Below are 57,671 nucleotides of genomic sequence, written 5' to 3' on the forward strand. Positions count from 1 at the left end.
AATCTTCTTTTTTCCATTCATCGGATACTGAACAATCCTGATGCTCCAATACAAAATCACAAGGGTCCAATGGATCTGTCCCATCTTCATTTTCTCGTCCATTGCTTACGCCATCGCCATCACAATCATCTTTTTTCCATTCTTCGGATACTGAACAATCCTGATGCTCCAATACAAAATCACAGGGATTCAATGGATTTGTCCCATCTTCATTTTCTCGTCCATTGCTTACGCCATCGCCATCACAATCGTCCTTTTTCCATTCGTCGGATACTGAGCAATCCTGGTGCTCCATTGCAAAATCACAGGGATCCAATGGGTCTGTTCCATCCTCTTTCTCCTGTCCGTTGCTTACACCATCACCATCACAATCGTCCTTTTTCCAAGTTTCAGATGGAGAACAATCCTGATGCTCCAATATAAAATCACAAGGATCATTGGGGTCTGTACCATCTTCATATTCTTGTGAACAGGTAACCCCATCACCATCACAATCTTCATTAAATAATTCCGCCATCACGGGATTCCACAAACTCGTAGTATCCCATACACGGGTGGTTCCCTGAGCAACCTCACCAAGAACAGCAGGATTATTGAAAAAAGAAGAGGTATATAAATGGGAAACACTAAAGGACGAAGTGAGCCCAAATACCAAAATCAACACCATAGTGGTGAGTTTTTGAGCTACGTAATTCCTTAGTCTCACAAAAGTAAAATGCTCCATAAATGATAAGTTTTGGTCAACTAATCACCATGGCTAAAAGTGGTTCTCGTAATCGTAAGAAAATTGGGGTTTTCTTTTTTGTTCTAATGTCACAGTCCTTTCGACACAAATCGACACAATAACGTCACATAGTTAAACTATTTGACTATTACCTCCTATTTTTATCGATAAAAGGCGATTTCCTCATTATTACTTACCTCATCTGCCTATTTTACAAATGGATAATCCACAAGTGGAATGGTTAGTGAACTTAAAACGGGCGAAAATTACTTTTCTTTTTGGTTTTGACTAGTTTAAATCCTTTATTTTTTCCCAATTATATTAACAATTCCGAATCCTCCTAAAAATGAGCGGCAAAACATATAAATCCCCTATTTTTGCCCAAATTTTTGTTGATGGAATTTGAAAAGGAAATAGCAAAACGAAGAACATTTGGCATCATCTCCCACCCCGATGCCGGAAAAACAACTTTGACCGAAAAATTACTGTTGTTCGGTGGCGCAATCCAGGAAGCTGGTGCCGTTAAAAGCAATAAAATTAAGAAGTCGGCTACGAGCGATTTTATGGAGATTGAGCGGCAAAGAGGTATTTCCGTAGCTACTTCCGTATTGGCTTTTATTTATAAGGACAAGAAAATCAATATTCTAGATACACCGGGGCACAAGGATTTTGCTGAGGATACTTTTCGCACCCTTACAGCTGTTGACAGTGTTATTGTAGTAATTGATGTAGCCAAAGGTGTAGAGGAACAGACCGAGAAACTGGTAGAAGTTTGCCGTATGCGGAATATTCCGATGATTGTATTCATCAACAAATTGGACCGCGAAGGTAAAGATGCTTTTGACCTTTTGGATGAAGTTGAACAAAAACTAGGCTTGAAAGTAACTCCTCTAAGTTTTCCCATCGGAATGGGATACGATTTCAAAGGCATTTACAATATCTATGAAAAAAACATCAACCTATTCAGCGGCAATAGCAAAAAGAACATTGAAGAAACAATTGCCTTTGATAACTTGGACAATCCAGAGCTTGAAGAAATCATCGGGGCCGAGGCAGCCAATGAGCTGAGAGATAACTTGGAACTTGTAGCTGGGGTTTACCCAGATTTTGACAAGGAGGCTTATTTAAAAGGTGAGTTGCAACCTGTGTTTTTTGGTTCCGCCCTGAATAATTTTGGAGTACGAGAGCTTTTGGATTGCTTTGTGAACATTGCCCCATCTCCACGACCTAAAAAAGCAGAGGAACGTTTGGTAAACGCCAATGAAAAGGATTTTTCTGGTTTTGTTTTTAAGATACACGCCAATATGGATCCCAAACACCGGGATCGCTTAGCATTTATAAAAATTGTATCAGGTACTTTTGAAAGAAACACCCCCTATTTACATGTTAGACAAGGGAAAAAACTAAAATTTTCCAGTCCCAATGCCTTTTTTGCCGAGAAAAAGGAGATTGTGGATATTTCCTATCCTGGAGATATTGTTGGTCTTCATGATACTGGAAACTTTAAGATCGGCGACACATTGACCAGTGGCGAAGAATTGCATTACAAAGGGATTCCAAGCTTTTCTCCTGAACACTTTAGGTATATCAATAATGCTGACCCTATGAAAGCAAAACAATTGTACAAAGGAATCGATCAACTCATGGACGAAGGTGTTGCACAGTTGTTTACTTTGGAATTGAATGGACGTAAAGTGATTGGCACTGTTGGAGCTTTGCAATATGAAGTAATCCAGTATCGATTGGAGCACGAATACGGTGCTAAATGTACTTATGAGAACTTTCCTGTACACAAAGCTTGTTGGGTAGAGGCCGAAGATGAAAACAATGAAGAATTCAAGGAGTTTAAACGCGTAAAGCAAAAGTTTTTGGCTACGGATAAAAGGGGTCAATTAGTATTTTTGGCGGACTCCCCCTTCTCTTTACAAATGACGCAACAAAAATATCCTTCGGTAAAACTGCATTACACTTCGGAGTTCGAGTAAAATTCAAAATTCCATAGCTCACAGCATTCTGAATATGAGTGCATTAAAGATTTTATATATTCTTTTTTTTTGTACATTGGATAGCATAACCAATTAAATTAAAGATATTATGACGACTTCAGTAAAACCACCAACCTGGTTCTGGGTGGTGAGCGTTATCGCTTTTCTATGGAATTTAGTAGGTGTTTTTAATTATCTCAACCAAGCTTTTAACCAACAGGCCATTTTAGAAACTTTGGATCAAGCGCAACGTGAAGCTTTTGAAGGTATCCCAGCTTGGGCCACAGCAGCCTTTGCTATTGCCGTATTTTCTGGAACTATTGCATCAATTGGCCTTTTGGTTCGTAAAAAATGGGCGAAGCCACTTTTTATTATCTCATTGATTGCCGCCGTGGCACAATTTATCCACTGGCTATTTATTTCGAACGCTGTGGAGGCATTTGGCCCCTCGACTTACGCCATGCCTGTAATCATTATCGTTATCGGGCTTTACCTTATCTCTTTTTCGAAAAAAGGCATTCAGAAGGGCTGGCTAAAATAGAACACAATAAAAAAGCCCCGAATCATCGGGGCTTTTTTTATGCTTCACCAGTAGGTCCAAAATTTAATGGGATTGCTGGTTGTTCGTAGTCTTGTATTGGTCCGTGTGCCTTTTCAAACCTACTTACATTATCATTCAATGCCTTAAGCAGTTTTTTGGCGTGCTGTGGCGTTAAAATTACCCTGCTCTTTACCTTCGCCTTCGGGGCTCCTGGCATTAAGCTTATAAAATCCACAACAAATTCGGATACGGAGTGATTGATAATTGCCAGATTGGAATAAGTTCCTTCTGCAGTTTTTTCATCCAACTCTATATTGATCTGCTTCTGTTTTTTCTTTTCTTCAGCCATACTATTATTTATCTTAAAAAGAAAAACCCCGACCTAAAGGCCAGGGTTTGTTTTTATTTAGAATTTGAATTCCTCTTTTCGGGCCATGATTTCATCGTACTCCTCTTTGGAACCTACGATAATACTGTCATAATCCCTCATACCTGTACCGGCTGGAATCTTATGTCCTACAATTACATTTTCCTTCAATCCTTCCAAAGTATCTATTTTACCACTTACAGCGGCTTCGTTCAATACTTTAGTAGTTTCCTGGAACGATGCAGCCGAGATAAAGGACTTGGTCTGCAATGAAGCTCTTGTAATACCTTGCAAGATTGGCGTGGCAGTTGCTGCCACAGCATCTCTCGCAGTTACCAAGGTCTTGTCCTCTCTTCTAAGAATTGAGTTCTCGTCCCTAAGCTCACGTATGGTCAAAATCTGTCCCGGCTTTAATCTTTCGGAATCCCCGGCATCTTCAACAACTTTTTTACCGAAAATCTCATCATTCTCGTTGATAAAGTCGTCTTTATGTGCTAACTGATTCTCTAAGAAGATAGTATCTCCTGGATCTTGGATTTTTACCTTACGCATCATTTGTCTTACAACAACCTCAAAGTGCTTATCATTGATTTTCACACCTTGCAAACGATATACTTCCTGTACTTCGTTCACCAGGTATTGCTGTACAGCAGATGGTCCTTTAATGGCCAAGATGTCTTCCGGTGTAATGGAACCATCGGACAATGGCATACCTGCACGTACGTAGTCATTTTCCTGAACCAAAATCTGGTTGGACAATTTAACCAAGTACTTTTTAATATCGCCCGTCTTGGACTCAATAATAATCTCACGGTTACCACGCTTAATCTTACCGAAGGATACAACACCATCAATCTCGGATACAACGGCCGGATTGGATGGGTTACGTGCCTCAAACAGCTCGGTTACCCTTGGAAGACCACCGGTAATATCCCCTGCTTTAGCAGATTTACGTGGAATTTTTACCAAGATTTTACCTTCTTTCACCTTGTCACCATCATCGATCATCAAGTGGGAACCAACTGGTAAGTTGTAAGAACGCAATGTTTCACCTTTACCATCCTTGATCAACAAGGTTGGAATAAGTTTTTTGTTTCTGGATTCAGAAATTACTTTTTCTTGGAAACCGGTTTGTTCATCGATTTCAACTTGGTAAGTAACCCCTTGCTCAATGTTCTCGTAGGCAATTTGCCCAGCGAACTCAGAAACAATTACACCATTATATGGATCCCATTCACAAATTACAGTTCCTTTGGAAATCTTCTCACCATTCTTGATGAACAATTGAGAACCGTAAGGAATGTTGTTTGTACTTAATGTGATTCCTGTTTTTGGGTCAACTACCTTAACTTCAGAAGTTCTGGAAATTACAATGTTGGTTTTACCACCTTCACTGTTTTCTCCTACTACAAGTCTTAGGTCTTCAATCTCTGCAATACCATCAAACTTGGACTCCAATTTGTTGTCCTCAGAAATGTTACCTGCAATACCACCCACGTGGAAGGTACGCAACGTCAACTGTGTACCCGGCTCACCAATGGACTGTGCAGCAACAACACCTACAGCTTCACCTCGTTGCACCATTTTATTGGTGGCAAGGTTTCTACCGTAACATTTGGCACAGATTCCCTGTGGAGCCTCACAAGTCAATGGAGACCTTACTTCTACTTTCTCGATTGGAGCAGCTTCTACCCTTTTTACATCGGCTTCATTGATTTCCTGTCCTGCTTTCAGCACAAGTTCTTCGGTCAATGGGTTGTACACATCGTGCAACGACACCCTACCCAAGATTCTTTCACCCAAGGTTTCAACAATCTCCTCGTTTTTCTTCAATGGTTCTACCTCGATACCTCTCAAAGTTTCACAATCTTCGCTATTAACGATTACATCTTGTGAAACATCCACCAAACGTCTGGTCAAGTAACCCGCATCCGCTGTTTTCAAAGCGGTATCCGCAAGACCTTTACGTGCACCGTGAGTAGAGATAAAGTATTCCAAAATCGACAATCCTTCCTTAAAGTTCGAAAGAATCGGGTTTTCGATAATTTCCCCACCTCCTGCGGTAGATTTTTTAGGCTTGGCCATCAATCCACGCATACCGGTCAACTGACGAATCTGCTCTTTGGAACCCCTTGCACCGGAATCCAACATCATATATACAGAGTTGAATCCTTGCTTGTCTTCACGAATTCGCTTCATGGCCAATTCGGTCAACATGGCATTGGTAGATGTCCAAACATCAATAACTTGGTTATATCGTTCGTTGTTGGTGATAAGACCCATGTTATAGTTCATCATAATACCATCGACCTGCTCATTGGCCTCGCCGATCATATCCTGCTTTTCTGCAGGGATGATAATATCACCCAAACTAAAGGATAGACCACCTTTGAAGGCGAAGTCGTATCCCATGGCCTTAATCTTATCCAAGAATGCGGCAGTAGTCGGTACATCGGTAACGGCAAGAATGTCCCCAATAATATTTCTTAGGGCTTTCTTGTTCAATACCTGATTGATGAATCCTGCTTGTTCTGGTACTTCTGTATTGAACAAGACACGACCTACCGTGGTTTCAATAATTTGATAGACCAATTCACCTTCTTCGTTAAAGTCTTTGGCTCTTACCTTAATACCAGCATTAAGCGAAACTTTTTTCTCGTTAAAGGCTATTTCTACCTCTTCAGAAGAATAGAAGGTAAGTCCTTCACCCATTACGGGCTCTTCTGGAGTAGATTTTTTGTGCTTGGTCATATAGTACAATCCCAAAACCATATCCTGAGATGGTACGGTAATCGGAGAACCGTTGGCTGGGTTAAGGATGTTCTGTGAAGCCAACATCAATAATTGTGCTTCCAAAATAGCCTCTGGCCCCAATGGCAAGTGAACTGCCATCTGATCCCCATCAAAATCCGCGTTAAATGCGGTACATGCCAATGGGTGCAAACGAATCGCCTTACCTTCGATAAGTTTAGGCTGGAACGCTTGGATACCCAATCTGTGCAATGTGGGGGCACGGTTCAATAATACTGGGTGTCCTTTAAGGACGTTTTCAAGAATATCCCAAACTACGGGCTCTTTCTTGTCTATAATCTTTTTGGCGGATTTAACGGTCTTTACAATACCTCTTTCAATCAATTTACGGATGATGAACGGCTTGTAAAGCTCGGCCGCCATATCTTTAGGAAGACCACATTCGTACAAGTGTAGTTCCGGTCCAACAACAATTACGGAACGAGCGGAGTAATCCACACGTTTACCCAATAAGTTCTGACGGAAACGACCTTGCTTACCTTTCAAGGAATCCGAAAGGGATTTCAATGGTCTGTTAGATTCGGTTTTTACCGCAGATGCCTTTCTTGTATTATCAAAAAGGGAATCCACCGCTTCTTGAAGCATACGTTTTTCATTCCTCAAAATCACCTCCGGTGCTTTGATTTCCATCAAACGCTTCAAACGGTTGTTACGGATAATTACCCTACGGTACAAGTCGTTCAAATCGGAAGTGGCAAAACGACCACCATCCAATGGTACCAACGGACGCAATTCTGGTGGAATCACCGGAATCACCTTCATGATCATCCACTCAGGGTTGTTCTCCCTGTTGTTTTGCGACTCACGCAAAGCTTCCACAACCTGAAGACGTTTCAGGGCTTCGGTTTTACGTTGTTTTGAGGTTTCTGTATTTGCCTTGTGACGTAGTTCGTAAGACAATTGTTCCAAATCGATCCTGGACAATATGTCAATCAAACATTCAGCACCCATTTTGGCGATGAACTTATTTGGATCGTTATCCTCCAAGTATTGGTTCTCGGTAGGAATGGATTCCAAAATGTTCAAGTATTCCTCCTCGGTCAAGAAATCCATTTTGTTGATTTCCTCACCTTCTGGACCTTTGGCAATACCTGGCTGGATAACCACATACCTTTCGTAGTATATGATCATATCCAACTTTTTGGATGGCAATCCCAAAAGGTATCCTATTTTGTTTGGCAGCGAACGGAAGTACCAGATGTGTGCCACAGGGACCACAAGGTTAATGTGCCCAACACGATCTCTACGTACTTTTTTCTCCGTCACTTCAACACCACAACGGTCACAAACGATTCCACGGTAACGGATTCTCTTGTATTTACCACAGGCACATTCGTAATCCTTTACAGGACCAAAAATACGCTCGCAGAACAACCCATCACGCTCTGGTTTGTGCGTTCTATAGTTAATGGTTTCAGGCTTCAACACCTCCCCACGGGACTCGGCCAAGATAGACTCCGGAGAGGCCAATCCTATGGAAATTTTGTTGAACCTTTTTTGTGCGTTATTATCTTTTATTCTAGCCATAACAATATGGTGATGATATAGTTAATGTATATAGTATTCTATTCTTCCAATCTGATATCCAAGCCCAAACCTTTAAGTTCGTGCATCAATACGTTGAAAGATTCTGGCAATCCAGGTTCTGGCATGGTCTCACCTTTTACGATGGTCTCATAGGTCTTGGCCCTTCCGATAACATCATCCGACTTAACGGTCAATATTTCTCTAAGGGTAGATGATGCGCCGTAGGCTTCCAATGCCCAAACTTCCATCTCTCCAAAACGCTGACCACCAAATTGTGCCTTACCACCCAATGGTTGCTGTGTAATCAATGAGTATGGTCCAATAGATCTTGCGTGCATTTTGTCGTCCACCATGTGACCTAGTTTCAACATGTAGATAACACCAACAGTTGCACGTTGATCGAAACGCTGACCGGTTCCACCGTCATATAGATAGGTGTGTCCAAATCTTGGAACTCCGGCTTCATCGGTAATCTCGTTGATTTGATCCAATGAGGCTCCATCGAAAATTGGTGTCGCATATTTCTGACCCAATTTTTGTCCGGCCCATCCCAATACGGTTTCGTAAATCTGACCAATGTTCATCCTTGATGGTACACCAAGTGGGTTCAATACAATGTCCACTGGGGTTCCGTCTTCCAAGAATGGCATATCCTCTTGACGAACGATACGGGCAACAATACCTTTGTTACCGTGACGACCTGCCATTTTATCACCAACTTTAAGCTTACGCTTTTTGGCAATGTAGACTTTGGCCAACTTCATGATACCTGCAGGAAGCTCATCTCCAACGGAGATGGTAAACTTGTCCCTTCTTAGGTTACCTTGAATATCGTTCAATTTGATTTTGTAGTTGTGCAACAAGTCGGCAACCAATGTATTGGTAGCGTCGTCTGTTGTCCAGCTTCCTCCAACCAAGTGAGCGAAATCGTCAACAGCGTTCAACATTTTGATGGTGTATTTCTTTCCTTTTGGAAGTACTTCTTCACCCAAATCGTTGATAACGCCTTGCGATGTTTTTCCGCTGATCAAACTGAACAATTTCTCGATCAATTCATCTTTTAGTTGCTGGAATTTCACTTCGTAATCCATCTCCAATCTGGCGATGGCTTCCTTATCTTCGGAACGTTTTCTCTTGTCCTTGATGGAACGTGAGAACAATTTCTTGTCGATGACCACACCTCGCAACGATGGAGAAGCTTTCAATGAAGCATCCTTAACATCACCTGCTTTGTCTCCAAAGATGGCACGCAATAATTTTTCTTCAGGAGTTGGGTCTGATTCTCCTTTTGGAGTGATCTTACCAATCAAAATATCTCCTGGCTTCACTTCGGCACCGATACGGATCATACCGTATTCATCCAAATCTTTTGTTGCTTCCTCGGATACGTTCGGAATATCGTTGGTCAATTCCTCTGCACCCAATTTGGTATCCCTTACTTCAAGAGAATACTCATCAACGTGAATAGAGGTAAAGATATCCTCACGAACAACTTTTTCGGAAATCACGATCGCATCCTCAAAGTTGTATCCTTTCCAAGGCATAAAGGCAACCTTCATGTTTCTACCCAAGGCCAATTCACCTTTTTCGGTAGCGTAACCTTCGCAAAGCACCTGACCTTTTTTCACCTTGTCGCCTTTTCTTACGATTGGCTTCAAGTTGATGCTGGTTCCTTGGTTTGTTTTTCTAAACTTCACCAATTGGTAGGTCTTCGAGTCATCGTCAAAGCTTACCAAGCGCTCTTCTTCGGTCCTTATATATTTTATGGTGATTTTCTGTGAATCCACATATTCCACAACTCCATCTCCTTCAGCATTGATCAATACTCGAGAATCCGTAGCTACTTGTCTTTCCAAGCCTGTACCTACAATTGGAGAATCTGGTCTCAACAATGGAACTGCTTGACGCATCATGTTTGATCCCATCAAGGCACGGTTCGCATCATCGTGTTCCAAGAAAGGAATCAAGGATGCAGAAATGGATGCAATCTGGTTCGGTGCAACGTCTGTGTACTTCACCTCTGTTGGATCCACTACCGGGAAATCGCCTTCTTCACGGGCAATTACCTTTTCCCTTTCAATGGTACCATCTTCTGCCAATGGAATGTTGGCTTGGGCAATCTTCATTCCCTCTTCCTCTTCTGCACTAAGGTAGACATGGTTTTTCGTATCTACTTTTCCGTCTTCTACTTTACGGTAAGGGGTTTCCAAGAAGCCCATACTGTTCACCTTGGCAAATACCGACAATGAAGAAATCAAACCAATGTTTGGTCCTTCTGGTGTCTCGATCGGACACAATCTTCCATAGTGGGTATAGTGAACGTCTCGCACCTCGAAACCTGCTCTTTCTCGGGAAAGACCACCTGGCCCCAATGCGGACAATCTTCTTTTGTGTGTAATCTCTGCCAACGGGTTGGTCTGATCCATGAACTGGGACAACTGGTTGGTTCCAAAGAAGGAGTTGATCACGGACGACAACGTCTTCGCATTGATCAAATCGATCGGGGTAAATACCTCGTTGTCACGAACGTTCATACGCTCACGGATGGTACGTGCCATACGCGCCAAACCTACACCAAATTGTGAGGACAATTGCTCACCTACCGTTCTTACACGACGGTTGGACAAGTGATCGATATCATCAATCTCTGCTTTAGAGTTGATCAACTCGATCAAATACTTGATAATAGTGATGATATCTTCCTTGGTCAAAACTTGTTTGTCCATTCCGATATCCAAGCCCAATTTCTTGTTCATTCTGTAACGACCTACTTCACCTAAGTTGTAACGTTGGTCAGAGAAGAACAGTTTGTCGATAATACCACGAGCTGTTTCCTCATCTGGCGGCTCTGCATTACGCAATTGTCTATAAATATGTTCTACCGCTTCTTTTTCGGAGTTGGTAGGGTCTTTTTGCAAAGTGTTGTGGATGATGGCATAATCGGATTGTGCATTGTTCTCCTTGTGAAGCAAAATGGTCTTCACGTCGGCATCAATGATTTCATCGATATGCTCTTTTTCCAAAACGGTATCACGATCAAGTACAATTTCGTTTCTTTCGATGGAAACCACCTCTCCTGTATCCTCGTCCACGAAATCCTCATGCCATGTGTTCAGCACTCTGGCGGCCAGCTTACGGCCCAATACTTTTTTAAGTCCGGTTTTGGAAACTTTTACTTCTTCCGAAAGGTCGAAGATTTCCAAAATATCTTTGTCCCTTTCAAAGCCGATGGCGCGGAACAAAGTGGTTACCGGTAATTTTTTCTTCCTATCGATATAGGCATACATCACCGAGTTGATATCGGTGGCGAATTCAATCCAAGATCCTTTGAAAGGAATTACCCTGGCTGAATACAATTTTGTTCCATTTGCGTGGAAAGACTGTCCAAAGAAAACCCCTGGAGATCTATGCAACTGGGACACTACAACGCGTTCTGCTCCGTTGATCACAAAGGTTCCACTAGGAGTCATGTATGGGATAGTTCCCAAATACACATCCTGTACAATGGTTTCAAAATCCTCGTGCTCAGGATCGGTACAGTATAATTTTAAACGTGCCTTTAAGGGTACGCTATAGGTAAGTCCACGCTCTATACATTCTTGGATGGAATATCTTGGTGGGTCTATGAAGTAATCCAAAAACTCAAGTACAAACTGGTTTCTGGTATCTGTGATTGGAAAATTCTCCATGAAGGTGTTGTAGAGACCTTCGTTTCCTCTTTCGTCAGATTTAGTTTCAAGCTGGAAAAAGTCTTGGAACGATTTTATCTGAATGTCCAAGAAATCCGGGTATTCCGGTATGTTCTTAGCGGATGCGAAATTAACTCTTTCAATAGTGTTTGTGAACATCTATGGACAAATTTTGATCGTGAATACTAAGTGGGTTCGTGTACGGCTTTATACACTCCTTATATAAATAGGCTAAGGTCTAACCAAAAAATGGAAAGACCTTAACCAAGTTCTTATGGGAAAAGCGATTATTTAAGCTCAACTTCTGCTCCTGCTTCTTCCAATGATTTTTTGATGCCTTCTGCTTCATCTTTAGCAACACCTTCTTTAACAGCCTTTGGTGCGCTGTCAACGATTTCTTTAGCATCTTTTAGTCCAAGACCGGTCAATTCCTTAACCAATTTTACGACTGCCAATTTAGAACCACCAGCAGCTGTAAGGATTACATCAAATTCTGATTTTTCCTCAGCAGCTTCTGCTTCACCACCACCGGCAGCACCACCAGCAACAGCTACTGCAGCAGCAGCAGGCTCAATACCATATTCTTCTTTTAAAATGTCGGCCAACTCATTTACCTCTTTTACTGTAAGGTTTACCAACTGTTCTGCAAAATCTTTTAAATCTGCCATTTTTCTATCGTTTAATAAAAATTTTTAAAAATATACTTAGTTTATTGTGCGCGAATTATTCTTTCTCAGATAAGGTTTTAAGGATACCTGCCAATTTACCGCCTCCGGACTTAAGTCCAGAAATAACGTTTTTGGCTGGTGATTGTAACAATCCGATAATATCCCCAATAACTTCCTCTTTGGACTTGATATTAACAAGTGCGTCAAGGTTTTCATCCCCAATGTAAACTGCCTCTTCGATAAAGGCGCCTTTCAATACGGGCTTTTCTGATTTTTTTCTAAAGTTCTTGATAAGTTTCGCAGGTGCGTTCCCAGTTTCGGACAACATCAAAGATGTATTTCCTTTTAATACTTCGGGAAGTTCACCAAATTCCTTATCAGAAGCTTCCATTGCTTTTGCAAGCAATGTGTTCTTTACGACCGCAAGCTTAATGTTAGCCTTAAAACACGCTCTTCTCAAATTGGAGGTGTCTACAGCGTTCAATCCCGATATATCCGCCAAATAAATATTTGGGTTATCAGCCAACTGTGCAGTCAAGTCTTCTATTACTGTTGCTTTTTCTTCTCTTGTCATAGTTATAAAATTGAACTACCAGTTATTGAACTGCTTTTGGATCTAATTGAATACTAGGACTCATGGTACTGGACAAGTAAATACTTCTCATGTACACACCTTTAGATGCAGAAGGCTTCATTTTCACCAAGGTGTCAATCAACTCCCTAGCGTTTCCTGCGATTTTGTCCGCAGAGAAAGAAGCTTTTCCGATTGCAGCGTGTACAATACCTGTTTTGTCCACTTTAAAGTCAATCTTACCGGCCTTAACATCAGATACTGCTTTAGCAACATCCATAGTTACGGTACCGGTTTTTGGATTGGGCATTAAACCTCTAGGACCCAAAATTCTACCTAATGGACCTAGTTTACCCATAACGCTTGGCATAGTGATGATTACATCAACATCGGTCCAACCGCCTTTAATTTTCTCCAAATATTCGTCCAACCCAACAAAATCAGCTCCTGCTTCTTTAGCTTCTGCCTCTTTGTCTGGTGTCACCAATGCCAAAACTTTTACGTCTTTACCCGTTCCATGAGGAAGTGTAACAACGCCACGCACCATTTGATTGGCTTTTCTTGGATCTACACCCAAACGAACTGCCAAATCAATGGAAGCATCAAATTTTACATTGGTTATTTCTTTTACTAAAGCTGATGCCTCTTCCAAAGAATAGAGTTTGTTCTTATCTATTTTAGATTGGGCTTCTTTCTGCTTTTTAGTCAACTTTGCCATTTAATAATGCTTTTTAAGATTTTAAAAAGGTCTTGGTCCGGCTATTTTCAGCCCCATAGATCTTGCAGTACCCGCAACCATACTCATTGCAGATTCCACGGTAAAAGCATTAAGATCTACCATTTTGTCTTCGGCGATCGCTTTTACTTGATCCCAGGTAACTGAACCGTTTTTAACCCTGTTAGGTTCGCCAGATCCTTTTTTAATCTTAGCCGCTTCCATCAATTGAACTGCCGCAGGTGGTGTTTTTACAACAAAATCGAAAGATTTATCCTTGTAAACGGTGATAACAACCGGCAATACTTTGCCCTGTTTGTCCTGTGTACGAGCATTAAACTGCTTACAGAACTCCATGATGTTAACACCAGCAGCACCTAAGGCGGGTCCAACCGGTGGCGATGGGTTCGCAGCACCTCCCCTAACTTGTAATTTAACTACCTTATCTACTTCTTTTGCCATTGTTTCTAATTAAATTTAAAGTGTGTCAATTGGAAGCAACACAGCTTTATATATGTAACAGCTCTATTTATACTTTTTCTACTTGCATATAGCTTAGTTCCAATGGTGTTTTTCTTCCGAAGATTTTCACCATCACCTCTAGCTTACGCTTTTCTTCGTTGATTTTTTCAACAGTTCCATTAAAACCATTGAAAGGTCCATCAATAACCTTAACCGTTTCTCCCAACACAAATGGAATCGCAACATTGTCTGTATTGACAGCCAACTCGTCCACTTTTCCTAGCATACGGTTTACTTCGGATTTCCTTAAAGGAATCGGATCACCACCTTTAACTTCGCCCAAGAAACCAATAACATTGGTTATGGAACGAATGATGTGAACCATTTCACCTCCAAGATTGGCCTTTATCATGATATATCCGGGAAAGTAAACACGCTCTTTATTGATTTTCTTTCCGTTTCTGATCTGAACAACTTTTTCGGTAGGCACCAGAACCTCTTCAAGATAGTCGCCAAAACCTGCACGCTCTACCTCACTTTCTATATAGCCCTTGATCTTGTTCTCTTGACCACTGACCGCTCTAACTACATACCATTTTTTCTCCAGAACCTCAGACATATCGACCGATCTTTACCCTATTAATTTTTCAAAATACAATGTGATCAAGTTACTGAACAAGGAATCTACACCCCATGTTGCCAAGGCAAATAAAATGGAGAAAACCGCCACAATAACCATTAGGTTAGAAGCTTTACTTCTTTCCAACCAAGTAACATTGTTTTTAAGTTCTTCTAATGATTCCTTTATGTAAGTGACCATAACATTTATGTATTTTGCTTGCACGGGAGGAGAGACTCGAACTCCCGACACCTGGTTTTGGAGACCAGTGCTCTACCAACTGAGCTACACCCGTTTATAATTACACTGAAAGGTATCCCGAGAAAATCGGAACACCCTTAAGTGCAATCTTATTTTAAAATGATTAATCTAAAATCTCAGTAACCTGACCGGCACCTACTGTTCTACCACCTTCACGGATAGCGAAACGTAGACCCACGCTCAATGCGATTGGCTGAATCAAATCAACAGTAATTGTCAAGTTATCACCCGGCATTACCATTTCAACTCCATCAGGAAGGTTAATGTTCCCAGTTACGTCAGTTGTACGAACGTAAAACTGTGGACGGTAGTTGTTGTGGAATGGAGTGTGACGACCACCTTCTTCTTTTTTAAGGATATAAACCTCAGCTTTAAATTTAGCATGAGGAGTTACAGAACCTGGCTTACAGATAACCATACCTCTTTTGATATCAGATTTCTCGATACCTCTCAAAAGAAGACCTACGTTATCACCAGCTTCACCTCTATCCAAAATCTTACGGAACATCTCAACCCCTGTAATAGTAGAAGTCAATTTTTCAGCACCCATACCGATAATATCAACAGGGTCACCTGTGTTGGCAACACCAGTTTCAATACGACCAGTAGCAACGGTACCACGACCTGTAATAGTGAATACATCTTCAATTGGCATAAGGAAGTCCTTGTCCACTTCACGCTCTGGCTCTTCGATCCATTCATCAACAGCATTCATCAACTCCATAACAGTGTCAACCCATTTTTGCTCACCGTTCAAAGCACCAAGTGCAGAACCAGCGATCACAGGACCATTGTCACCATCATACTCATAGAAAGAAAGCAATTCTCTTACCTCCAATTCAACAAGTTCCAAAAGCTCTTCATCATCCACCATGTCAACCTTGTTCAAGAAAACAACGATACGTGGAATACCTACCTGACGTCCCAAAAGGATGTGCTCACGAGTTTGTGGCATTGGACCATCCGTAGCTGCAACAACCAAGATAGCACCGTCCATCTGAGCAGCACCAGTAACCATGTTCTTTACGTAATCCGCGTGACCAGGACAGTCAACGTGAGCGTAGTGACGGTTTTCTGTTTGGTACTCAACGTGTGAAGTGTTGATTGTAATACCTCTTTCTTTTTCCTCAGGAGCATTGTCAATAGAATCAAAGCTTCTTGTTTCAGACAAACCTGCGTTGGCCAATACAGTGGTAATAGCAGCGGTCAATGTAGTTTTACCGTGATCCACGTGTCCAATGGTACCAATATTTAAGTGCGGTTTGGAACGATCAAAAGTTTCCTTTGCCATTTTAAATAATTTTAATCTTAGTTTATATTAGTGTACAAATCGTTTTGAGCCAATGACGGGATTTGAACCCGTGACCTCTTCCTTACCAAGGAAACGCTCTACCCCTGAGCTACACCGGCCTATGGGTTATCAGGTTTAGAGTTTAAAGTTACAAGTCTAGCTCGTCAAAACTTCAACCTTCGTCTTGAAACCAACGTTTCAAATTTAGAGCGGGAGACCGGGTTCGAACCGGCGACATTCAGCTTGGAAGGCTGACGCTCTACCAACTGAGCTACTCCCGCATTTTTTTTCGGACTTTCGTCCAAAGATTCCAATATTTCAAAAAAACCTTTTCCCGGTTGTTCCGCTGAACAACTTTTGTGGGGGGAGCAGGATTCGAACCTGCGAAGGTAAAAACCAACAGATTTACAGTCTGTCCTCGTTGGCCGCTTGAGTATCCCCCCGCCTTAATTTTCAATAACTTACGAGCCGATAGAGGGACTCGAACCCACGACCTGCTGATTACAAATCAGCTGCTCTAGCCAGCTGAGCTATATCGGCATTTCACCGCTTTTTATTCACTAAAAAAGCCCGCTATTTCTAACGGACTGCAAATGTATATATTTATATTTTAATTCAAAATAAATTTTGAAAAATTTTCATCAAGCTTTTGCCCTAAGTTTTTCCTTCTTTTTTACCAACTGTCTTTCCAAGGAACTACAGGCCGAATCCACAGCCTCCTCAAAAGTCTTACATTGTTTCTTTACCATAATTTTATCCCTAGGGACAAACACTATGATTTCCACTATCTTATTTTCTTTAGCACTTGTGTTCTCAACTTTTAAATATACATCCGATTCGATGACCTTGTCGTAGAACACTTCCAACTTATCCATTCGTTTTTGGACAAAGTCGATGAGTTTACCATCAGCCGTAAAATTTACCGATTGTGCGTTTACTTTCATAAGACGAAGTTTTTAATACTGTCCGTGACAGTGAAGTTAAACAATACAAGAATTTTATTTCTTGTTTCTTGGATGGGCCTTTTGATGTACTTTTTTCAGTTCGGCAATACTATTGTGCGTGTACACTTGTGTTGACGCCAAACTGGAATGACCCAATAATTCCTTTACGGAATTTAAATCTGCCCCCCGGTTGAGCAAGTGCGTTGCAAAGGTATGCCTGAGTATATGTGGGCTCTTTTTTAGCTTAGGGGACACCAAACTAAAATACTTATTTATAGTTCGATAAACAAGTGTTTCATAAATTTTAAGACCATCTTTTGTTAATAATAGATAAGAGGAATCCAATGCCTTTTTAAATTCGGAACGTTTGATCAAATACTTTTTAATCTGTTCTGTGGTAGATGGCAACAAAGGAAGAATACGTTCTTTGTTTCTTTTACCCAATACTTTTAGGACATGTCCGGACAAGTCCATATCCGATATTTTTAAATTTACCAATTCAGCCCTTCGCATCCCCGTGGTATACAATAATTCAATGATAAGTTTATCTCGCTCACCTTCAAAATCATCATCAAAAGGGATTTTGGACAAAATGGCTTCCATTTCAGTTTCCGAAAAAGGAACCTCTATTTTTTTACTGGTTTTGAGCGCCCTGTGCTTAACCAAGGGTGAAATAGTTATATCACCCACCTTCAACAAAAATTTATAATAAGCCTGCAGGGAAGATATTTTTCTGTTGATGGTTCTATTGGAAACTCCTTGGTCGGACAATGCAACGATCCAATTTCTTATTAATGGGTAAGAAACTTTTTCCAGGTTTCGCTCCCCATATTCCTGTTGACAAAAGTCAGCAAAGTTCTCAATGTCCCTTTCATATGCCTTAATGGTATGCTGGGAATAATTTTTCTCCAACCTTAAATAAGATATAAAAGCTGATACAGACATATATCAAAGGTAATAATTACAATTGCGGTATAGCCAAAACGAAAAATCCCGTTCCAATATTGGAACGGGATTGATATATTTTGTTAAAGCGATAGCCCTATACTTCTTCTTGGTCTCTTAGGCCTTGAATGTATTGTGCTTTTTGAATCTGCGCTCTACGCTCCACAGAAGGTTTAGTAAACTGCTGTCTTGTTCTTAACTGACGCATGGTACCTGTTCTGTCGAACTTACGTTTGAAACGCTTTAAAGCTCTATCGATGTTTTCTCCTTCTTTTACTGGTATAATTAACATGGGCTACAACCTCCTTTCTTTTATATTTTTGGAGTGCAAATATACGAATGATCTTTAACCGTTAAAGAAATATTTTATTTTTTTAACGATTATCTATGTATTCGGCTTTTTGTATTCTTTTTTATCCACAATAATCTTGGCCAGAATTTCCTTTAAAATTTCCGATGTGCCCCCACCGATTGGTCCCAACCTACTATCCCTACTCATTCTTGCCATTGGATAATCTTCGATATAACCATATCCACCCAAAAACTGAAGACAATTGTAGATTACCTCATCGGCCATTTTGGTGGATTTAAGTTTGGCAATAGTTGCTTCTTTGACCACATAAGCCCCTTTGTCCATTTGCGCAACGGTGGCATAATTAAATTGCTTGCACAACAACATATCCGAATAAAGCTCGACCAATCTATGGCGTAACGCTTGAAATTGGTCTATGCTCCTGCCAAACGCCTCACGTTCGGACATGTATTGCAGTGCATAGTCCAATGCAAACTCCGCTCTTGCATGGGCATTTATGCCCATTACCAAACGTTCCAAAGAAAACGCTTCCATTATATAAGCAAAGCCTTCGTTTTCTACTCCCAATAAATTGGCTGCCGGGACTTCAACATTATCAAAGGCCAGTTCAGCAGTATCGGAGGCACGCCAGCCCAATTTGTTTAATTTACTTGCAGATACACCCTTGGCCTTTGTATCCATAACAAACATGCTGATTCCTTTATGTCCAGCATTTTTGTCGGTTTTTGCTGCCAATATGATATAGTCCCCATAAACCCCATTGGTAATGAACGTTTTGGAACCATTTACAATATATACTTCGCCCTTCTTTTCTGCTGTAGTTCGCATGGCTGCAACATCGCTACCGCCAAAGGGTTCCGACACCCCCAAGCAACCAATCTTATCTCCAAGTACACTTGGCTCCAGGTAAGCTCGCTTTTGTTCATCGTTGGCCAACTTGTTTAAGTAAGTCATGGCTAAGTACTGATGTGCCCACATGGCTGCCGCGAAACCACCGGAATTGATCTTTTGCAATTCTTCGAGAAAAATCACCGTATAAAAAAGATCCAAGCCCAAACCAGAATATTCCCCTGGGGTCATTAGTCCAAAATACCCCATCTCACCGAACTTCCTCCAAATAAATCTTTCTATATTTCCAGATTCTTCCCATTTATCAATATGGGGAACGACTTCTTTTTGCAAAAAATCTTTCAAACTTTCGCGGAATAAGTTATGCTCTTCCGTGAAGTACACATTGTTCATAGCACCTATTTTATAATGACAAATATAAAGCTATTCTGTCGAGTTTTTCTGTTGGAAATGCATCCACATTACTCAATTCTTGAAATGATGCAAATGAGCCATTCTTATCTCTGTATTCAATAATATTGGAAGCCAACGACCTGTTTATATAGATTAATTCTGACAACTCTTCAATACTAGCCTTATTAATGTTGATTTTATCCAAGGATGGAATTTCAATCACTTGAAATTTGAGCAATGCCTTTTCTGCTACTTCAGGTTTTAAACCATAAACATCATAGAGTTGTTCGTTTACCAAGAAACCACCCAACCTATCCCTAAACTTGATAATTCTTTCGGAAAGTGTTTCTCCGATTCCGTATACCTCCATCAAATCTTCCTCGGTGGCCGAATTAAGGTCTTTTGTCTTCTTCTCCTTCTTCACAAAGGATGTTTTCTTTTTTGATGATTGATTTTCACCAACCCAGTCAGGAAATTTAAAATATGGTGAGAGCGCATTCAACAAGGAATCAGATATCTTCGTAACAGCTTGAAAGTCTTTGGCGGAATTTACAAACTTGCCCTCTTCTCTATAAGCAAACAATCTATCCAACTCAAAAGTGGACAATCCCAATGTATACCCTTTATAATCTGTAATGTAATTTGGGTTGAAGGGATATATTTTTATTGATGTTTCGGACTGGTAAGTCTTTAGACTATCAATCCTATGCTGCTCCCGAGTATTGAGAGCGAACCTGGTTTTTTTGGGGGATGAATTGGCTTTTACAAAGTAATACCCACCTTGTAGCACAATCGTTAACACCAAGAAAAAGAAAATCCCACTCCGTTCTTGTTTATTGAATCTGAAGTGGGATTTTAATCTCATCAAGATATTGACTTTTACAATTTATCCACCAAGTCTTCTGCACCGTCTTCCAATGCATCCTCTTTTTTATTGATGGCGTTCATGTATTTGTTCAATTCTTTTCTTACTACCGGAGTCAAGAGTAATACACCAATGATATTAGGTACTACCATTGCAAATATCATGGCATCCGAGAAATCGATCACGGAACCAAGACTGATGGAAGCTCCAACAACAACAAATAATAAGAACAATACTTTATATGCCAAATCACTTCTCTTGCTTTTTCCGAAAAGGTACATCCATCCTTGCATTCCGTAGTAAGACCAAGAAATCATTGTAGAAAATGCAAACAATATAACTGCGATGGTCAATACTATGGAGAAATGGGGAATCACCGTATCAAAAGCAGTTGCGGTAATCTCAACTCCTTCTGTAATCTCCGTACCGTACTGCAAGAAACCTGCTTCGTAGTTGGTAATAATAATTACCAAAGCGGTCATGGTACAGATTACAACAGTATCCACAAAAGGCTCTAAAAGAGCTACAATACCTTCACTCGCAGGATACTTGGTACGTACCGCAGAGTGAGCAATGGCTGCTGAACCTACACCAGCTTCGTTGGAGAAAGCTCCCCTACGAATACCTTGGATCATTACACCGATAAGTCCACCCGCAATTCCAAGTCCAGAAAAGGCTCCTTCGAAAATTAATCCGAAAGCATCATCAATGGAAGAGAAATTTGCTCCTAAAATAATTAAGGCCGCCAATACATAGATACCAGCCATGAAAGGGACAATTTTTTCTGTTACGGAAGCAATCCTTTTGATTCCTCCAATAATTACGATGGCTACCAATACGGCCATGATAATACCGAAATACAATCCTGCATTTTCGTTTTCAAGGTTGAACAAATCCACAAACTGAGCGGCTGCCTGATTGGCTTGGAACATGTTTCCTCCACCAAAAGAACCGCCAATCACAAAAATGGCAAACAATACGGCCAGCACTTTTCCCAAGCCTTTGGCATTTTTTTCTTTTAAACCTTTAGTAAGGTAATACATTGGACCACCATACACGGTTCCATCCTCACCGACATCCCTATATTTTACACCCAAGGTACATTCGGCAAACTTTGAGGCCATACCTAAAAGTCCGGCCAATATCATCCAAAATGTTGCTCCGGGACCACCAATGGACAAGGCTACCGCCACACCGGCAATATTACCCAATCCAACAGTAGCGGAAAGGGCAGCTGTAAGTGCTTGAAAGTGAGAAACCTCACCATGGGCGGATTCATCCCTAATAGTATCTGGTAAATCATGCTCTTCCGCAATATCTCCATACAGGTGATCCACACCATGCTTTTCTATATCCTCATACTTTCCTTGAACCACTTTTATCGCAGTCCAAAAACCTGTGATATTGATGAGCTTAAAATAAATGGTAAAGTACAACGCACCACCCACCAAGACAATTAGAACCCAAGGAATCTGAAATTCTTCGGAAAAAGGAATCTCGTAGAATATGGCATCAACGAACCAACTCGTGTATTTGGAGAATACAGCATCAATTTTATCCGATGTACTTTCTTCCTGCGCAAAAGAAAGAGCTGGCAACATTAAACTAAATAAGGAAAGAAGTTTATACTTCATCATAATGTTTTGGTTATGTTAGATTTTTGTAAAGGCCCCAATATCCTAAAAAATTTCTACGCAAAAAAATTAAAGGGTGTTAAACTAGCTTATCTGAAACATTTGGTTGAGCTTCCTGATCTGCTCCGGCCTTCCTAAAACAATAACCTTACTATTGGGTTGTAAAACCATATCCGCTTCTGGGTTAATTATATATTTCCCATCTGGGTCAATGTAGCCTATTATGGTGCAGCCTGTTCTTCTTCTTAAATCCAAATCACGTAAGGAATTACAATCCATCTGATCGGTGAAATCCTCTATACTGACTTCTTCCAAGTTTGTGGTATGCTCCCCTTCTATGGAGAGCTGATCCAAGAAGGTAATCAAGTCCGGCATCACCACTAAAGAAGCCATATGGTCACCACCAATTTTATCGGGCATTATAACCTTGTTCGCCCCAGCGAATTCCAACTTTTTTACAGAGGTAATTTGCGAAGCCCTACTAATAATGAATAAGTTTTTGTTGAGTTGTCTTGCGGAAAGTACTATAAATAAGTTGGCTGCATCATCAGGCACGGCAGTGATCAAATATTGGGCACGGTCAATTCCAGCTTGGCGCAATATCTCATCCTCATTGGCATCCCCTTCTATAAACAAAACATCCTCTTCATGTCGCTCAATGATTTCCTTATCCCTTTCTATTACAACAAAAGGTTTTTTATAGGCTATCAATTTTTCAGCAGCTTGCATACCATTTCTACCAAAACCGCAGATCACAACATGATTGGATAGACTGTCTATTTGTTTTTTCACTTTTTTCTTTTTTAGTACTTCCAGTGAATTTCTTCCTAAAATATATTCCGAGACCACGGAAATGGCAAAACCAAATATAAAAACACTGGTGACGATTAAAAATACGGTAAAAATCTTTGCATTGGCGTCCAAGGGCCTTACTTCCGAAAAACCTACAGTGGTAACCGTTATTATGGTCATGTAAATAGCCTCTATCCATGTAAAATCGGACAGCATCTTGTAACCCACTACCCCTACCAATAATACCATTATCATTAGGGTAAGTGCCACAAGTATTTTGGAGCGCATTAATTTAATCATGATCAGAGGTCAAATACCGAGGTTCTTTTTGTGTAAATCAAGTCTTTAATCCGAAGCCAGAATGCAATAAAAAGGTAAAGAGCAAATCCAAAGCCCAAGGTTACAAATGTCAAATAGATGAAACTGGTACGTACCACACGGGCTCTGATACCAAGTCTTTCGGCAATACGCCTACACACCTCGAAGCCTCTTTTTTGAAAGTAATAAAGGGTATTATAGAATAAAGACATGGTTAAAATTATGTATTTCTATTCAATAATTGCGTGCCTATGGCGCATTGCATGCATTTATTTTTAGAACAATAATTATTGTAGAGCTCCAACTTTGCCTGACTTTCCAAAGCATTTTGTGTTTTGGATCCTATTTCCTTAAAGTTTTTAATGATGGAATTTTCTTCTCTTTCTATCTGTGAAACCAACTCAACCAACTCCTCGTTCCAATCTTTTCCCACATGCTTTGCATAACAAAACTTGAGGGGCACCAAGGTATTGATGATGACTAGGTCGATAAATTTCTTGGATAATTTTTTTATCCGCTGTTTAGAAGTCTTGCCAAAAGTATAATGATTCTCCCAATACGATCCTGCACAAACTGCAAAAACTTGGTATATATCCTCAAGTTTGTTCAAATCCATTAATTTGGAAAAAATATTGTGATTGCCTAAGTACAGACTAACCAATTGCGAAATCCTGATTGTGGGGAAATTTGGAGGCCTTAATCCGAAAAAATCAGGTTTTGATAGATTCTCTGTCATCCCAAACTTTTGGATCAGGTATCCATACTCTTTTTTGAGTTGTAAATAATGGGTGTCCGTACAATCTGAAACGTTCAAAAGTCCAAAATGGCCAAAAAGCAAAGCTTCCAATTGCAATGGTTCGTTACTGGTTTTGCGGGCAATCGAAAAATCCAATTGCTTGGCCCTTTCCAAAAAGTATGGTCCATTGACCTTAGAACCAAAATTCTTGGCCAACAATTTAAAAAGGACTGCTTCCCAATCATTTTTGGATGTTTCCAATAAATCCATGATTAATTTGGATTTATGTTCCAACCGCTCAATGTATAATCGATGTAACCAGTTTTCAACCAAAAAGGAATCCAGTTCCTTTAAATCCTTTTCACAATTAATGAAAGAAGAACGGGAGTTTTCCAACAGATTTCGATAACGGTCCAAAAGTTCTTCGGAAACATAGTGCTTCACTTCCAAAGTCGGAATTTGTGAACCGTCTTTTCTAAAAACAGCAATGTCATCCTCCCAAACTACATGGAGAATGACATTATCGTAATTTTCATCTGTCTCGTGATGATGCACGTACCAATCCGAAGATTTTAGGTGCATTTCCACATTACCGGCCCACAATTGACCATCGATTTCAACTTTTGCATTAAAAAAATCGGGGCCCGCGACCCTGTTTTGGATTCCGGTCGCCTTGACCAAAACGGTCTTGTTGTTACTGGCACATAGCTGTTTGGCTGGAAGCTTGTTGTGCTTCCAAATGAAATAAAGTAGGTCTTCTCGCATTGATTTGGGATAAATGGAGGTCTACTCTGTCCGCTCGCCTTCCCAGTTCATAAAGCCACCCTCCAAGTTATATGCATTTTCTATTCCTATACTGTTCATAATGGCACAAGCTTGGCCGCTGCGGGCTCCGGATCTACAATAGACATAGTAATTCTTAGACTTGTCCAATTTTTGAAGCTCTTCCAGAAAGCCTTGCCCCAAATAAATATCAATATTCACTGCGCCAGGAATATATCCTTCCTCAAATTCTTGGGGGGTACGAACATCCAACATTAAGGCGTTGTCGTCATTTTTCATTTGTTCTTCCCATTCTTCTTGTGATAAATCTGCCATTTTTTTCAAATTAAGTTCTGCAAAAATAAAAATCCGGAGCATTACTCCGGATTTCTTGTTGTTTTATTTTTGTTGTTTGCTATTTTATGAATTCATTCAATTCCTCTTTTAGCTCTTCATAAGTAAAACCCCGTTCGTAAAAACTTCTTTTATCCTTATTATATATTAAGGTAGCTGGAATGCCCCCACCCCACTCTTCGGACACTTTAGGAATCCATTCATTTTGTTTAGGGTCGTCCAGAATGATCACTTCGGATTGAATATCATTATTCTCCACGTAGGGTTCGAGTCTAGATTTCCACATATTGGGCATATCCAAATTGACCAAAATCACTTTTATATTGTTGTCCTTTTGTTCGGAATTGATTCGTTCAAAATGGGGCATCTCGGCAATGCAGGGCTTACACCAGGTAGCCCAAAAGTTCAGCACATAGGTTTTGTCATCATTTTTATGAAGCATGGGTTCAAAATCATCAAAATCGTAAATGGGAAACTTAACATTCGTACCGGCATCATCTTTAAGTGCAACCGTTTCTTTATCAACCGTTTCTACCGCCTCTCCATTATCTTTCTTTCTTTCTGCACAACCTACAAATAAGGCAACTATCAACCCTAAAACAAATAACTTATTCATTATCATTGATTTACACACCCTAAAGTAAGCACTCACAATTTACTTTTCCAGTCTTTAACAAAAATTTATCGATCAAATATTTGGTGGAACACCGAAAACTATCATACATTTGTATATACAAATATTGTTTATACATGAATGTTGAAGAGATAATAAAGACCTCAAAGAAAATTCCCCTGGAACCCAGGACGGTAATCCATATGCAATTGGTACATAATAAAATCAATGACATTATGAATACTACGTTAAAACCATTCGAGGTCTCATTGCAACAATTCAACGTATTGCGGATTTTAAGGGGGCAACAAGGCAAGACTGCCAACCTGTCCACTCTTAACGAGCGTATGGTGACCAAAATGAGCAACACTACACGATTGGTGGATAAACTGTTGAACAAAGGATTTGTGAACCGCAGTGTATGTCCATCCAACCGGAGAAAAATAGAAATAGTGATTACGGACTCCGGGCTCAAAGCCTTGAAACAAATGGATGAAGCTATGTCCAATGCCCACGAGGCCATATATAAAAACTTTTCAAGAGAAGACTTAGAACAATTAAACGATTTACTAGATAAATTTTAGATATAGCATGAACACAGTTTTAGAACATAGAACATGGCGCTACGCCACCAAAAAATTTGATGCCACCAAAAAAATCTCAGAAAAAGATTTGGAAACTCTTTTGGAAGCTACCCGCTTGAGTGCATCCTCTTACGGATTACAACCCTATCACGTAATTGTGGTTTCTGACCAAGAAGTAAAAGAGCTGTTGAAACCTGCTTCTTGGGGGCAGTCCCAGATTACCGATGCATCCCATATTATCGTATTTGCCAATGTCACCGATTTTGGTGAAGAACTCGTCGACGATTATTTGACCAACATGAGCGAAACCAGAAACATCCCAGAGGAAGGACTAAAAGGATACGCCGATTTTATGAAATCCAAATTGATGGATCTTCCTTTGGAAACAAAAGGTACATGGTCGGCCAAACAAGCTTACATCGCCTTTGGTAATTTAATGCAAGCTGCAGCGGAATTAAAAATCGACACTTGTCCTCTAGAAGGTTTTGAATCTGAAAAGTACAACGAAATCCTTGGGCTTAATGACAAAAATTTAAATTCAACGGTTGTTTTGGCCGTAGGTTATCGTTCTGAAGAAGACGAAACCCAACACTTGCCAAAAGTGAGAAAATCAAAAGAAGAATTATTTACACATATATAACTATTAAACATTTAACAATTAAAAACAGAAATTTTAAGCAATCATGAAGAAGACAATTTTAAGTTTAACATTGGTCACCCTATTTGGTGCTAGTGCAGTAGCAAACCCAATTGAAAAAGAAATCAAAGAAGTAAAAACTTCTGAAAGTCAAGTAACCTGGAAAGGATACAAAGTTGGAGGTTCGCACACAGGAACCATTTCTCTTACATCTGGAGCTTTGGAATTTGATGGGGAAAAATTGGTTGGTGGAAGCTTTGTTGTGGATATGACAAGCATCAGTGTTACCGACTTGGAAGGTGACTATAAAAACCAATTGGACGGACACCTAAAATCTGATGACTTTTTTGGTACTGCCAATCACCCAACAGCCAAATTGGTTTTCACCAAAGTGAAATCAACAGGTAAAAATTCTTACGAAGTAAAAGGTGACCTCACTATTAAAGGGACTACCGAACGTGTAACTTTCGATGTTTCCATTTACGGAGATAAAGCAACCGCTACAGTGAAAGTTGACAGAACAAAATACGACGTAAAGTACGGATCAGGAATCATTGGTACCGCCAAAGATAAATTAATCTATGATGAATTTGATTTGGTAGTTGATTTACAGATGTAATCAGTACCTGTTTAGTGTGTGAAAATCCCGTCCGAGAAATTCTTGGACGGGATTTTTGATTTTAAACAAAACAATGTTGTCCCGTTAAAATTTCCTCCCTATATTTGAACCAATGATTAACAGAATTGCAAATAACTGGTGGTGGAATAACTTACGGAAAACGTCGTGAGCTAAGTCCCCATTATAACCATATAAAAGGCTTGTCATCACGACAAGCCTTTTTTATTTTATAGAGCTAATATGAAATACGAATTAAAAACACATTGCAAAAAAATCCTTGCGGACACCATTACGCCCGTAAGCGTTTATCTCAAAATTCGGGACAAGTTCCCCAATAGTATTCTTTTGGAAAGTAGCGACTACCACGCCAACGACAACAGTTTTTCGTACATCTGTTGTAACCCCATTGCTTCTATTGAGGTAGTGAACGAAACAATTACCCAAAGGTTTCCTGATGGCACCAAAGAAGTTACCGAAATCACACCTGATGCCGATGTTACCGAAATCATTCACAACTTTAGCAAGAAATTTTCGGTGGCTCAAAACAGCTTCAAGTTCATCAACAACGGACTGTTCGGATATATGGCCTACGATGCTGTTCGTTACTTTGAGGACGTAGAAATTTCCAAAAAAGATGATTCGGTAAACATCCCTGATATTTACTATGCAGTATATAAGAATATTATTGCTATCAATCATTTTAAAAATGAGGCCTATTTGTTTGCACATTGCTATGATTCCGAAAGCAATGTGGATGAGATTGAACAGCTTTTCAACGTTCGTACCTTTTCATCCTATAACTTTAACAAAGAAGGTGAGCCAGAATCCAACCTTAAGGATGAAGACTATAAAGAACAAGTGGAACTCGCTAAAAAGCATTGCCAACGAGGTGATGTTTTTCAATTAGTGCTCTCCAGAAGGTTCAAACAAAAATTTAAGGGAGACGAGTTCAATGTGTATCGAGCACTACGCTCCATAAACCCCTCCCCGTACTTATTCTATTTTGATTACGGCAACTTTAAAATATTCGGAAGTTCCCCAGAAGCACAGCTTATCGTAAAAGATGGCAAAGCGGAAATACACCCTATAGCCGGAACCTATAAACGTACCGGAAACGACGAAAAAGATGCACAACTGGCCAAAAAATTGGCACAGGACGAAAAGGAAAATAGCGAGCATGTAATGTTGGTAGACCTTGCTCGAAACGACCTTAGCCGAAACGGGAATACCGTAAGCGTGGACACGTATCGAGAAGTGCAATATTTCTCACACGTCATTCACTTGGTTTCCAAAGTAACCGGACTAAAGAAAAAGGAAAGTACTACCATGAAAGTGGTTGCTGATACGTTTCCCGCCGGGACCCTGAGCGGGGCACCCAAACATATGGCCATGCAGCTCATTGAAAAGTATGAAAAAACAAGTAGGTCTTATTATGGTGGGGCCATCGGATTTATGGATTTTGAAGGCAATTTTAACCACGCCATAATGATCCGAACTTTTTTGAGCAAGGACCACGAACTGTATTACCAAGCAGGAGCAGGTCTGGTGGCAGCTTCCAATCCGGATGACGAACTTCAAGAAACATACAATAAATTGGGCGCATTAAACAAAGCGCTGGAAATTGCTGAAACGATCTAAAAACATGGGAAAGAAAATTTTAATGATAGATAATTATGATAGCTTCACCTACAACTTGGTGCACTATCTGGAGGATTTGGATTGTGAAGTAACCGTAAAAAGGAACGACCAACTTACCTTGGATGAAGTGGAACCGTTTGAGTATATCGTCTTGTCCCCTGGACCTGGAATTCCTGATGAAGCAGGACTTCTAAAAGAAATCATCAGAACCTACGCGCCAACTAAGCGGATTTTTGGGGTTTGTCTGGGCCTTCAGGCTATTGGGGAGGTCTTTGGTGGCACATTGATAAACCTCGACCAAGTGCATCACGGAGTAGACACCACCATTATGGTAACCAAAGACGACCCTATTTATAAAGACATGTCGAAAACCCTTCAAGTAGGGCGATACCATTCTTGGGTAGTTGACCCTGATTTACCAAATGACCTGGAAACCACTGCGGTGGATGAAAGCGGTCAAATCATGTCACTTCGACATAAGAAATATGATGTGACCGCAGTACAGTTTCATCCAGAATCCGTATTGACACCACAAGGAAAGCAAATGCTAAAAAATTGGTTGTATAACTAGTGTTGTGTCATTCCCATGAAAATGGGGATCCAAAACAAAAACAAATAGGTTCCTGCGAAAGCAGGAATGACAAATCAAGGAAATGAAAGAGACTTTAAATAAACTGATCAATCACGAAATTCTCCCGAAGGAAGAAGCCAAACAAATTTTGGTGAATATCGCCAAGGGGGATTATAACACCTCTCAAATTGCCGCTTTTTTAACGGTATATATGATGCGAAGCGTCACCATTGAAGAATTGGAAGGCTTTCGCGATGCCCTTTTGGAACTATGCTTGGCAGTTGACCTTGCCGAATACGACCCCATTGACCTTTGTGGAACGGGCGGGGACGGAAAAGACACCTTTAATATTTCCACTTTGGCTTCTTTTGTAACGGCTGGTGCGGGAATCCATGTCACCAAACACGGAAACTATGGCGTATCCTCCAAGTGTGGCAGTAGTAATGTGATGGAGTTTTTGGGTATCAAGTTCAGTAATGAGGCTGATTTTCTTAAGAAAACTATTGAGGAAGCAGGTATTTGTGTTCTGCACGCCCCCCTATTCCACCCCGCAATGAAGAATGTGGCTCCCATCCGAAGGGAATTAGCGGTAAAAACATTTTTCAATATGTTGGGGCCCATGGTGAACCCGGCGTTTCCAAAAAATCAAATGGTAGGCGTGTTTAGCTTGGAATTGGCCAGAATGTATGGGTACCTATATCAAAACACAGATAAAAAGTTTACCATTTTAAATGCATTGGATGGGTATGATGAAATCTCTTTGACGGGTAACACCAAAACCATTTCCAATAATACCGAAACCATGTTGAGACCTGCTGACTTTGGTGTGGAAAAAGTTTCGCAGCAAGATATTGTTGGTGGGGAAGATGTAGCTGAATCGGCTCAGATATTCATGAATATTTTACAAGGAAAAGGTACCAACGCACAAAACAATGTGGTATGCGCCAATGCAGGTGTAGCCATTGCCACCGTGGAAAATATTTCACCCAAGGAAGGATTTGAGAAAGCAAAGGAATCCTTGCTCAGTGGCAAAGGTTTAAATGCCTTAAAAAAATTACAGGAGTTAAGTAAAAACTGAAAATTGTCAAAGTTGTCCTTCCTGCGAAAGCATGATAACATGAATAATAATATGAACATACTGGACAAAATAGTAGCCGATAAACGAAAGGAAGTCGATTTAAAAAAATCACTCATTACCCTGTCTCAATTGGAAGCCTCGGTAATGATGGAGCGTACCTCCGTTTCCTTGGCCGAAGCACTAAGAAAGAGCAACTCAGGGATTATAGCCGAGCACAAGCGCCGATCCCCGTCCAAATCCGTGATCAACCAAAGTTTGAGTGTTCAGGATGTGGCCAAAGGTTATGCTGACGCAGGAGCCTGTGGCATGTCCGTGCTTACGGATGGCAAATACTTTGGTGGCTCTCTGGATGATTTGGTACTCGCAAGGGCATCCACCAATATTCCCATTTTACGAAAAGAGTTCATCATAGATGAATATCAAATCGTGGAAGCCAAAGCATATGGTGCCGATGTTATTTTATTGATTGCTGCCATCCTCACCAAAGAAGAAATCAAAATCTTGTCCGAATTAGCAAAAGGACTAGGGTTGGATGTGTTGTTGGAGGTTCATAATGAAGAAGAACTCGAAAAATCCCTAATGCCCAGTTTGGATATGTTGGGGGTGAACAACCGAAACCTTAAATCTTTTGAAGTGGATTTAGAGATTAGCAAATCGCTATCCAAAAAAATACCCGATGATTTCGTGAAAGTTTCCGAAAGCGGGATTAGTTCGGTGGAGGCCATTCGGGATTTAAAGGAATTTGGCTATCAAGGGTTTTTGATCGGAGAAAATTTTATGAAGACGGACAACCCCGGGGAAAGTGCAAAAAAGTTTATTGACCGATTAAACGGATAACGTCATTTCGAGTGATTTACCGAAGGAAAATTATATCCGGAAATAAGTAGTCTTGGTACATTTTGAAACAATTTTCAAAACACTCGACCTGACAAAAAACAAACTATGAAACTAAAGATCTGCGGCATGAACCATAATCCAGAAGAGGTTGCATCCTTGCAACCCGATTATTTGGGTTTTATTTTTTGGGAGCCTTCCTCTCGTTATTTTTCGGGAGAAATGCCGCAATTGCCCACTTCCATCAAAAAAGTAGGGATTTTTGTCGACGCGCCTTTGGACGAAGTCCTTCAGAAAGTAAAGCAGTATCAATTGAACGCAGTCCAACTCCATGGAAAGGAAAGTGCTGGTTATTGCAAAGAATTAAAACAGGGCTTTCTGTCATTTCGAGCGGAGTCGAGAAATCATAAGGATGAAACTACGAAACAAGTTTGGAGTGACGAATTCGAAATCATCAAAGTATTTTCCATCAAAGATGATTTTAATTTTGATGTCTTGAAGGATTATGAAGAAGTCTGCGATTATTATCTTTTTGATACCAAAGGAAAGCTACCAGGTGGCAATGGTTATACGTTCGACTGGTCTGTTTTGGAAAATTATCCATCCAACAAACCTTACTTTTTAAGTGGCGGCATCGGTTTGGATTCCAAAGAAAAATTAAATGAGTTTTTAAAAAGTCCAGCATCAAAACACTGCTTTGCCATCGATGTGAACAGTAGATTTGAGACCGCACCCGGACTAAAAAATATTGACGACTTAAACTTATTCATCGAATCGCTTGAGAGCGATATTAACTAAAAAAAAGAAACCTATGAAGAGCTATCATGCAGATGAACGGGGGTATTATGGTGAGTTCGGAGGAGCTTTTATTCCCGAGATGCTTTACCCTAATTGCGAAGAGCTTCGGCAGAACTACCTGAGTATCATGGAGGAACCTTCATTCAAAGAAGAGTTTCATCAATTGCTCAAAGATTATGTAGGTAGACCCACGCCTCTTTATTTTGCCAAACGTCTTTCCGAGAAATATGGTACAAAAATCTACCTCAAACGGGAAGATCTATGTCATACCGGCGCCCATAAGGTCAATAATACCATTGGACAAATTTTGATGGCCAAAAAACTGGGCAAGAACCGAATCATTGCAGAGACCGGAGCCGGTCAGCATGGTGTGGCCACAGCAACTGTTTGCGCACTAATGGGAATTGAATGTATTGTGTACATGGGCGAGATTGACATTGCCAGACAGGCCCCAAACGTAGCTCGCATGAAAATGTTGGGTGCCGAGGTACGACCTGCCACATCGGGCAGTAAAACCTTGAAAGATGCCACGAACGAGGCCATTCGCGATTGGATCAACAATCCTGTGGATACCCATTATATTATTGGTTCCGTGGTGGGTCCCCACCCCTACCCGGATATGGTGGCCCGTTTTCAATCCGTGATTTCCGAAGAAATCAAAAATCAACTGCAAGAAAAAGAAGGACGCGAAAACCCAGATTATGTAGTGGCTTGTGTAGGTGGCGGAAGTAACGCTGCCGGTGCGTTCTATCATTATTTGGATACCCCAGAGGTAGGAATCATTGCTGTGGAAGCCGCAGGAAAAGGGATTCACTCGGGCGAAAGTGCCGCTACCTCAGCACTCGGGAAAGTGGGCATTATCCACGGTAGCAAAACCCTGCTGATGCAGACCCAGGATGGACAAATCACGGAACCATATTCAATTTCAGCTGGACTGGATTATCCTGGTGTTGGACCAATGCATGCCCATTTGTATGCCTCGGGCCGCGGGGAATTTATTTCCATTACCGATGATGATGCCATGAAAGCCGGAATGGAACTTTGCAAACTGGAAGGAATCATTCCAGCCATAGAATCATCTCACGCTCTGGCTATTTTTGAAGACAGAAAATTCAAGGAAGATGATGTGGTGGTGGTGAACCTATCCGGGCGTGGTGACAAGGATTTACAGAACTATATCGATTATTTTAAATTATAGATGTCAGATATCAGATATAGGACCCCAGTCTCAATACTCATATCTCACATCACAAATCTTGATTTATGAACAGAATCAAACAAAAATTACAAGAGGACAAAAAAATCCTTTCCATATACTTTTCGGCAGGTTATCCCAATTTAGATGATACCGTGAAAATCATCCATGATTTGGAAAAAAATGGGGTGGACCTCATCGAAATAGGGCTTCCATTTAGTGATCCCTTGGCCGATGGTCCCACCATACAGGCAAGTTCTACCGAGGCGCTTAAGAATGGTATGAACACCGCCTTGCTTTTTGACCAATTAAAAGATATCCGCAAAACAGTGAGTATCCCCTTGATCTTAATGGGTTATTTTAATCCCGTGCTTCAATATGGTGTGGAGGAATTTTGTGCCAAATGTCAAGAAATAGGAATCGACGGCCTTATCCTTCCAGATTTACCCTTGGATGTGTACAAAGAGGAATACGAAGCGATTTTTAAAAAACATGGTCTGATCAATGTATTTTTAATCACTCCGCAAACCAGTGATGAACGAATCAAAGCCATTGATAATGCTTCCGAAGGATTTATTTACATGGTGAGTTCTGCGAGTACCACAGGAGCCAAACAAGGATTTGGCGCAGAACAATCAGATTATTTTGAACGTATTGCAAACATGCAATTGAAAAACCCACAAATTGTTGGGTTTGGCATCAGTAATGCAGAAACTTTTGGGCAAGCGACTCAAAAAGCCAAAGGCGCGATCATCGGTTCGGCATTCATCAAACATTTAACAGAAAATGGTGTAGACGGAATTAGTGACTTTGTGAAGCAAATTCGTTAAATTTCAGCTTTTAAAATCAACACTGATTTACCTCATGAAGAAAACGCTATCCCTTGTTTCCCTACTCCTTACTTTTTCCCTTTTTGCACAGGATGATGTAGCCATAAAATCTCAAGTGGCCGATGCCATCAACGAGATTCGGGAATTTATTGCCATTCCCAACGATGCTTTGGATGCGGCTGATATGGACCGAAACATTATGTGGTTGAAGCGCAAATTCGGTGATAGAGGTTTTAACACTGCTGTTTTGGACACAGAGGGGCTTCCCTTGTTTTTTGCCGCCACGCCTGTTAGTGGGGACAAACCAACCGTACTAATTTACATGCATTTTGATGGTCAATCTGTTGATCCATCCAAATGGGATCAACCCAATCCTTACCAAGTGGTTTTGAAAGCACCAAAAGATGATGGTTTTGAAACGGTTTCCTTTGACGAGTTGGGAGATGATATCAACTATGATTGGCGTTTGTTCGGAAGGTCAACTTCTGATGATAAATCACCTATTGTGATGCTCTTGAACGCCATGGATTTGTTGAAGAAAAATGGCAAGGAAATTCCTTTCAATGTGAAGGTGATTTTGGATAGCGAAGAAGAAAAAAGCAGTAAACCTTTACCTGCTGCCGTAAAACAATATCGCGAACTATTGGAGTCCGATTTTTTAATGATTGTTGACGGACCTGTTCACACTTCGGAAAACCCAACGGTCGTTTATGGTTGCCGTGGTATCACCACCCTTACCCTAACGACTTATGGCCCTATTAAACCACAACATAGTGGACATTATGGTAATTATGCCCCAAACCCTGGGTTCCAATTGGCACAATTACTGGCCACAATGAAAGATTCTCAAGGTAGAGTGACCATTCCAGGATATTATGATGGTATTTCTATTGATGAAAGCACGGATTCTATATTAAAAAGTGTTCCTGACAGTGATGAGGCTATTGCAGAAAAACTTCAGTTTAAAACGGCGGAAAAGGTAGGTGGTTATTATCAAGAAGCCCTGCAATACCCCTCCTTGAACATTCGTGGATTAGGCTCAGGATGGGTTGGCGACAAGGCACGGACCATTGTTCCCGAAAGTGCCACAGCCGAATTGGATTTAAGGTTGGTAGTAGAGAGTGATGGTAATCGTTTAAAGAAATTGGTCAAGGACCACATTGCAAAACAAGGATACAACGTATTGGATCATGTCCCTTCCAAAGAAGAGCGCATGCAGTTTGATAAAATTGTAACCGTGGAAGAAGGTAGTGTTACCGATGCCTTTCGTACCGACTTGGACAATCCCTACGGTAAATTTATTGTGAACACCTTGAATCAAAGCTTTGGTGAAGAGGTAATTCAGATACGTACCATGGGTGGCACCGTCCCGATTTCACCTTTTATCAACGAATTAAAGATTCCTGCTTTTATCGTTCCTGTGGTAAATCCAGACAATAACCAGCACAGTCCTAACGAGAACATTAAAATTGGACAACTGGCCTATGGCATAAAGGCGTTTTATAGGATTCTATCCACAAACATGGACTAAAAATCAGAATGATAAAATATAAAAGCCCCGACTGTTCGGGGCTTTTTGACTTTTAAGCAACACTTAGATTATTATTCATTATTTCCTTTTTTCTTCCGTTGTCCAGGGGCATACGCCTTAGCACTTTTAGCACCCGTTCTTTTTTTTACTTGCCCTGGAGCCGTGCTACTTTTAACTGTTCCTCTATTAACTGTTCCACGATGTGCGGTGCACGATGCGATCAACATAATTAAAAATAGGGCAGTTGTAATTTTAAGTAAGTTTTTCATGATACTGATTTTGGGATTTAAGTCAATGTAGTAAATTCAACGAAAAAATCAAGCTAAAATTGACCAATCCTCCTTTTCACTTGACGAATATTGGGTTATCCGTGGTATATACTCTAATCTTAAAAAAAATCCCGATACTGCATCACCCTGAAATCCAAAGTGTTAAATCTAGGGTCTTTACTTTTTAAGTTTTTATAGGCTTGTAAACTTCCAACGGCACGATTGGCAGCTCCCGAAGGGGCGGTTAAAGAAACGGTTTTAACCGTTCTCGACTCCGCTCGAACTGACATTGGACTTGATTCGAGAGGCAATTCCAAATGATGGATTCTCGGAACTTCGTTGGAAACGACCTCTAGTTTTAGGCCATGCTCTTTCAATTGTTTGCGAAAGAAGTATTCGGGTCCATTTTTACTGTTCCCGCCCGTGAACAATAGTGTCTGGATATTCGGATATTTTTTCAGATAACCTACAAGATTCCGAAGCACCACATTTTGCATTCCCAAATCGGACGCATTAATTTTTTCTCGCTCCGCACTTTGGACAATATCGCAGACCCCTATTTTGTTTTCAACCAAAAAACGCTTTCGTTGTTCTACCGCTTCCTTTGTAGTTTCGTACTTTAAACCTAAATCAAAGATTCTATCTAAAATGGGCCAAAGTTGTCCGTTGCAACTTCCATAACAGAAATCTACATCCTGAGGCTTTAGTTCTCCCGTTGTAAATCGGGGAGGCGGCAAGGTTCCTACAATCAATTTTGTGGCCTCGGACAACAAAAAAGGTTCGTATGGATGAGTATGCTTAAATAGTTTTGACTCCAAAGTCTTTTTCCTAAGCCGAATTCCTACTTGCGTTTATGTTTCCGTACAAGGAACGTGTTACTATCTTTTCGTATAGCTCCTTGTACTCTGAATTTTGGGTAATGTGGTACAGGGCATTTTGCTGAATCACCAATAAAGGCAATACAATTTTTTCCCTGATTTTCACAGATTCTCGTGATACGGCTTCGTCCTCCATCAAAATTTTTAGTCCCGATATCTGCAACAGCATCTTTTTGGACAACTGAAATTCATTATGAAGAATGTTCCAGAAATCACCGAACTCTGGGTCTTCTTTCATATAGCTGGTCAAATCAAAGTTGGATTTGGCCAAGGACATCATACTATTCAACATTAGAGCCTTGAAGAAAGGAACCTCTTTATAAAGTTTTTTCACCTCATTTAATCGTCCTTCTTCTTTCATTTGCTGAATGGCGGAACCCAACCCAAAATAACCAGGGACATTTTGTTTCAACTGGCTCCAAGAACCTACAAACGAAATGGCACGAAGGTCCGACAAAGTCAATTGTTTTTTATTACCACGTTTTCCTGGCCTACTCCCAATATTGGCTTTGGTATAATATTTTAGGGTACTCCTATTTTCCAAGTAAGGAATAAATTTCTCGTGCTGTTTTAGAGCATCATATTTATCAAAACTGAGTTCAGAAAGTTCTTCAATCAGTTTTCGCTGGGCAGCAGAAATCGTATGTTCCTTACCAAAAAGATTATTGCTTAACCCCGCAGTGAGCAACTGTTCGGAATTATGAATAAACTGCTCCTTGGTGCCATAGGTACTGGTAATCGTCTGCCCCTGAATGGTAAGCTGTATCTCGTGATTGGCCACATCTTTTGTCTGGGCAGCATAGAATTTGTGGGTTTTACCTCCACCCCTTGCCGGCGGACCTCCTCTACCATCAAAGAAAATTGCGCTAACTCCATTTTTCTTGCAGACTTTGCTCAAAGTTTCTTTGGTCTTTAATATGGACCAGTTGGCTTTGAGGTAACCACCATCTTTGGTACCATCAGAAAAGCCTAGCATTATGGTGTGGATATCCCTTCTTCGCTCAAGGTGTTGTCTATATTGTGGAATATCGAACAAGGTTTGCATCACTTCTTCCGAAGCGTCCATACCTTTCATGGTCTCGAATAATGGAACAATATCAAAAGTAATTTCTTTCTCGTCCCAACCACACCATCTGAACAATCCGAACACAAACAATACGGAAAAAATACTTTCAGAATTACTGATGATGTAACGATTACATCCATCTTCTCCGTTCTTGTTTTGAATTGCTTTTAAGTTTTGGATATTGCTTATGGTGTCCTTTACGATTTCATCGTCAAAATCCTTTGGATTTAATTTGAAGTCCTCCTGAACCAATAACTTCACCAACTCTTTATCCTTGAGCTCACTTACACTTTCTTTGATGATTCCTTGTTTTTTCAATACGGTTTCCACTACCAATGCATGCTTGCTATGGTCTTGGCGAATATCCAGCGTGGCAAAATGTGTTTTGAAGATGTGAACCTTATCAATAAACTGGTCCAGTTCATCCAAATACAACCCGTGATAATGCTCAATCAAATTTCCCCTAACTGCATTCAAATGTTCAATTATTCCTTCATAGGAAATCAGTGCATTAGGATCGAACATGGCTTGGTACAATTTACCGCTCAACTCATTAAGCTCTCCTTGCATTCCTTTAAAGGTCAGTTTTTTACGGAGATCCTTCAATTCATTATAATAGCACTTCATTAAGGTCAACCTTAATTCATCGGCTACTTGTTTTGTAATGTCCGCTGTTACAAACGGGTTTCCGTCACGGTCACCCCCAGGCCAGAATCCCAGTTTCATAAGGTCGTAGTTCTCAAACTTATCGTCCCTAATATTGCTTTTTACATATTGGTACAATTCCCCAACAGCATCATAATACGTGTTTCGAAGAATATAGATAATGTTTTTCGCCTCATCCAAAGGCGTTGGTTTTTTTGCATTGATCAAGGATGTCAATCCCAATTGTTGAAGAGTAACATCAATATCATGGATTCTATCTTCATCTATCAGAGAGCGCAGTTCGGCGATAATATCCAAAACAGCAGGCGTATAAAACTGGGTAGGGTGAGCTGTTAAAACAATGCGTGCGCTAAAGGTTGATAGTTTTTTAGAGACCTTGTCCCAATTTTTGGTACGGTTCACTAGTTCAAAATAATCCTTGATGGTCAACGAACTACTGTATTCCTGCAGTTTGGGAAAGGCAGAATCTTCCACACTATCGTACAACACCACTTGGCGCTCTACGTACTGTACAATTCTGAACATAAAATCCAATCGTTCCCGTTCATCCTGAATATCTACAAAATTGGAAAAGAACACTTCCAAAATCTCTTGTGGCTCCTTACCTTCTTTTAGTCCTTTCTCGCACTGGTCGAGCAAAAGTGGGATAAGAATCCCAACATTTTCGACATTCTTGTAGGGCAAGCTCAAGAAAAGGCTATTATATATATTGAATTTATTGGTTACCGATTTTTTAAACTCTTCTAACCGTTTCGTCTGCTGCTGCATGAATATGTTTTAAGTAAGTGTTAAAAATAGACAAACACCCAAAGGTCGTGAATAATACATAACCTTTGGATTAATTTTAAGTGTATCACAATTTAAGGCACGCCTACTTCAATCGTAACAATATACCTTGTTGATTATAACTTAAAGATTACTTTGGATTTTACCAAAGTTTTTTATCGGATGAATACGGGTTCGTTTTTCTTTACCGTATGTTCTTCGCTGTACAGATATCCATCGTAGTCAAAATTTTTGATATCGTCCAATGTTTCGGCCCCAGTATCCAAAATGTATCTCACCATGGATCCTCGTGCTTTTTTGGCGTAGAAACTAATGACTTTGAGCTTGTCGTTTTTCCAATCCTTAAACACTGGAGCAATTACTGGTACCTTAAGGCTTTTAGGTTCAACAGCACTGAAGTATTCGTTACTGGCCAAATTAACAAACAATTCGCCATCCTTTAGTTCATTGTTCAAGGATTCGGTGATTTGGCCTTTCCAAAACTCGTACAAATTTTTTTTGCGACCTACCTTCAGTTGTGTACCCATTTCCAATCGGTACGGCTGCATCAAATCCAAAGGTTTTAAAACACCGTACAGACCAGACAAGATTCTCAAGGTATCCTGCAAGCGGTCCAATTTGTCTTCTGGGATGGTGTAAGCATCCAAACCTTGATACACATCACCATTAAACGCATAAATGGCCGGTCGGGCATTATCTTCGGTAAAAGGCAATGAAAATTGTTGGTTACGCTCCCAATTCAAGTCCGCCAATTTATCCGAAATGGACATCAATTCCGACAACGCCTTTGGCTTTTTCTTTTTTAAAACCGAGTTCAATTTTTCCGCTTGCTCCAAAAAATGGGGCTGACTATATTTTGATGTAGGCAAGGCCGTTTCGAAATCAAGTGACTTTGCGGGAGATATTACAATTTTCATCTTGTACTAGTTTTTGTAAAAATAACGAGGATTTTACTTTTTTGGAAGGGTATTCCAAAGGTGTTTTCAATCTTAAGATTGAAGAAAACTATGATTCGTGATGTATGGAATATCCACGCCACTTTTCAATGCAGTTCACTATATCCTCGGGCAGCTCGGAATCAAAACGCATAAACTCACCCGTAACAGGATGTTCAAAACCTAGAGTTTTGGCATGCAAAGCTTGCCTAGGTAAGACTTTAAAGGCATTCTCCACAAACTGTTTGTACTTGGTGAAAGTGGTGCCCTTTAAAATCTTGTCGCCACCATAACGTTCATCATTGAACAAAGTGTGACCAATATATTTCATGTGAACCCTAATTTGATGGGTTCTTCCAGTTTCCAACTTACAGGAAATTAAGGTAACATAACCAAAACGCTCCAATACTTTGTAGTGGGTAACCGCTTCTTTGCCCTCGTCGCCATCGGGAAATACCATCATCTGAAGACGATTTTTGGGATTCCGTGCTATATGTCCTTCGACAGTTCCTTCATCTTCCTCTACATTGCCCCAAACCAAGGCCACGTATTCCCGTTCGCTACTCTTATCGAAAAACTGTTGTGCCAAATGGGTCATTGCCGACTCTGTTTTGGCAATCACCAACAAACCAGAAGTGTCTTTATCAATCCGGTGCACCAAACCGGGCCTGTCCGAACTATTATTGGGCAAGTTTTCAAAATGGTAAACAAGTGCATTTATCAAGGTTCCCGAATAATTTCCGTGACCAGGATGCACCACCATACCAGCTGGTTTATTCACGACCAAAAGAGCATCATCCTCATAAACAATATCCAAAGGAATATCTTCTGGCGTCAACAAAAACTCATAAGGTGGATGTTCGAACATCACCTTTACCTCATCCCCGGCTTTTACCTTGTAATTCTGTTTTACAATGGAACCATTTACCCAAATGTGTCCTTTTTTGGCAGCTTGCTGAATTTTGTTTCTCGTAGCATTTTCGATAAAGTTCATCAGGAATTTATCCACACGCAGGGGCTCTTGGCCTTTAGAGGCCACAAAACCGTGATGCTCATAGAGTTCATCTTGAGATAGTTCATCTTGATTTTCCGATGTATCCATAATTAATTGGAGTCTGACTGTACCCTAGCGCTACCGGGAATGGTTCCGTTTCCACATATCAGCTCCACTTTGGAGGTTTTGGGCAATTTATCTCCGGGCTTTATATACTTCCCTTTGAATTTCATATTGTAGACCATGTCCTTGCCCAATTCATCAATATAAGTAACACGTTCCACTTCCAAACCTACGGCCTTTAGCATGGATGATGCGTTACGTTGGGTTACTTGGATAATATCCGGAACGCTTACCTTTTTATATCCTGATGGGTTGACCGTAAAATATATTTTACGGTTGGCCTTCACCTTATTCCCTGCCGGTGGGTTTTGGTCCAATATTGAAAATCTTGGATAATCTGGATTAAAATCTGAGGAGTCCAATACTTGATATCGCAACCCTGCTTCCTCAACTGCCTCTCGCATCTCCATTACCGACATCTTGGAAAAATCGGGCACTTCCACAAATTCACCATGGTTAGTTGTACCCTTTAACCATTGCAAGGCAACAAATACCAAAACCAAAACAGCCCCAGCAGCCAATCCAAGCTGGATTAAAAAAGTCTTACTTTTTAAAAAGTTGAAAAAATTTTTCATGTAGTTCACCTTAACGGAACAAATATAGGAAAGCCAACCCTTTTTTCTTTATTTTGGCTTTGCGATATTTTACAAGTCAATGAAAAAGAACATTGCCATCATAATGGGCGGCTATTCCAGCGAGCATAATATTTCGATTAAAAGCGGAAATGTAGTATTCAAATATCTGGATGCAAAAAAATACAATACATACCGAATCGTAATTACCAAAGAAAAATGGTTTTATCTAGATGAAGATAATCGGGAGCATCCAGTTGAGAAATCTGATTTCAGTATTAATGTTGATGGTAAAAAAATTCAATTCGATTGTGTTTTCAATGCCATACACGGAACACCGGGAGAAGATGGCTTAATGCAAGCTTACTTTGAACTCTTAGGGATTCCACAAACTTCCTGCAACCATTATGAGGCAGCGCTCACTTTTAATAAACGTGACTTATTGAGCACGCTAAAACCTTATGGCGTTCCCTGTGCAACATCCTATTTTTTAAACAAAGGCCAATCGGTTGACGAGAATGCCATCGCGGACAAAGTGGGGCTTCCATGTTTTGTAAAGGCCAACAGGGCCGGTAGCAGCTATGGGGTTTCCAAAGTGTACAAAAAAGAAGATTTGGGCAATGCTATCGAAAGTGCATTTAAAGAGGATACCCAAATCATTATCGAATCTTTTCTGGACGGCACCGAAGTTTCTGTCGGTGTTATCACCTACAACAACGAAGTGACCGTACTGCCTGCGACCGAAATTATCTCAGAAAACGATTTTTTTGATTTTGAGGCCAAATACATGGGCAAATCAAAAGAAATTACCCCAGCGCGAATAACAATAACGCAGGAATCCAATGTCAAGGAGTTGGCAAAGCACATTTATAAAATATTAGGACTAAAAGGGTATACTCGAAGTGAGTTTATTTTTATTGGTGATGAGCCACATCTGCTAGAAGTAAACACCACCCCTGGACTTACCGAAGAGAGCCTTTTGCCACAGCAGGCAAAAACAGCAGGAATTTCCCTCGAAGAGCTTTTTGATAGTGCAATTGTTGAAGCTTTGCGATAGAAACCTTATTTTTAAAAAACTTTATTCCACAACATGAGACGTGCATTGTTCCCCGGGTCCTTTGACCCACTTACTTTAGGACATTATGATATTATTAAAAGAGGCGTCACCCTTTTTGATGAACTGGTCATCGCCATCGGGATCAATGCAGATAAACAATACATGTTCTCCCTGGAAGATCGTATCAACTTTATCGAAGAGGCTTTTAAGGATGAGCCAAAAATTAAAGTGACGACTTATAAAGGAATGACAGTGGATTTTTGTAAAAAAATAGATGCCAATTTTATTTTGAGAGGATTACGGAATCCAGCGGATTTCGAGTTTGAAAAAGCCATTGCCCACACCAACCGAAAACTTTCCGAAATTGAAACTGTTTTTCTATTGACATCTTCCGGTAAATCGTACATCAGTTCCTCCATTGTTCGAGATGTTATTCGAAATGGTGGGGATTACACTGGCTTGGTCCCGGATACCGTTGTAGCTAAACAATAAAAAGACGGAGGGATGACTCCAAAACAAAGATTACAAATAGGTGTTTTCCTACAATGTTTTTTTTGTTTAACATAGCCCAATAAGGTGGATACAACATTAATAAGTGTTTTCACAACAATTACTCCCTTGGAAGATTCAATAATTATACTTTGGTCAGTAATATCTTAGTATAACGTTTTTTAAACATCCCCCCAGTTTTGAAAGCAGTTGAGAGAATCGACCAATTTTATTTACTAAAACAATTGCCCAAGGCAACCGCGCTTCTTTGCGAAAAAGGTAACTTGCTCGATGCCTCCATTTCATGGCTAGAACTTTTTGGTTTACCTCCTCATGACAAGAATCAACAAACCAAAATTTTTACATTTTATCCAGAGGTTTTGGACCTCGGACAAAAACTCCAAGAGAACAATTCCTTTACCTTACAACATAATTTAGAAAGCGATAACGGCATTCGTCATTTAAAAAGTTATTTCACCCCTTGGTTCGATAAAAAGGAAAATGTGATCGGGACCATAGTACAGGTGGATGATATTACCTCGGAAATTGAAAAAGAAAATCAGATAAAGTGGCTTAACAATGTTTCGGAGATCAAGGTAGAAGTTTCCAAAACAGGTTGGTGGGAATATGATGTTGAAACGGAACAACTCACTTGGTGCAAGGAAACCAAACGCATTCATCAAGTTCCAGAGAGCTACCAACCCACTGCCCTTGATGCTGTCAATTTTTTCAAACCCGGATATAGTCAAAATAAAGTTTCCATGCTTTTCCATAAGGTCAATGTAACACATCAACCTTATGATAATAAACTAATGTTGATCACTTTCAATGGTGAAGAAAGATGGGTTCAAATAACTGGAAAACCTATTTTTAAACATGGGAAAGTCGAAAAAATAGTCGGAACCATAAAAGACATCCATGACCAAGAAATGGCCGAAACCAGAGTAAAGGAACATCAACAATTACTCTCCACCCTGGTAGATAGCCTTCCTTTGAATGTTTACGTAAAAGATCTAGAGTCCAGAAAAATATTGGTAAATAAAGGTGAGTGCAAATATTTTAACAAAAGCGCAGAACAACTTATTGGTAAAAACGACTTTGACCTTTACAGCGAAGAAATAGCCAAGGTTAGCAAGGAGGAAGACTTAGAGGTTATAAAACACCTCACCCCTATAATTGGTAAAGAAACCAAAAGCACACTCAACGGAAAAACCACATATTTTCTAACTTCAAAAATTCCACATTTTGATTTGGATGGTAAAGTATGTGGGCTCATAGGAATGAGTTTGGACATCACCAGCATGAAAAAGAAAGAGGAACAACTGCGTGGCTTGATAGACATCACCTCCATGCAAAACCAAAAACTCATCAGTTTTGCACATATTGTCTCGCATAATTTAAGATCTCATTCTGCAAATTTCTCTATGCTTTTAGGGTTCTTAAACTCAGAAAAAGATCTAAAAGAGCGACATCGCATTATAAAAATGCTTTCACAAGCTTCCGATAGTTTGTTGGAAACCTTAGGCAACCTCAATCAAGTAGTGGATATCAATACCAATACAACGGTAAAAAGAAAACCACTTAACCTCAACAAGAACATTACAAAGGTTTTACAAAACCTTTCCGCCTTATTGGCCCAGGATAATTCCCAAATTGTAAACAATGTCGCAAAAAACATTCAAGTAAACTGCGTACCTGCTTATTTGGATAGTATAATACTCAATCTTGTTTCCAATGCGGTAAAATATAAAAGCCCCAACAGAGTGCCCATTATCACCCTAAATGCCGTTAAGTCGAAAGAAGGTGTTTTACTGAGCATTTCCGATAACGGAATAGGAATAGATTTGGATAAATACGGTGATAAAATATTCGGAATGTACAAAACATTCCACAACAGAGAAGATGCCAAAGGCTTTGGTCTTTACCTTGTAAGGAATCAAATTGAGGCCATGGGCGGAAGTATAACAGTGCAGAGTGAAATTGACAAAGGCACTACATTTAATGTGTATTTTAATGAAGAAAGTTAATTGTATTTTTATTGTGGACGATGATCCCATTACCGTATTTGGCATTAAAAAAATGTTGAAATCCGTCGCTAGTTGCGATGACATACAAATCTTTCAAAATGGATTTGAAGCTTACGAGGCCATGAAAGAAAGACAGGAAAAAGGAAAAGCTATTCCCGATGTAATTTTTCTGGACATTAACATGCCCATTATGGATGGGTGGGACTTTCTTGATGAATTGATCGCATTGGACATTGATGAACATATTACCATTAATATGATTACTTCATCCATAGATCCTCTGGACTACAAAAAATGGAATGGTTTTAAAGACAAATGTCCTTATGTTCTCAACTTTAAGAACAAACCAATTTTTAAAATAGAATCCAATGACCTTGGCTCCATTACTGCTGCTTCATAAATCATAATAATCCGTATTTTTGGGGCAGTCAGGCACATGCTTTTGTGTAAACCAAAGTTCCCAAGTATTTTGAAGTATATTGTTTTTTTTTCAGCCTTAATCCTTTTCATATCCTGTGAATCCGAAACACAGGATGAAAAACCCTCTTATCCGACCTATTTTGAATCATCCGAAGGAAAAGAAACGGCAACCTATCAACAAACCATTGATTATTACATCACCCTTGCACGTGATTTTCCAGAAATAAACATTCACACTATTGGTAAAACCGATAGTGGCTATCCACTGCACACAGTAACCTTTAATCCTGATGGTGATTTTAACTATGAGAATATCCGAAAGGAAAAATCCATTATCCTCATAAACAATGGTATTCACCCAGGCGAAAGCGATGGTATAGATGCCACCATGATGCTTTATAGGGACTTGGCCACTGGTAAAGTAAAAATGCCCACAAATACAGTACTGGTAACCATACCCATTTACAATGTAGGTGGTTCCCTTAACAGAAACTCCACTACACGGGCCAATCAAAATGGCCCCCAAGAGTATGGATTCCGAGGCAATGCCCGCAATTACGACCTCAATCGGGATTTCATTAAAATGGATACCCAAAACGCTAAAACCTTTGCTCAAATATTCCACATGGTAAAGCCGGATATTTTTATAGATAACCATGTGAGCAACGGAGCCGATTACCAATACACTTTGACACACCTTTTTACGCAGCACAATAAAATGGGTGGAGAAATGGGAGAATATCTCCACAATACTTTAATGCCAAGTCTTGAAAATTCGTTGACCGAAAAGGAATGGGACATTACACCTTACGTAAATGTATTCAATATTCCACCTGAGATGGGGTTTAGTCAATTTATGGACCACCCTCGTTATTCAACGGGCTATACCACGCTTTGGAGTACCTTGGGCCTAATGGTGGAAACCCATATGCTGAAACCCTACAAACAACGTGTTGAAGGCACCTACGAACTTATGCAAAGTCTAATCGAAGTAGTTGAAGTAGAGCATGACAACATAAAATCCCTCCGTAAAAAAACTTTGGAGAATAATTTGGAGCTTTCCGAATATTACTTCAACTGGCAAGTGGATACTACGCAAAGTTCCACCCTAAACTTTAAGGGTTACGAAGCAGAACAATTGACTAGCGAAGTCACTGGACTTCCAAGATTAAAATATAACCGTGACAAACCATTTACCAAAGAGACGGTTTATCAAGATTATTTTTACCCGGTAGACACCGTTAAAGTGCCAGAAGCTTATATTGTAAAACAAAGTTGGAAAAAAGTAATAGAACGATTGGATGCCAACAAAATCCAATATTCCCCAATCACAAAGGACACCACCCTATCCGTAGAAGTATACAAAATAGTAGATTACAACACCAGAAACACTCCCTACGAAGGTCATTATCTACATTCGAACACTCAAGTAGTAAAAAGCGCCAAGAAAATTCATTTTAGAGAAGGTGATCTATTGGTACCGACTCATCAGCCAGGAATTAGATACCTAATGGAAACTCTGGAACCACAGGGGGTCGACTCATTTTTTAACTGGAACTTTTTTGATACTGTACTTCAACGCAAAGAGGGATTCTCTCCATACGTTTTTGAAGATGTGGCTTTGGAAATGTTACAAAAAGATTCCCTACTGCTACAAGAATTTGAATCCATAAAAGAAAAGGATCTTAATTTCGCCAACAATTGGTATGCACAGTTGAATTGGATTTTTGAACGCTCGGAGCATTTTGAAGAAGCTTACCTGACCTACCCAATTTACAGGGTGGCAAAGAACAGTGATGCATCTGGATTACTTTCTAATTAAAAGGCCAATCCTCGAACAATATCTTAATGTTGTGATATGAATTCTTTAATGCTTTTTTGGTCTTTTTAGGGCCTTTCCACTTCACGCGTTTAATCCCTTCGGATTTTTCGGGAACCAATTTTCCACTGTAATCGGTGGTCATTATAAACCAATGCGTTTGTTTTAATCGGTATTCTCCGTTTCTTCTAAAAATGTGGAACGTTGTATGGAGAAATCTTTCTATTTCCAGATTTTTTACGCCGGTTTCCTCCTCCACTTCCCTGATTGCTGCTTTTTCTATGGACTCGCCCTTATCTACTTTTCCTTTAGGTAAATCCCACTTTCCGTTTCTGTAAATAAACAAGACTTTTCCCTTCTTGTTGATGACAAATCCCCCACCAGCGACCACCACCGGAATTTTATGCATAAAAAGTTTTAGGATTTTTTCCTCATCAGGATGATACAGGTAAGCTTTTTTAATTTTCTTTTTGGACAATAATCGAATTGCCTCAACAATGGAATCACCATCCAAAGAAAACAAATTACCATTGGAATCCTGGGGGCGCTCGTTTGTTAAAATCAGTGGAGCCTCATTAACAAAAACTTCATACATTTGCGCAATGGTTTTAAATAAGGAAATCGCAAAAAAAACAGCCGAGCTGTTATTACAAATTAATGCAATAAAGTTGGAACCTGAAAATCCTTTTACATGGGCCTCAGGTTGGAAATCTCCTATTTATTGCGATAATAGGATTATGCTCTCTTACCCCATGGTAAGAAATTTTGTCAGGGAAGAAATTGCAAAGCAAGTTGAGCAACTCTACGGAAAGCCCGATGTAATCGCAGGAGTAGCCACAGGTGCCATCGGAGTCGGCATTTTAGTCGCCGAAGCTCTGGGACTACCTTTCGTTTATGTAAGGCCAAAGCCAAAAGAGCATGGTAGGCAAAACCAGATTGAAGGTTATTTTGAACCTGGACAAAGTGTGGTGGTCATCGAGGATTTGATCAGTACGGGCAACAGTAGCCTTAATGCGGTCAAGGCACTCAAGGAACAAAATGCGGATATTAAGGGGATGATCGCCATTTTTACTTACGGTTTTCCCGTTTCCTCGGAGAACTTTGAAAAAGAAGGCGTGGAACTTCATACGCTTTCAGATTACGAAAACCTGATTGAGCAAGCTTCCGACACCAACTATATCCAAGAAAACCAATTACAGACATTATTAGAGTGGAGATCCAATCCACAGGAATGGAAATAAAATTTTACAATGCATATCGAAGCCCCAAAAAAACAAGTAGCGAAAAGCGACAAAGAAGTATACGAGTTCTTAACGGATATCAAAAACTTCGAAACCTTAATGCCCGATAATATTGACAAATTTGAACTATTGGATGAAAACACATTCAAATTTGCTTTAAAAGGCATGCCCGAAATCGTTCTTAGGCTCAAGGAACAAAATCCGCATGATAAAGTAGTGTTAGGTGCAGCGAGTGACAAACTTTCCTTTACACTAACTGCGGACATTACTCCTTTGGGAGAAAATGAAAGCGAGGTTGGATTAAGTTTTGAAGGGCAGTTCAATGCCATGATGGCCATGATGATCAAAGCACCTATTACCAATTTTATGGGAACCCTGTCCAACAATATGGACAAAATTGGTTAATAAAGCAGAGAAACTTCCTTTAGATTAAATTCCTTGAACACATGGTCCTCCAATTCTAGGATCAATTTCCCCTCTGCCGACACCTTTCGGATGTACCCCATGAACATTTCGCCATTGGCATCGGTAAAGGTCGATGGTTTATTTTTTCTAAAGAGTACCTTTTCATAGGCAGGCAATAATTGGTTGACCGATTTTCCCTCTATGCCCTCCAATTGAAACCTAATGTGTTCCAGAATCTTGTAAAGAAGCTCATCTATGGCATAGGTTCGCCCCATTATCGACTTTAAGGACGACGCTTTGTCCAAACCTGCAAAATTAGTTTGGTTTACATTTAAGCCTATTCCGATAATCGAATGACCAACCTTGTCTCCTTTTAACACATTTTCAATCAAAATACCACAAATTTTCATGGAACCTGACATAATGTCGTTGGGCCATTTCACCTTGACATCGGGTACAGAAAGCTCCTTCAACGCATCATAAACCGCCAAAGAAATTGCAATGTTCAAAACAAATTGATGCCGTACCAACAGTGTATCAAAGTTTTTCAAAACACTGAATGTTAGGTTTTTACCGTCTTCAGACTGCCAATTGGTTCCCATTTGCCCTCTCCCCTTCAGCTGCTTTTTGGCAACAACAACCGTATAATCCGGAGGATTTTTGGCACGTAACAAATCCTTTAAATACAGATTTGTGGAATCCGTGGCATCAAGTTTGAGTATCTGAAATTGTTTTCCCAATATAGCAAGCCTTTATGATTTGTTAAAAACTAGGGCTAAGAAAACAAAAAAAACATAACTTTGTAAAAACTAAAATTTTTGAATGCAGAAAACAAAAGCTAGCGCAGATGAATTGATTGCCTTGATCCTAGAAGGAATAGAAGACGTTAAAGGAGTTGATATAAATCTACTGGACCTTAGGGAAATCGAAAATACAGTTTGTGACTACTTTATCATCTGCAACGGTACTTCCAACACACATGTAAACGCAATTGTATCCTCCGTCCAAAAAAAGGTGAGCAAAGCATTACACGACAAGCCTTGGCATGTCGAAGGCTCTGAAAACGCCGAATGGGTGCTGATGGATTATGTTAATGTTGTTGTACATGTATTTCAAAAACACATTAGGGAATTTTATGACATTGAAGGACTTTGGGGAGATGCCAAAGTTACTATGGTGGAAAGCAGTTACAATTCTTAAGAAAAAATGGCAAAAGAAAACAACCCAAATAATAATACCCCAAAGAAGCCACGTTTAAGTTCGTGGTGGATATATGGTGTGGTCATCGCTTTGATAATTGGCTTCCAATTTTTTGGAGGGAGCAGTTTTTCAAGTACTGAAAAAACCACAACTTCTGAACTACAGGAATTTTTACGCAATGGTGACATTTCCAAAATTGTCATCATTACCAATACACGTCAAGCCAAGGTTTTCCTTACCGAGGAAGCTCTTAAAAAAGACGTCCATAAAGGTGTAGCCGAAAAACCACTGTTCCCTTCAACGGGCTTGGTTCCCCAGTACGTTCTGGATTATGGTGACCTTCAGATTTTCCAAAATGAAATTACGGAAATCAAAAAGGAGAACAATCTGGACACCATTGTGGAGTTTGACACGGAATCCAATGTGCTCGGAGAAATCTTTTTAACCCTGCTCCCATTTGCGCTTATTATTGGTATTTGGATTTACCTAATGCGCAGAATGTCCGGTGGTGCTGGTGGTGCTGGTGGTGGACAGATATTTAATATTGGAAAATCCAAAGCCAAACTATTTGACGAAAAAACAGATACCCGCACATCATTTAAAGATGTTGCCGGTCTGGAAGGAGCTAAAGAGGAGGTTCAAGAAATAGTAGAATTCCTTAAAAACCCTGATAAATACACCTCCTTAGGGGGTAAGATACCGAAAGGAGCATTATTGGTAGGCCCTCCTGGAACAGGTAAAACCTTATTGGCGAAAGCCGTGGCAGGCGAAGCCAAAGTTCCATTTTTCTCATTATCTGGTTCAGATTTTGTTGAAATGTTCGTAGGTGTTGGTGCATCAAGGGTTCGAGATTTGTTCAAACAAGCAAAAGACAAATCCCCCGCCATCATTTTTATTGATGAAATTGATGCCATTGGACGCGCAAGGGGCAAAAACAATTTTACAGGTTCCAACGATGAACGAGAAAACACCTTGAATCAGTTACTGACCGAGATGGACGGTTTTGGCACCAATACAAATGTTATTGTACTTGCCGCAACCAACCGTGCCGATGTATTGGACAAAGCTTTAATGCGTGCAGGACGTTTCGACCGTCAAATTTATGTTGACCTACCCGACCTTAACGAGAGAAAAGAGATATTCGAAGTACACCTTCGACCTATTAAAACTGCCGAAACCTTGGATTTGGACTTTTTGGCCAAGCAAACTCCAGGTTTCTCCGGTGCCGATATTGCCAACGTTTGTAACGAAGCGGCACTTATCGCTGCCCGTAAAGAGAAAAAAGCGGTGACCAAACAAGATTTCTTGGATGCCGTGGATAGAATCGTTGGTGGACTGGAAAAGAAAAACAAAATAATCACCCCTAACGAAAAGAAGACCATTGCATTCCACGAAGCAGGACACGCAACTGTAAGCTGGATGCTGGAGCATGCCGCTCCTTTGGTGAAAGTAACCATTGTTCCTCGCGGACAATCTTTGGGAGCTGCCTGGTACTTACCAGAAGAGCGCTTGATTGTTCGTCCAGAGCAAATGTTGGATGAAATGTGTGCTACCATGGGAGGTAGGGCCGCTGAAAAAGTGATGTTCGGTAAAATTTCAACAGGTGCATTGAGCGATTTGGAAAAAGTAACCAAACAAGCTCGTGCCATGGTAACGATATACGGGCTGAATGAGGAATTGGGCAACATTACCTATTATGATTCATCAGGTCAGAACGAATACGGTTTCACTAAGCCCTATAGCGAGGAAACAGCCCGAAAAATTGACCAAGAGATTTCCAAAATGATTGAAAAGCAATATCAACGGGCTATCCAATTGCTAGATGATAATAAAGATAAGCTTACGGAACTTGCAGAAAGACTTTTGGACAAAGAGGTTATTTTCAAAGATGATTTGGAAAAGATTTTCGGCCAAAGACCTTTTGAAAAAGAGGAAGAAGAACTTGAGCCTGCCAAATAAGATTATTGGGTAAAGTCTAATCAATAGAATTATATTGATTCAGTAGAAAAGAACAAGAACCATTAATGGGAGTTTTTAAAAAACTTTTCGGAGGAGGGAAAAAGGTTTCCAAGGAAACTACGGAAACCCGTGGTGACCATATGCCCGATTTAAAAATTCCCGTGGATGAAAAATTCACCATTTACTTTAAAAAAAATGGTGGAAAGTTTATTTACTGTGAAGACTTTGCCGAAGTCTCAGAAGCACTCAAAAACATTATTTCTGAAAACGATTGGCAAAACCATCTTTTTTTCTCGATGGACCCACGGCTGGAAACCCGCTTTGCAACAGAAAACTTGGAGTTTACCGGAATCCGTAGCGAAAGTGATATTTTCTTTACCACATGTGAACACTTAGTCGCCCATAATGGTTCCATTTTGGTATGCTCCAATCAAATCAAAGAAAAAAAATTAGACGAACTGCCCTCTAATCTAGTGGTTTTCGCTACCACCAGTCAGTTGGTGGACTCCATTAGCGAAGCACTTAAAATTATTAAAGAACGCTATCAAAAAAATATTCCCAATAACATTACCACTTTAAAGCACTTTCAGCAAACACCCGAAAATAAAGATGACTTTCTTTCTTACGGAAGTGCCTCAAAAAATGTATATCTTTTACTCCTAGAAGATTTCTAAATACATGAGAGAAATTTTAAGACGCTCCATTACCGGGGTTATTTACGTGGTACTTCTCCTTGGTGCTGTATTTTTGAGCTCGGATGCCTTCGACTTCCTATTCATGGCATTTGGTCTTGCTTGCCTGTACGAATTTAAAAGAATTGTGCACCTCAAAGGATATTACATTTTTGTGGCCTATCTCTCACTTTGGTGGGTTTTCATTTATTTGACAAATGATAGTACCGCAGTCAACTTGCTTATGTTATGTACCGTTGCAGTTGACCTTGCCCTACTAATGTTTCTTTTTTCAAAAGAGCCAAGGAAATTCACCAATTTTCAAAAATTTATCATAGGCCTTTTATATATAGGAGGAGGTTGTATTTTTCTAACAATGATTCCTTACAAACATGAAAGTTTTGCCCAATTTTTGATTATGGGCATCTTTATCTTGATATGGGTCAATGACACATTTGCCTACTTAGTGGGAAGAACTTTGGGCCGTACGAAGCTATTTCCTGCAGTTTCCCCAAAAAAAACCATTGAAGGTTCTGTAGGAGGTCTTATTTTTGCACTGGTAGCCGCCTATTTTTTATCGTGGTACGAAACAAGACTTACGGTAACGGAGTGGATGGCAATGGCTTGTTTAATAGTGGTTGCAGGGAGTTTGGGCGATTTATTGGAATCAAAGTTCAAGCGTATGGCCGGAGTAAAAGATAGCGGAGCTATTTTACCGGGGCATGGCGGAATTTGGGACCGATTGGATAGCTTGGTGTTTGCTGCGCCTTTTGCGTATTTGATCTTAAATATATTCTCCTATGTTTCATAAAGAGGGGCAAAAAATTATTATAACCACTTTTTTTATAGTGGTCGCCGCCGTTTTGGCCGCACAATACTATATTGATGTGGAATGGGCTCGGTTGGCCGTTCAAATTGCCGCACTTTTGGTTTTGATAGCCATTCTGCAGTTTTTTAGAAACCCGAAAAGATTGGTCACCCCAAATTTTGATGAAATTTTGGCCCCCGTTGATGGCAAAGTTGTTGTAATCGAAGAGGTTGATGAACCGGAGTATTTCAAAGAAAAAAGAAAACAGGTATCCATATTCATGTCGCCCACCAATGTGCATGTGACCCGTTACCCTGCCAGTGGTACGGTAACCTATTCAAAATATCACCCTGGGAAGTATTTGGTGGCCTGGCACCCAAAATCCAGTACGGAAAACGAACGCACAACAATTATACTCCACACCCCTAAGTTCGGTGAAATAGGATACAGACAAATAGCTGGTGCCATGGCACGCAGAATCGTAAACTATGCCGAAGAGGGAGAACAAGTAACTCAAGGGGAAGATGCCGGCTTCATTAAATTTGGCTCTCGAGTAGATTTATTGTTGCCTTTGGACTGTGACATTACCGTTGAATTAAACCAAAAAGTAGTTGGGGCACGTACTTGTATTGCCTCTGTAAGACCGTTGGATGATTAGTGAAGATCTAAATAAGAGATTTAACGACGCCGTTAACTTTGTTAACGACTACACGGATCCTTTGCCCGCAGATTTGTTATTAAAGCTATATGCTTATTTTAAGATCGCCAACAAGAACTTTGACAATCCAGGAAGTAGAACACCACTCATCAATGCATTCAAAGCAAACGCTCTGTTTCAAGCCAAAAGAATAAGCGTAGAGGAAGCGATGGAAAAATATGTTGCCTTGGTGGAGAAGGAGCTAAAATCACTCTAAGAAGCCAAATCTGGCGTTGCGAACGACTTTTCAAAATACGTAAAGTAAATACCTCCAAAAATCGTAACCAAAAAATATAGGGCCACTACATAGCTGCCTAAAGATAAGTACTCATTGATTCCGAACCAATCGTTCGTAAAATATATCAAGGCCATTCCCCCTACTCCCCGAATCACTTCGATCCAAACTGCATAATTTTTACGATCCATTAAAGTGGTATACCCATAAATACCCACAAAAATGAAAGCCCCGAACAATAATAGCCCATCAAAACCAATCTCTGAATAACTGTAGAACATAAACAGCATCAAAAAAGTAGTAACAATCAATTGAAAAAGAGCATATATCTTAAGGGAAGAGGAGGTTTCTGGTTGATATTTCCTGAAATTGTACACATTCTCAATAATGGTAACCGGATATCTTTCTTTTACATCCTGTGGTCGCCAACCCGTAGGCATAAACCAAATACGCAACTTGTCCCAATAACTTTTAGTGCGCCATGCATCCAGGATCAATCGCCATAAATGTTGAAAATTGATAATGATGGGATTCCATGTGTTTGCAGGTTTCAGTACACCGTACTGCGGTGGCACCTCATCCAATTCCTCTTGAAAGGTTCCGAACATTCTGTCCCAAACACAAAAAATCTGTCCAAGATTCTTATCTATATATTCCTTATTTATGGCATGGTGAACCCGATGTTGCGACGGGGTAACGATTACATATTCCAAAACCCCCATTTTACCAATATGCTGAGTGTGGTACCAGAATTGGGCAAACAGATGTATCGGTGCCAAAATAGCTATTACTTGGTTTGGGACCCCGAACAACGCGGCCGGAATCAATAAAAGCGCATAGTATCCCAATAAATTGGAAATAGGCTGTCGAAGTGCACATGCTAAATTAAACTCCTCACTGCTATGATGAATCACATGCTGGTTCCAAAAAAAGTTGATATGATGACTTAACCTATGATTCCAATAGCCTGCAAAATCCAGAGCTATGAAAGCTACCACCCAAACCAACCAAGTTGCCTTGATTTCAATCAATGCCAGATGTTCCAATAAAAAAGGATAGCTCACCAGAATAAGTACAAGCCCCAAAGAATCTTTCACCACATTGGTCAGACCGGAGCTAAGACTGCTCACGGTATCCATAAGGTTGTGTTTTTGATCTTTTACAAAACGGCCATAAAGTATTTCAACAAGTACTAGGCCGATAAAAAACGGTGTAGCATATAACAATGCCGTTGCATACGATTCCATTTCAAAAATTTAAGCTTTGCTCAATGCAAGAATGGGATTATATGCCATAAGTTACTCCAAATTTTTAAATAATTGAATATCGTTGGCATCCGTTAGATCTGGAATGTGCTCGGAGCGGGGTATGCAAAAAACGCTTCGTGGCTGTTCACCCACCAAAATTGCAACAGCTTTGGGCAATTCTTTTTCATCGCGGACGGGATCTACGGGACAATTCTTTAAATATGGATAAATTTCCACTCCCGAAAAACTAAAAATGTTCATGCTCACCCGAAGCTCGCCTGAAGCATCTTTATATTTGGGAACATCTTCCACATTTGGTTTTTCAATAATTTTCTGCAAAAATCCATCCGAAGAAATGTCCATTATCGCAAACTTGGCAATTCGTTCTTCGGTGTAATCAAATCCCGAGCTCCCGTAACTGATCAAGGCATGGGGAGCAGCTCTATCTGCCCGTAAATCTTTTAAAGCCCCAACAGAATAAAGGTTATCTCCATTGCAAACCGTAAATATGGTTTGCTTCAATTCAGGATACTGATCCAAACATTGCTGTAATGCATCTGCAGTGCCCAAAGGTTTTGTTCTGCCTTGGGGCACATTTTGAATGGCAAGAAACACGTCCATTTCAGATGGAAATCCGCCATTATCCTTCAAATTCTGAAAGGCTTGGTTTTCTGGGCTGGTAATCAGATACAATTTGGTATAACCTGCTTCCAGAGCATTCTTAACCAAGTAGTATAAGAACGGTCTCTCATTTTTCCCTACGGGAATCAAGCTTTTATGGGGGATGTTTTCCATAATACCCTTTTGCCCCTCCCTAGCTTTTAAACTTCGCTTCATTCGGGAAGAAGCGCCACCTACCATAATGATCAAACTCGTATTCTCCATTGCCATTAACTTGTTAATTCCACGGCATAAACCGCTTTGGCACCTTTACTCAAAAATGCCTGTTTTACTTGCTCTTCTATGAATTCAGTTACCATCGCCACCATGCAGCCTCCGCCGCCAGAACCAATTATTTTTGTTCCAATTGCCCCGGCATTTCG

Annotated in this window: 58 protein-coding genes, 5 tRNA genes and 1 pseudogene (1 of these 64 running past the window's edge); 26 read left to right on the forward strand and 38 right to left on the reverse strand. The window is 40.2% G+C overall.

All coding sequences use genetic code 11. The features are described 5' to 3' along the window. Positions 1-724 (reverse strand): annotated as a pseudogene (locus ACQQ5U_RS16810) (hypothetical protein); the annotation flags it as partial. 395 nt (positions 725-1,119) lie between these two features. Between ACQQ5U_RS16810 and ACQQ5U_RS16815 the strand changes: the two are divergent. Next, positions 1,120-2,709: a peptide chain release factor 3 gene (locus ACQQ5U_RS16815; RefSeq protein ID WP_437399322.1), complete on the forward strand. Its 1,590-nt coding sequence runs from the start codon at positions 1,120-1,122 to the stop codon at positions 2,707-2,709. A gap of 109 nt (positions 2,710-2,818) precedes the next feature. Then, positions 2,819-3,250 carry a hypothetical protein gene (locus ACQQ5U_RS16820; RefSeq protein WP_437399323.1) on the forward strand — a complete coding sequence of 144 codons (432 nt, stop codon included), beginning with the start codon at positions 2,819-2,821 and terminating at the stop codon, positions 3,248-3,250. A 37-nt stretch (positions 3,251-3,287) separates the two neighbouring features. Here ACQQ5U_RS16820 and ACQQ5U_RS16825 read toward each other — a convergent pair whose 3' ends face one another. From ACQQ5U_RS16825 to ACQQ5U_RS16950, 26 genes are all read right to left on the reverse strand, one after another. Continuing rightward, on the reverse strand, positions 3,288-3,599 hold the full coding sequence (locus ACQQ5U_RS16825; protein WP_119606412.1) for a DUF3467 domain-containing protein: 312 nt from the start codon (positions 3,597-3,599) through the stop codon (positions 3,288-3,290). A gap of 57 nt (positions 3,600-3,656) precedes the next feature. Next, on the reverse strand, positions 3,657-7,955 hold the full coding sequence (rpoC, locus tag ACQQ5U_RS16830; RefSeq protein ID WP_437399325.1) for a DNA-directed RNA polymerase subunit beta': 4,299 nt from the start codon (positions 7,953-7,955) through the stop codon (positions 3,657-3,659). Between the two features lie 38 nt (positions 7,956-7,993). Then, positions 7,994-11,803 carry a DNA-directed RNA polymerase subunit beta gene (gene rpoB / locus ACQQ5U_RS16835; RefSeq protein WP_437399327.1) on the reverse strand — a complete coding sequence of 1,270 codons (3,810 nt, stop codon included), beginning with the start codon at positions 11,801-11,803 and terminating at the stop codon, positions 7,994-7,996. Positions 11,804-11,931: 128 nt separating this feature from the next. Continuing rightward, entirely contained in the window at positions 11,932-12,312 is a 381-nt protein-coding gene (gene rplL, locus ACQQ5U_RS16840; protein ID WP_119606415.1) for a 50S ribosomal protein L7/L12, read from the reverse strand. A 55-nt stretch (positions 12,313-12,367) separates the two neighbouring features. Then, on the reverse strand, positions 12,368-12,886 hold the full coding sequence (gene rplJ / locus ACQQ5U_RS16845) for a 50S ribosomal protein L10 (RefSeq protein WP_100817508.1): 519 nt from the start codon (positions 12,884-12,886) through the stop codon (positions 12,368-12,370). Between the two features lie 22 nt (positions 12,887-12,908). Then, positions 12,909-13,601, reverse strand: a complete 693-nt coding sequence (gene rplA / locus ACQQ5U_RS16850) for a 50S ribosomal protein L1 (protein WP_437399329.1) — start codon at positions 13,599-13,601, stop codon at positions 12,909-12,911. 21 nt (positions 13,602-13,622) lie between these two features. Next, entirely contained in the window at positions 13,623-14,060 is a 438-nt protein-coding gene (gene rplK, locus ACQQ5U_RS16855) for a 50S ribosomal protein L11 (RefSeq protein ID WP_207029738.1), read from the reverse strand. Between the two features lie 67 nt (positions 14,061-14,127). Next, positions 14,128-14,679, reverse strand: coding sequence for a transcription termination/antitermination protein NusG (gene nusG / locus ACQQ5U_RS16860; protein WP_014033479.1), 552 nt, complete (start codon positions 14,677-14,679; stop codon positions 14,128-14,130). A gap of 12 nt (positions 14,680-14,691) precedes the next feature. Continuing rightward, complete coding sequence (gene secE / locus ACQQ5U_RS16865) at positions 14,692-14,880, reverse strand: preprotein translocase subunit SecE (protein ID WP_119606419.1); 189 nt, start codon at positions 14,878-14,880, stop codon at positions 14,692-14,694. Between the two features lie 21 nt (positions 14,881-14,901). Beyond that, positions 14,902-14,974 (reverse strand) — tRNA-Trp (locus ACQQ5U_RS16870). Positions 14,975-15,043: 69 nt separating this feature from the next. Beyond that, positions 15,044-16,231: an elongation factor Tu gene (tuf, locus tag ACQQ5U_RS16875; RefSeq protein WP_437399331.1), complete on the reverse strand. Its 1,188-nt coding sequence runs from the start codon at positions 16,229-16,231 to the stop codon at positions 15,044-15,046. A gap of 47 nt (positions 16,232-16,278) precedes the next feature. After that, positions 16,279-16,350, reverse strand: a tRNA-Thr gene (locus ACQQ5U_RS16880). Positions 16,351-16,439: 89 nt separating this feature from the next. Further along, a tRNA-Gly gene (locus ACQQ5U_RS16885) sits at positions 16,440-16,512 on the reverse strand. A gap of 79 nt (positions 16,513-16,591) precedes the next feature. Next, positions 16,592-16,674: transfer RNA gene (locus ACQQ5U_RS16890), tRNA-Tyr, on the reverse strand. A 23-nt stretch (positions 16,675-16,697) separates the two neighbouring features. Next, positions 16,698-16,771: transfer RNA gene (locus ACQQ5U_RS16895), tRNA-Thr, on the reverse strand. A gap of 101 nt (positions 16,772-16,872) precedes the next feature. After that, entirely contained in the window at positions 16,873-17,175 is a 303-nt protein-coding gene (hpf, locus tag ACQQ5U_RS16900) for a ribosome hibernation-promoting factor, HPF/YfiA family (protein WP_437399332.1), read from the reverse strand. Positions 17,176-17,229: 54 nt separating this feature from the next. Further along, positions 17,230-18,120 carry a tyrosine-type recombinase/integrase gene (locus tag ACQQ5U_RS16905; protein ID WP_437399334.1) on the reverse strand — a complete coding sequence of 297 codons (891 nt, stop codon included), beginning with the start codon at positions 18,118-18,120 and terminating at the stop codon, positions 17,230-17,232. A gap of 97 nt (positions 18,121-18,217) precedes the next feature. Further along, positions 18,218-18,412, reverse strand: a complete 195-nt coding sequence (gene rpsU, locus ACQQ5U_RS16910; RefSeq protein WP_119606422.1) for a 30S ribosomal protein S21 — start codon at positions 18,410-18,412, stop codon at positions 18,218-18,220. Positions 18,413-18,505: 93 nt separating this feature from the next. Further along, positions 18,506-19,675 (reverse strand): acyl-CoA dehydrogenase family protein, encoded by a 1,170-nt coding sequence (locus ACQQ5U_RS16915; protein ID WP_437399336.1) that lies wholly within the window; start codon positions 19,673-19,675, stop codon positions 18,506-18,508. Positions 19,676-19,685: 10 nt separating this feature from the next. Then, on the reverse strand, positions 19,686-20,540 hold the full coding sequence (locus tag ACQQ5U_RS16920; protein WP_437399457.1) for a ComEA family DNA-binding protein: 855 nt from the start codon (positions 20,538-20,540) through the stop codon (positions 19,686-19,688). A gap of 14 nt (positions 20,541-20,554) precedes the next feature. After that, on the reverse strand, positions 20,555-22,174 hold the full coding sequence (locus ACQQ5U_RS16925; protein ID WP_437399458.1) for an alanine/glycine:cation symporter family protein: 1,620 nt from the start codon (positions 22,172-22,174) through the stop codon (positions 20,555-20,557). Positions 22,175-22,258: 84 nt separating this feature from the next. Beyond that, complete coding sequence (locus ACQQ5U_RS16930) at positions 22,259-23,266, reverse strand: potassium channel family protein (RefSeq protein ID WP_437399338.1); 1,008 nt, start codon at positions 23,264-23,266, stop codon at positions 22,259-22,261. A 2-nt stretch (positions 23,267-23,268) separates the two neighbouring features. Beyond that, entirely contained in the window at positions 23,269-23,496 is a 228-nt protein-coding gene (locus ACQQ5U_RS16935) for a PspC domain-containing protein (protein WP_014033469.1), read from the reverse strand. Positions 23,497-23,504: 8 nt separating this feature from the next. Then, complete coding sequence (locus tag ACQQ5U_RS16940; protein WP_437399340.1) at positions 23,505-24,785, reverse strand: DUF2851 family protein; 1,281 nt, start codon at positions 24,783-24,785, stop codon at positions 23,505-23,507. Positions 24,786-24,806: 21 nt separating this feature from the next. Further along, on the reverse strand, positions 24,807-25,118 hold the full coding sequence (locus ACQQ5U_RS16945) for a rhodanese-like domain-containing protein (RefSeq protein ID WP_437399341.1): 312 nt from the start codon (positions 25,116-25,118) through the stop codon (positions 24,807-24,809). 79 nt (positions 25,119-25,197) lie between these two features. Next, positions 25,198-25,752 carry a TlpA family protein disulfide reductase gene (locus tag ACQQ5U_RS16950; protein ID WP_437399343.1) on the reverse strand — a complete coding sequence of 185 codons (555 nt, stop codon included), beginning with the start codon at positions 25,750-25,752 and terminating at the stop codon, positions 25,198-25,200. A gap of 134 nt (positions 25,753-25,886) precedes the next feature. Here ACQQ5U_RS16950 and ACQQ5U_RS16955 point away from each other — a divergent pair, with 134 nt between their 5' ends. From ACQQ5U_RS16955 to ACQQ5U_RS17005, 11 genes are all read left to right on the forward strand, one after another. Beyond that, on the forward strand, positions 25,887-26,333 hold the full coding sequence (locus ACQQ5U_RS16955; RefSeq protein ID WP_437399345.1) for a MarR family winged helix-turn-helix transcriptional regulator: 447 nt from the start codon (positions 25,887-25,889) through the stop codon (positions 26,331-26,333). Between the two features lie 7 nt (positions 26,334-26,340). Next, entirely contained in the window at positions 26,341-26,973 is a 633-nt protein-coding gene (locus ACQQ5U_RS16960; protein ID WP_437399347.1) for an NAD(P)H-dependent oxidoreductase, read from the forward strand. A gap of 43 nt (positions 26,974-27,016) precedes the next feature. Continuing rightward, positions 27,017-27,589 carry a YceI family protein gene (locus ACQQ5U_RS16965; RefSeq protein WP_437399349.1) on the forward strand — a complete coding sequence of 191 codons (573 nt, stop codon included), beginning with the start codon at positions 27,017-27,019 and terminating at the stop codon, positions 27,587-27,589. A 240-nt stretch (positions 27,590-27,829) separates the two neighbouring features. Beyond that, positions 27,830-29,227 (forward strand): anthranilate synthase component I family protein, encoded by a 1,398-nt coding sequence (locus ACQQ5U_RS16970; RefSeq protein ID WP_437399350.1) that lies wholly within the window; start codon positions 27,830-27,832, stop codon positions 29,225-29,227. Positions 29,228-29,231: 4 nt separating this feature from the next. Then, complete coding sequence (locus tag ACQQ5U_RS16975) at positions 29,232-29,798, forward strand: anthranilate synthase component II (RefSeq protein ID WP_437399352.1); 567 nt, start codon at positions 29,232-29,234, stop codon at positions 29,796-29,798. 82 nt (positions 29,799-29,880) lie between these two features. Then, on the forward strand, positions 29,881-30,876 hold the full coding sequence (gene trpD / locus ACQQ5U_RS16980; protein ID WP_437399354.1) for an anthranilate phosphoribosyltransferase: 996 nt from the start codon (positions 29,881-29,883) through the stop codon (positions 30,874-30,876). A 51-nt stretch (positions 30,877-30,927) separates the two neighbouring features. Further along, entirely contained in the window at positions 30,928-31,713 is a 786-nt protein-coding gene (gene trpC, locus ACQQ5U_RS16985; RefSeq protein ID WP_437399356.1) for an indole-3-glycerol phosphate synthase TrpC, read from the forward strand. A gap of 105 nt (positions 31,714-31,818) precedes the next feature. Then, positions 31,819-32,508, forward strand: coding sequence for a phosphoribosylanthranilate isomerase (locus ACQQ5U_RS16990; protein WP_437399357.1), 690 nt, complete (start codon positions 31,819-31,821; stop codon positions 32,506-32,508). A 13-nt stretch (positions 32,509-32,521) separates the two neighbouring features. Beyond that, positions 32,522-33,706: a tryptophan synthase subunit beta gene (gene trpB / locus ACQQ5U_RS16995; protein ID WP_437399359.1), complete on the forward strand. Its 1,185-nt coding sequence runs from the start codon at positions 32,522-32,524 to the stop codon at positions 33,704-33,706. A 65-nt stretch (positions 33,707-33,771) separates the two neighbouring features. Further along, positions 33,772-34,533, forward strand: a complete 762-nt coding sequence (trpA, locus tag ACQQ5U_RS17000; protein WP_437399361.1) for a tryptophan synthase subunit alpha — start codon at positions 33,772-33,774, stop codon at positions 34,531-34,533. A gap of 34 nt (positions 34,534-34,567) precedes the next feature. Further along, positions 34,568-36,064: a M20/M25/M40 family metallo-hydrolase gene (locus ACQQ5U_RS17005; RefSeq protein WP_437399363.1), complete on the forward strand. Its 1,497-nt coding sequence runs from the start codon at positions 34,568-34,570 to the stop codon at positions 36,062-36,064. Positions 36,065-36,135: 71 nt separating this feature from the next. Here the strand turns inward: ACQQ5U_RS17005 and ACQQ5U_RS17010 are convergent, their stop codons facing one another. The 6 genes from ACQQ5U_RS17010 to ACQQ5U_RS17035 all read right to left on the reverse strand — a co-directional run bounded on the left by ACQQ5U_RS17010 (position 36,136) and on the right by ACQQ5U_RS17035 (position 42,356). Next, positions 36,136-36,333 carry a hypothetical protein gene (locus tag ACQQ5U_RS17010; RefSeq protein ID WP_437399365.1) on the reverse strand — a complete coding sequence of 66 codons (198 nt, stop codon included), beginning with the start codon at positions 36,331-36,333 and terminating at the stop codon, positions 36,136-36,138. A 119-nt stretch (positions 36,334-36,452) separates the two neighbouring features. After that, on the reverse strand, positions 36,453-37,151 hold the full coding sequence (locus ACQQ5U_RS17015; protein ID WP_437399367.1) for a uracil-DNA glycosylase family protein: 699 nt from the start codon (positions 37,149-37,151) through the stop codon (positions 36,453-36,455). A 10-nt stretch (positions 37,152-37,161) separates the two neighbouring features. Beyond that, positions 37,162-39,711 carry a phosphoenolpyruvate carboxylase gene (locus ACQQ5U_RS17020; RefSeq protein WP_437399368.1) on the reverse strand — a complete coding sequence of 850 codons (2,550 nt, stop codon included), beginning with the start codon at positions 39,709-39,711 and terminating at the stop codon, positions 37,162-37,164. A gap of 173 nt (positions 39,712-39,884) precedes the next feature. Then, the gene (yaaA, locus tag ACQQ5U_RS17025; RefSeq protein ID WP_437399369.1) at positions 39,885-40,646 is read right to left on the reverse strand and encodes a peroxide stress protein YaaA; all 762 of its coding nucleotides are present in this window, start codon (positions 40,644-40,646) and stop codon (positions 39,885-39,887) included. 88 nt (positions 40,647-40,734) lie between these two features. Beyond that, entirely contained in the window at positions 40,735-41,766 is a 1,032-nt protein-coding gene (locus ACQQ5U_RS17030; protein ID WP_437399371.1) for an RluA family pseudouridine synthase, read from the reverse strand. Between the two features lie 2 nt (positions 41,767-41,768). Continuing rightward, the gene (locus tag ACQQ5U_RS17035; protein ID WP_437399373.1) at positions 41,769-42,356 is read right to left on the reverse strand and encodes a PASTA domain-containing protein; all 588 of its coding nucleotides are present in this window, start codon (positions 42,354-42,356) and stop codon (positions 41,769-41,771) included. A gap of 79 nt (positions 42,357-42,435) precedes the next feature. On the opposite strand from ACQQ5U_RS17035, the gene ACQQ5U_RS17040 reads away from it, so the two are divergent. The 5 genes from ACQQ5U_RS17040 (at position 42,436) to ACQQ5U_RS17060 (ending at position 48,168) form a co-directional block, all read left to right on the forward strand. Next, positions 42,436-43,410: a D-alanine--D-alanine ligase gene (locus ACQQ5U_RS17040; RefSeq protein WP_437399375.1), complete on the forward strand. Its 975-nt coding sequence runs from the start codon at positions 42,436-42,438 to the stop codon at positions 43,408-43,410. Positions 43,411-43,443: 33 nt separating this feature from the next. After that, on the forward strand, positions 43,444-43,902 hold the full coding sequence (gene coaD / locus ACQQ5U_RS17045) for a pantetheine-phosphate adenylyltransferase (RefSeq protein WP_437399377.1): 459 nt from the start codon (positions 43,444-43,446) through the stop codon (positions 43,900-43,902). A gap of 197 nt (positions 43,903-44,099) precedes the next feature. Next, positions 44,100-45,926, forward strand: coding sequence for a PAS domain-containing protein (locus ACQQ5U_RS17050; protein WP_437399378.1), 1,827 nt, complete (start codon positions 44,100-44,102; stop codon positions 45,924-45,926). Beyond that, a complete protein-coding gene (locus tag ACQQ5U_RS17055) occupies positions 45,913-46,326 on the forward strand; it encodes a response regulator (RefSeq protein ID WP_437399380.1) in 414 nt (137 codons plus the stop codon). Before ACQQ5U_RS17050 ends, ACQQ5U_RS17055 begins: the two co-directional genes overlap by 14 nt. A gap of 69 nt (positions 46,327-46,395) precedes the next feature. Then, entirely contained in the window at positions 46,396-48,168 is a 1,773-nt protein-coding gene (locus ACQQ5U_RS17060) for a M14 family metallopeptidase (protein WP_437399381.1), read from the forward strand. Here ACQQ5U_RS17060 and ACQQ5U_RS17065 read toward each other — a convergent pair. Beyond that, entirely contained in the window at positions 48,161-48,760 is a 600-nt protein-coding gene (locus tag ACQQ5U_RS17065) for an NUDIX hydrolase (protein ID WP_437399382.1), read from the reverse strand. The two genes, ACQQ5U_RS17060 and ACQQ5U_RS17065, sit on opposite strands and share 8 nt — an antisense overlap. Positions 48,761-48,767: 7 nt before the next feature. Between ACQQ5U_RS17065 and pyrE the strand changes: the two genes are divergently transcribed. Together pyrE and ACQQ5U_RS17075 are read left to right on the forward strand one after the other, a co-directional pair. Next, entirely contained in the window at positions 48,768-49,406 is a 639-nt protein-coding gene (gene pyrE, locus ACQQ5U_RS17070) for an orotate phosphoribosyltransferase (protein ID WP_437399384.1), read from the forward strand. A gap of 9 nt (positions 49,407-49,415) precedes the next feature. Beyond that, complete coding sequence (locus ACQQ5U_RS17075; RefSeq protein WP_437399385.1) at positions 49,416-49,811, forward strand: SRPBCC family protein; 396 nt, start codon at positions 49,416-49,418, stop codon at positions 49,809-49,811. On the opposite strand, the gene ACQQ5U_RS17080 is transcribed toward ACQQ5U_RS17075, so the two are convergent. Further along, positions 49,808-50,551: a biotin--[acetyl-CoA-carboxylase] ligase gene (locus ACQQ5U_RS17080; RefSeq protein ID WP_437399387.1), complete on the reverse strand. Its 744-nt coding sequence runs from the start codon at positions 50,549-50,551 to the stop codon at positions 49,808-49,810. The genes ACQQ5U_RS17075 and ACQQ5U_RS17080 overlap by 4 nt on opposite strands. 82 nt (positions 50,552-50,633) lie before the next feature. Here ACQQ5U_RS17080 and rsfS point away from each other — a divergent pair, with 82 nt between their 5' ends. The 6 genes from rsfS to ACQQ5U_RS17110 all read left to right on the forward strand — a co-directional run bounded on the left by rsfS (position 50,634) and on the right by ACQQ5U_RS17110 (position 55,363). Continuing rightward, a complete protein-coding gene (gene rsfS, locus ACQQ5U_RS17085; RefSeq protein WP_437399388.1) occupies positions 50,634-51,011 on the forward strand; it encodes a ribosome silencing factor in 378 nt (125 codons plus the stop codon). 6 nt (positions 51,012-51,017) lie between these two features. Further along, complete coding sequence (ftsH, locus tag ACQQ5U_RS17090) at positions 51,018-52,970, forward strand: ATP-dependent zinc metalloprotease FtsH (protein WP_437399390.1); 1,953 nt, start codon at positions 51,018-51,020, stop codon at positions 52,968-52,970. A 65-nt stretch (positions 52,971-53,035) separates the two neighbouring features. Beyond that, positions 53,036-53,644 carry an LUD domain-containing protein gene (locus ACQQ5U_RS17095; protein ID WP_437399392.1) on the forward strand — a complete coding sequence of 203 codons (609 nt, stop codon included), beginning with the start codon at positions 53,036-53,038 and terminating at the stop codon, positions 53,642-53,644. A 4-nt stretch (positions 53,645-53,648) separates the two neighbouring features. Next, complete coding sequence (locus ACQQ5U_RS17100; protein WP_437399394.1) at positions 53,649-54,452, forward strand: phosphatidate cytidylyltransferase; 804 nt, start codon at positions 53,649-53,651, stop codon at positions 54,450-54,452. Continuing rightward, a complete protein-coding gene (locus ACQQ5U_RS17105; RefSeq protein ID WP_437399396.1) occupies positions 54,442-55,107 on the forward strand; it encodes a phosphatidylserine decarboxylase family protein in 666 nt (221 codons plus the stop codon). The genes ACQQ5U_RS17100 and ACQQ5U_RS17105 overlap by 11 nt, the downstream gene beginning before the upstream one ends. Next, positions 55,100-55,363 carry an acyl-CoA-binding protein gene (locus tag ACQQ5U_RS17110; RefSeq protein ID WP_437399397.1) on the forward strand — a complete coding sequence of 88 codons (264 nt, stop codon included), beginning with the start codon at positions 55,100-55,102 and terminating at the stop codon, positions 55,361-55,363. The genes ACQQ5U_RS17105 and ACQQ5U_RS17110 overlap by 8 nt, the downstream gene beginning before the upstream one ends. On the opposite strand, the gene ACQQ5U_RS17115 is transcribed toward ACQQ5U_RS17110, so the two are convergent. The 3 genes in view from ACQQ5U_RS17115 to ACQQ5U_RS17125 are tightly spaced (at most 51 nt apart) and all read right to left on the reverse strand, a layout consistent with a single transcriptional unit that may run on beyond the window. Next, complete coding sequence (locus ACQQ5U_RS17115; protein WP_437399398.1) at positions 55,360-56,628, reverse strand: sterol desaturase family protein; 1,269 nt, start codon at positions 56,626-56,628, stop codon at positions 55,360-55,362. The two genes, ACQQ5U_RS17110 and ACQQ5U_RS17115, sit on opposite strands and share 4 nt — an antisense overlap. Before the next feature lie 51 nt (positions 56,629-56,679). Continuing rightward, complete coding sequence (locus tag ACQQ5U_RS17120; protein WP_437399399.1) at positions 56,680-57,513, reverse strand: sugar phosphate nucleotidyltransferase; 834 nt, start codon at positions 57,511-57,513, stop codon at positions 56,680-56,682. 5 nt (positions 57,514-57,518) lie between these two features. Continuing rightward, on the reverse strand, positions 57,519-57,671 hold the end of the coding sequence (locus ACQQ5U_RS17125) for a GHMP family kinase ATP-binding protein (protein WP_437399400.1). It continues 900 nt past the right edge of the window; the window shows 153 of its 1,053 coding nt (coding positions 901-1,053); its start codon lies beyond the right edge, outside the window; its stop codon occupies positions 57,519-57,521.

This window comes from Flagellimonas lutimaris, assembly GCF_051494225.1.
In the GTDB taxonomy this organism is placed as follows: domain Bacteria; phylum Bacteroidota; class Bacteroidia; order Flavobacteriales; family Flavobacteriaceae; genus Flagellimonas; species Flagellimonas lutimaris_A.

Coding starts and splice junctions, on each gene's coding strand:
- ACQQ5U_RS17105 (WP_437399396.1), top strand. CDS start 54,442: ATGTTTCATAAAGAGGGGCAAAAAATTATTATAACCACTTTTTTTATA.
- ACQQ5U_RS16945 (WP_437399341.1), bottom strand. CDS start 25,118: ATGGCAGATTTATCACAAGAAGAATGGGAAGAACAAATGAAAAATGAC.
- ACQQ5U_RS16990 (WP_437399357.1), top strand. CDS start 31,819: ATGAAACTAAAGATCTGCGGCATGAACCATAATCCAGAAGAGGTTGCA.
- ACQQ5U_RS17020 (WP_437399368.1), bottom strand. CDS start 39,711: ATGCAGCAGCAGACGAAACGGTTAGAAGAGTTTAAAAAATCGGTAACC.
- ACQQ5U_RS16975 (WP_437399352.1), top strand. CDS start 29,232: ATGGGAAAGAAAATTTTAATGATAGATAATTATGATAGCTTCACCTAC.
- ACQQ5U_RS16955 (WP_437399345.1), top strand. CDS start 25,887: ATGAATGTTGAAGAGATAATAAAGACCTCAAAGAAAATTCCCCTGGAA.
- ACQQ5U_RS16920 (WP_437399457.1), bottom strand. CDS start 20,540: ATGAGATTAAAATCCCACTTCAGATTCAATAAACAAGAACGGAGTGGG.
- ACQQ5U_RS16935 (WP_014033469.1), bottom strand. CDS start 23,496: ATGTCTTTATTCTATAATACCCTTTATTACTTTCAAAAAAGAGGCTTC.
- ACQQ5U_RS17040 (WP_437399375.1), top strand. CDS start 42,436: ATGAAAAAGAACATTGCCATCATAATGGGCGGCTATTCCAGCGAGCAT.
- ACQQ5U_RS16815 (WP_437399322.1), top strand. CDS start 1,120: ATGGAATTTGAAAAGGAAATAGCAAAACGAAGAACATTTGGCATCATC.
- trpA (WP_437399361.1), top strand. CDS start 33,772: ATGAACAGAATCAAACAAAAATTACAAGAGGACAAAAAAATCCTTTCC.
- ACQQ5U_RS16960 (WP_437399347.1), top strand. CDS start 26,341: ATGAACACAGTTTTAGAACATAGAACATGGCGCTACGCCACCAAAAAA.
- nusG (WP_014033479.1), bottom strand. CDS start 14,679: ATGTCTGAGGTTCTGGAGAAAAAATGGTATGTAGTTAGAGCGGTCAGT.
- ACQQ5U_RS17120 (WP_437399399.1), bottom strand. CDS start 57,513: ATGGAGAATACGAGTTTGATCATTATGGTAGGTGGCGCTTCTTCCCGA.
- hpf (WP_437399332.1), bottom strand. CDS start 17,175: ATGAAAGTAAACGCACAATCGGTAAATTTTACGGCTGATGGTAAACTC.
- trpC (WP_437399356.1), top strand. CDS start 30,928: ATGAACATACTGGACAAAATAGTAGCCGATAAACGAAAGGAAGTCGAT.
- rpoB (WP_437399327.1), bottom strand. CDS start 11,803: ATGTTCACAAACACTATTGAAAGAGTTAATTTCGCATCCGCTAAGAAC.
- ACQQ5U_RS17100 (WP_437399394.1), top strand. CDS start 53,649: ATGAGAGAAATTTTAAGACGCTCCATTACCGGGGTTATTTACGTGGTA.
- rpsU (WP_119606422.1), bottom strand. CDS start 18,412: ATGTTAATTATACCAGTAAAAGAAGGAGAAAACATCGATAGAGCTTTA.
- ACQQ5U_RS17030 (WP_437399371.1), bottom strand. CDS start 41,766: ATGGATACATCGGAAAATCAAGATGAACTATCTCAAGATGAACTCTAT.
- ACQQ5U_RS16825 (WP_119606412.1), bottom strand. CDS start 3,599: ATGGCTGAAGAAAAGAAAAAACAGAAGCAGATCAATATAGAGTTGGAT.
- coaD (WP_437399377.1), top strand. CDS start 43,444: ATGAGACGTGCATTGTTCCCCGGGTCCTTTGACCCACTTACTTTAGGA.
- trpB (WP_437399359.1), top strand. CDS start 32,522: ATGAAGAGCTATCATGCAGATGAACGGGGGTATTATGGTGAGTTCGGA.
- ACQQ5U_RS16965 (WP_437399349.1), top strand. CDS start 27,017: ATGAAGAAGACAATTTTAAGTTTAACATTGGTCACCCTATTTGGTGCT.
- ACQQ5U_RS16950 (WP_437399343.1), bottom strand. CDS start 25,752: ATGAATAAGTTATTTGTTTTAGGGTTGATAGTTGCCTTATTTGTAGGT.
- rsfS (WP_437399388.1), top strand. CDS start 50,634: ATGCAGAAAACAAAAGCTAGCGCAGATGAATTGATTGCCTTGATCCTA.
- rplL (WP_119606415.1), bottom strand. CDS start 12,312: ATGGCAGATTTAAAAGATTTTGCAGAACAGTTGGTAAACCTTACAGTA.
- ACQQ5U_RS16970 (WP_437399350.1), top strand. CDS start 27,830: ATGAAATACGAATTAAAAACACATTGCAAAAAAATCCTTGCGGACACC.
- trpD (WP_437399354.1), top strand. CDS start 29,881: ATGAAAGAGACTTTAAATAAACTGATCAATCACGAAATTCTCCCGAAG.
- rplK (WP_207029738.1), bottom strand. CDS start 14,060: ATGGCAAAAGAAGTAGATAAGGTAGTTAAATTACAAGTTAGGGGAGGT.
- ACQQ5U_RS17065 (WP_437399382.1), bottom strand. CDS start 48,760: ATGTATGAAGTTTTTGTTAATGAGGCTCCACTGATTTTAACAAACGAG.
- ACQQ5U_RS16905 (WP_437399334.1), bottom strand. CDS start 18,120: ATGTCTGTATCAGCTTTTATATCTTATTTAAGGTTGGAGAAAAATTAT.
- ACQQ5U_RS16930 (WP_437399338.1), bottom strand. CDS start 23,266: ATGATTAAATTAATGCGCTCCAAAATACTTGTGGCACTTACCCTAATG.
- ftsH (WP_437399390.1), top strand. CDS start 51,018: ATGGCAAAAGAAAACAACCCAAATAATAATACCCCAAAGAAGCCACGT.
- yaaA (WP_437399369.1), bottom strand. CDS start 40,646: ATGAAAATTGTAATATCTCCCGCAAAGTCACTTGATTTCGAAACGGCC.
- secE (WP_119606419.1), bottom strand. CDS start 14,880: ATGGTCACTTACATAAAGGAATCATTAGAAGAACTTAAAAACAATGTT.
- ACQQ5U_RS17095 (WP_437399392.1), top strand. CDS start 53,036: ATGGGAGTTTTTAAAAAACTTTTCGGAGGAGGGAAAAAGGTTTCCAAG.
- ACQQ5U_RS16820 (WP_437399323.1), top strand. CDS start 2,819: ATGACGACTTCAGTAAAACCACCAACCTGGTTCTGGGTGGTGAGCGTT.
- ACQQ5U_RS17010 (WP_437399365.1), bottom strand. CDS start 36,333: ATGAAAAACTTACTTAAAATTACAACTGCCCTATTTTTAATTATGTTG.
- rpoC (WP_437399325.1), bottom strand. CDS start 7,955: ATGGCTAGAATAAAAGATAATAACGCACAAAAAAGGTTCAACAAAATT.
- ACQQ5U_RS17110 (WP_437399397.1), top strand. CDS start 55,100: ATGATTAGTGAAGATCTAAATAAGAGATTTAACGACGCCGTTAACTTT.
- ACQQ5U_RS16925 (WP_437399458.1), bottom strand. CDS start 22,174: ATGAAGTATAAACTTCTTTCCTTATTTAGTTTAATGTTGCCAGCTCTT.
- ACQQ5U_RS17115 (WP_437399398.1), bottom strand. CDS start 56,628: ATGGAATCGTATGCAACGGCATTGTTATATGCTACACCGTTTTTTATC.
- rplJ (WP_100817508.1), bottom strand. CDS start 12,886: ATGACAAGAGAAGAAAAAGCAACAGTAATAGAAGACTTGACTGCACAG.
- ACQQ5U_RS17075 (WP_437399385.1), top strand. CDS start 49,416: ATGCATATCGAAGCCCCAAAAAAACAAGTAGCGAAAAGCGACAAAGAA.
- pyrE (WP_437399384.1), top strand. CDS start 48,768: ATGGTTTTAAATAAGGAAATCGCAAAAAAAACAGCCGAGCTGTTATTA.
- ACQQ5U_RS17005 (WP_437399363.1), top strand. CDS start 34,568: ATGAAGAAAACGCTATCCCTTGTTTCCCTACTCCTTACTTTTTCCCTT.
- ACQQ5U_RS17055 (WP_437399380.1), top strand. CDS start 45,913: ATGAAGAAAGTTAATTGTATTTTTATTGTGGACGATGATCCCATTACC.
- ACQQ5U_RS16940 (WP_437399340.1), bottom strand. CDS start 24,785: ATGCGAGAAGACCTACTTTATTTCATTTGGAAGCACAACAAGCTTCCA.
- ACQQ5U_RS17035 (WP_437399373.1), bottom strand. CDS start 42,356: ATGAAAAATTTTTTCAACTTTTTAAAAAGTAAGACTTTTTTAATCCAG.
- tuf (WP_437399331.1), bottom strand. CDS start 16,231: ATGGCAAAGGAAACTTTTGATCGTTCCAAACCGCACTTAAATATTGGT.
- rplA (WP_437399329.1), bottom strand. CDS start 13,601: ATGGCAAAGTTGACTAAAAAGCAGAAAGAAGCCCAATCTAAAATAGAT.
- ACQQ5U_RS16915 (WP_437399336.1), bottom strand. CDS start 19,675: ATGAACAATGTGTACTTCACGGAAGAGCATAACTTATTCCGCGAAAGT.